The organism is Streptomyces sp. NPDC017991, assembly GCF_044328075.1.
Taxonomy (GTDB): domain Bacteria; phylum Actinomycetota; class Actinomycetes; order Streptomycetales; family Streptomycetaceae; genus Streptomyces.
On the sequence record NZ_JBIRGP010000015.1, the window covers coordinates 168716 to 226386 of the forward strand.

Annotated in this window: 47 protein-coding genes and 1 pseudogene (2 of these 48 running past the window's edge); 24 read left to right on the top strand and 24 right to left on the bottom strand. The window is 70.9% G+C overall.

The features are described 5' to 3' along the window. Nucleotides 1–523, bottom strand: the 5' portion of a protein-coding gene (locus ACH4DZ_RS36190) for a WD40/YVTN/BNR-like repeat-containing protein (protein WP_398292518.1). The gene continues 626 nt to the left of window position 1, outside the view; the window shows 523 of its 1149 coding nt (coding positions 1–523); the start codon lies at nucleotides 521–523; its stop codon lies off the left edge, out of view. 222 nt (nucleotides 524–745) lie between these two features. On the opposite strand from ACH4DZ_RS36190, the gene ACH4DZ_RS36195 reads away from it, so the two are divergent. Beyond that, nucleotides 746–1162 (top strand): SsgA family sporulation/cell division regulator, encoded by a 417-nt coding sequence (locus tag ACH4DZ_RS36195; RefSeq protein WP_189772261.1) that lies wholly within the window; start codon nucleotides 746–748, stop codon nucleotides 1160–1162. A 247-nt stretch (nucleotides 1163–1409) separates the two neighbouring features. On the opposite strand, the gene ACH4DZ_RS36200 is transcribed toward ACH4DZ_RS36195, so the two are convergent. Beyond that, the gene (locus ACH4DZ_RS36200; RefSeq protein ID WP_398292520.1) at nucleotides 1410–2078 is read right to left on the bottom strand and encodes a GPP34 family phosphoprotein; all 669 of its coding nucleotides are present in this window, start codon (nucleotides 2076–2078) and stop codon (nucleotides 1410–1412) included. 434 nt (nucleotides 2079–2512) lie between these two features. Here ACH4DZ_RS36200 and ACH4DZ_RS36205 point away from each other — a divergent pair, with 434 nt between their 5' ends. From ACH4DZ_RS36205 to ACH4DZ_RS36215, 3 genes are all read left to right on the top strand, one after another. Next, the gene (locus ACH4DZ_RS36205) at nucleotides 2513–4141 is read left to right on the top strand and encodes an ABC-F family ATP-binding cassette domain-containing protein (protein WP_398292522.1); all 1629 of its coding nucleotides are present in this window, start codon (nucleotides 2513–2515) and stop codon (nucleotides 4139–4141) included. Nucleotides 4142–4477: 336 nt separating this feature from the next. Beyond that, complete coding sequence (gene ddaH, locus ACH4DZ_RS36210) at nucleotides 4478–5254, top strand: dimethylargininase (protein WP_398292525.1); 777 nt, start codon at nucleotides 4478–4480, stop codon at nucleotides 5252–5254. Nucleotides 5255–5467: 213 nt separating this feature from the next. Continuing rightward, the gene (locus tag ACH4DZ_RS36215) at nucleotides 5468–6448 is read left to right on the top strand and encodes an acyl-ACP desaturase (protein ID WP_398292527.1); all 981 of its coding nucleotides are present in this window, start codon (nucleotides 5468–5470) and stop codon (nucleotides 6446–6448) included. Between the two features lie 84 nt (nucleotides 6449–6532). Here ACH4DZ_RS36215 and ACH4DZ_RS36220 read toward each other — a convergent pair whose 3' ends face one another. From ACH4DZ_RS36220 to ACH4DZ_RS36235, 4 genes are all read right to left on the bottom strand, one after another. Then, a complete protein-coding gene (locus ACH4DZ_RS36220) occupies nucleotides 6533–6829 on the bottom strand; it encodes a hypothetical protein (protein WP_398292530.1) in 297 nt (98 codons plus the stop codon). A gap of 354 nt (nucleotides 6830–7183) precedes the next feature. Further along, a complete protein-coding gene (locus tag ACH4DZ_RS36225) occupies nucleotides 7184–7432 on the bottom strand; it encodes a WhiB family transcriptional regulator (protein WP_398292532.1) in 249 nt (82 codons plus the stop codon). Nucleotides 7433–7678: 246 nt separating this feature from the next. Next, complete coding sequence (locus ACH4DZ_RS36230; RefSeq protein WP_398292534.1) at nucleotides 7679–8374, bottom strand: recombinase family protein; 696 nt, start codon at nucleotides 8372–8374, stop codon at nucleotides 7679–7681. 162 nt (nucleotides 8375–8536) lie between these two features. Next, nucleotides 8537–9490 carry an AraC family transcriptional regulator gene (locus tag ACH4DZ_RS36235; RefSeq protein WP_398292536.1) on the bottom strand — a complete coding sequence of 318 codons (954 nt, stop codon included), beginning with the start codon at nucleotides 9488–9490 and terminating at the stop codon, nucleotides 8537–8539. 122 nt (nucleotides 9491–9612) lie between these two features. Here ACH4DZ_RS36235 and ACH4DZ_RS36240 point away from each other — a divergent pair, with 122 nt between their 5' ends. Next, a complete protein-coding gene (locus ACH4DZ_RS36240; RefSeq protein ID WP_398292538.1) occupies nucleotides 9613–10365 on the top strand; it encodes an SDR family NAD(P)-dependent oxidoreductase in 753 nt (250 codons plus the stop codon). A 330-nt stretch (nucleotides 10366–10695) separates the two neighbouring features. Here ACH4DZ_RS36240 and ACH4DZ_RS36245 read toward each other — a convergent pair whose 3' ends face one another. Further along, the gene (locus ACH4DZ_RS36245) at nucleotides 10696–12330 is read right to left on the bottom strand and encodes a Tn3 family transposase (RefSeq protein ID WP_398292800.1); all 1635 of its coding nucleotides are present in this window, start codon (nucleotides 12328–12330) and stop codon (nucleotides 10696–10698) included. Nucleotides 12331–12396: 66 nt separating this feature from the next. After that, nucleotides 12397–12879 (bottom strand): annotated as a pseudogene (locus ACH4DZ_RS36250) (DUF4158 domain-containing protein); the annotation flags it as partial. A 274-nt stretch (nucleotides 12880–13153) separates the two neighbouring features. On the opposite strand from ACH4DZ_RS36250, the gene ACH4DZ_RS36255 reads away from it, so the two are divergent. Next, entirely contained in the window at nucleotides 13154–13945 is a 792-nt protein-coding gene (locus tag ACH4DZ_RS36255; protein WP_398292540.1) for a VOC family protein, read from the top strand. A gap of 278 nt (nucleotides 13946–14223) precedes the next feature. Beyond that, nucleotides 14224–15450 (top strand): glycoside hydrolase family 64 protein, encoded by a 1227-nt coding sequence (locus ACH4DZ_RS36260; RefSeq protein ID WP_398292542.1) that lies wholly within the window; start codon nucleotides 14224–14226, stop codon nucleotides 15448–15450. A gap of 183 nt (nucleotides 15451–15633) precedes the next feature. Here the strand turns inward: ACH4DZ_RS36260 and ACH4DZ_RS36265 are convergent, their stop codons facing one another. Continuing rightward, nucleotides 15634–16665, bottom strand: a complete 1032-nt coding sequence (locus ACH4DZ_RS36265) for a LacI family DNA-binding transcriptional regulator (RefSeq protein WP_398292544.1) — start codon at nucleotides 16663–16665, stop codon at nucleotides 15634–15636. Between the two features lie 475 nt (nucleotides 16666–17140). After that, nucleotides 17141–18118 carry a multicopper oxidase domain-containing protein gene (locus ACH4DZ_RS36270; protein ID WP_398292802.1) on the bottom strand — a complete coding sequence of 326 codons (978 nt, stop codon included), beginning with the start codon at nucleotides 18116–18118 and terminating at the stop codon, nucleotides 17141–17143. A 365-nt stretch (nucleotides 18119–18483) separates the two neighbouring features. On the opposite strand from ACH4DZ_RS36270, the gene ACH4DZ_RS36275 reads away from it, so the two are divergent. Together ACH4DZ_RS36275 and ACH4DZ_RS36280 are read left to right on the top strand one after the other, a co-directional pair. Beyond that, the gene (locus tag ACH4DZ_RS36275; protein ID WP_398292804.1) at nucleotides 18484–20910 is read left to right on the top strand and encodes a ThuA domain-containing protein; all 2427 of its coding nucleotides are present in this window, start codon (nucleotides 18484–18486) and stop codon (nucleotides 20908–20910) included. A 77-nt stretch (nucleotides 20911–20987) separates the two neighbouring features. Then, nucleotides 20988–23156, top strand: coding sequence for an OmpL47-type beta-barrel domain-containing protein (locus ACH4DZ_RS36280; protein ID WP_398292806.1), 2169 nt, complete (start codon nucleotides 20988–20990; stop codon nucleotides 23154–23156). Nucleotides 23157–23174: 18 nt separating this feature from the next. On the opposite strand, the gene ligD is transcribed toward ACH4DZ_RS36280, so the two are convergent. After that, on the bottom strand, nucleotides 23175–24188 hold the full coding sequence (ligD, locus tag ACH4DZ_RS36285) for a non-homologous end-joining DNA ligase (RefSeq protein ID WP_387332737.1): 1014 nt from the start codon (nucleotides 24186–24188) through the stop codon (nucleotides 23175–23177). Between the two features lie 93 nt (nucleotides 24189–24281). Between ligD and ACH4DZ_RS36290 the strand changes: the two genes are divergently transcribed. Both ACH4DZ_RS36290 and ACH4DZ_RS36295 read left to right on the top strand, forming a co-directional pair. Then, on the top strand, nucleotides 24282–25352 hold the full coding sequence (locus ACH4DZ_RS36290) for an ATP-dependent DNA ligase (protein ID WP_398292546.1): 1071 nt from the start codon (nucleotides 24282–24284) through the stop codon (nucleotides 25350–25352). Between the two features lie 273 nt (nucleotides 25353–25625). Continuing rightward, the gene (locus ACH4DZ_RS36295) at nucleotides 25626–26591 is read left to right on the top strand and encodes a DUF3048 domain-containing protein (protein ID WP_398292548.1); all 966 of its coding nucleotides are present in this window, start codon (nucleotides 25626–25628) and stop codon (nucleotides 26589–26591) included. A gap of 147 nt (nucleotides 26592–26738) precedes the next feature. Here ACH4DZ_RS36295 and ACH4DZ_RS36300 read toward each other — a convergent pair whose 3' ends face one another. Continuing rightward, nucleotides 26739–27200 (bottom strand): MarR family winged helix-turn-helix transcriptional regulator, encoded by a 462-nt coding sequence (locus ACH4DZ_RS36300; protein WP_398292550.1) that lies wholly within the window; start codon nucleotides 27198–27200, stop codon nucleotides 26739–26741. Nucleotides 27201–27423: 223 nt separating this feature from the next. Here ACH4DZ_RS36300 and ACH4DZ_RS36305 point away from each other — a divergent pair, with 223 nt between their 5' ends. The 7 genes from ACH4DZ_RS36305 to pcaD are packed head-to-tail and all read left to right on the top strand — an operon-like array spanning nucleotide 27424 to nucleotide 33935. Next, nucleotides 27424–28179: a CoA transferase subunit A gene (locus ACH4DZ_RS36305; RefSeq protein ID WP_398292552.1), complete on the top strand. Its 756-nt coding sequence runs from the start codon at nucleotides 27424–27426 to the stop codon at nucleotides 28177–28179. Then, nucleotides 28179–28850 (top strand): CoA transferase subunit B, encoded by a 672-nt coding sequence (locus ACH4DZ_RS36310; protein ID WP_398292554.1) that lies wholly within the window; start codon nucleotides 28179–28181, stop codon nucleotides 28848–28850. The genes ACH4DZ_RS36305 and ACH4DZ_RS36310 overlap by 1 nt, the downstream gene beginning before the upstream one ends. Beyond that, nucleotides 28847–30049, top strand: coding sequence for a thiolase family protein (locus ACH4DZ_RS36315; protein ID WP_398292556.1), 1203 nt, complete (start codon nucleotides 28847–28849; stop codon nucleotides 30047–30049). The genes ACH4DZ_RS36310 and ACH4DZ_RS36315 overlap by 4 nt, the downstream gene beginning before the upstream one ends. Nucleotides 30050–30062: 13 nt before the next feature. Continuing rightward, nucleotides 30063–30833 (top strand): protocatechuate 3,4-dioxygenase subunit beta, encoded by a 771-nt coding sequence (gene pcaH, locus ACH4DZ_RS36320; protein ID WP_398292558.1) that lies wholly within the window; start codon nucleotides 30063–30065, stop codon nucleotides 30831–30833. Between the two features lie 2 nt (nucleotides 30834–30835). Continuing rightward, nucleotides 30836–31408: a protocatechuate 3,4-dioxygenase subunit alpha gene (pcaG, locus tag ACH4DZ_RS36325; protein WP_398292560.1), complete on the top strand. Its 573-nt coding sequence runs from the start codon at nucleotides 30836–30838 to the stop codon at nucleotides 31406–31408. After that, a complete protein-coding gene (gene pcaB / locus ACH4DZ_RS36330; protein ID WP_398292562.1) occupies nucleotides 31405–32781 on the top strand; it encodes a 3-carboxy-cis,cis-muconate cycloisomerase in 1377 nt (458 codons plus the stop codon). Before pcaG ends, pcaB begins: the two co-directional genes overlap by 4 nt. Then, the gene (gene pcaD / locus ACH4DZ_RS36335) at nucleotides 32778–33935 is read left to right on the top strand and encodes a 3-oxoadipate enol-lactonase (protein WP_398292564.1); all 1158 of its coding nucleotides are present in this window, start codon (nucleotides 32778–32780) and stop codon (nucleotides 33933–33935) included. The genes pcaB and pcaD overlap by 4 nt, the downstream gene beginning before the upstream one ends. Before the next feature lie 559 nt (nucleotides 33936–34494). On the opposite strand, the gene ACH4DZ_RS36340 is transcribed toward pcaD, so the two are convergent. After that, a complete protein-coding gene (locus ACH4DZ_RS36340; protein WP_398292566.1) occupies nucleotides 34495–37164 on the bottom strand; it encodes an ATP-binding protein in 2670 nt (889 codons plus the stop codon). A gap of 231 nt (nucleotides 37165–37395) precedes the next feature. Between ACH4DZ_RS36340 and ACH4DZ_RS36345 the strand changes: the two genes are divergently transcribed. The 3 genes from ACH4DZ_RS36345 to ACH4DZ_RS36355 are packed head-to-tail and all read left to right on the top strand — an operon-like array spanning nucleotide 37396 to nucleotide 41128. After that, nucleotides 37396–38868, top strand: a complete 1473-nt coding sequence (locus ACH4DZ_RS36345) for an MFS transporter (RefSeq protein WP_398292568.1) — start codon at nucleotides 37396–37398, stop codon at nucleotides 38866–38868. A 4-nt stretch (nucleotides 38869–38872) separates the two neighbouring features. Next, nucleotides 38873–40114 (top strand): anhydro-N-acetylmuramic acid kinase, encoded by a 1242-nt coding sequence (locus ACH4DZ_RS36350; RefSeq protein WP_398292570.1) that lies wholly within the window; start codon nucleotides 38873–38875, stop codon nucleotides 40112–40114. 54 nt (nucleotides 40115–40168) lie between these two features. Then, nucleotides 40169–41128, top strand: coding sequence for a DUF2510 domain-containing protein (locus ACH4DZ_RS36355; protein ID WP_398292572.1), 960 nt, complete (start codon nucleotides 40169–40171; stop codon nucleotides 41126–41128). Nucleotides 41129–41292: 164 nt separating this feature from the next. Here the strand turns inward: ACH4DZ_RS36355 and ACH4DZ_RS36360 are convergent, their stop codons facing one another. Then, nucleotides 41293–41916 (bottom strand): TetR/AcrR family transcriptional regulator C-terminal ligand-binding domain-containing protein, encoded by a 624-nt coding sequence (locus tag ACH4DZ_RS36360; protein WP_398292574.1) that lies wholly within the window; start codon nucleotides 41914–41916, stop codon nucleotides 41293–41295. A 181-nt stretch (nucleotides 41917–42097) separates the two neighbouring features. Between ACH4DZ_RS36360 and ACH4DZ_RS36365 the strand changes: the two genes are divergently transcribed. Both ACH4DZ_RS36365 and ACH4DZ_RS36370 read left to right on the top strand, forming a co-directional pair. Next, nucleotides 42098–42967, top strand: coding sequence for a phosphatase PAP2 family protein (locus ACH4DZ_RS36365; RefSeq protein WP_398292576.1), 870 nt, complete (start codon nucleotides 42098–42100; stop codon nucleotides 42965–42967). Beyond that, nucleotides 42964–43935: a DMT family transporter gene (locus ACH4DZ_RS36370; protein WP_398292578.1), complete on the top strand. Its 972-nt coding sequence runs from the start codon at nucleotides 42964–42966 to the stop codon at nucleotides 43933–43935. Before ACH4DZ_RS36365 ends, ACH4DZ_RS36370 begins: the two co-directional genes overlap by 4 nt. A 99-nt stretch (nucleotides 43936–44034) precedes the next feature. Here the strand turns inward: ACH4DZ_RS36370 and ACH4DZ_RS36375 are convergent, their stop codons facing one another. Then, nucleotides 44035–44841 (bottom strand): phospholipid scramblase-related protein, encoded by an 807-nt coding sequence (locus tag ACH4DZ_RS36375; RefSeq protein WP_398292580.1) that lies wholly within the window; start codon nucleotides 44839–44841, stop codon nucleotides 44035–44037. 50 nt (nucleotides 44842–44891) lie between these two features. After that, nucleotides 44892–46943, bottom strand: a complete 2052-nt coding sequence (locus tag ACH4DZ_RS36380; RefSeq protein WP_398292582.1) for a phosphocholine-specific phospholipase C — start codon at nucleotides 46941–46943, stop codon at nucleotides 44892–44894. Nucleotides 46944–47286: 343 nt separating this feature from the next. Between ACH4DZ_RS36380 and ACH4DZ_RS36385 the strand changes: the two genes are divergently transcribed. Continuing rightward, on the top strand, nucleotides 47287–48546 hold the full coding sequence (locus ACH4DZ_RS36385; protein WP_398292585.1) for a Gfo/Idh/MocA family protein: 1260 nt from the start codon (nucleotides 47287–47289) through the stop codon (nucleotides 48544–48546). A 26-nt stretch (nucleotides 48547–48572) separates the two neighbouring features. Here the strand turns inward: ACH4DZ_RS36385 and ACH4DZ_RS36390 are convergent, their stop codons facing one another. From ACH4DZ_RS36390 to ACH4DZ_RS36425, 8 genes are all read right to left on the bottom strand, one after another. Further along, on the bottom strand, nucleotides 48573–49700 hold the full coding sequence (locus ACH4DZ_RS36390; protein ID WP_398292587.1) for a 3-deoxy-7-phosphoheptulonate synthase: 1128 nt from the start codon (nucleotides 49698–49700) through the stop codon (nucleotides 48573–48575). 45 nt (nucleotides 49701–49745) lie between these two features. After that, nucleotides 49746–50870 carry an acyl-CoA dehydrogenase gene (locus ACH4DZ_RS36395; protein ID WP_398292589.1) on the bottom strand — a complete coding sequence of 375 codons (1125 nt, stop codon included), beginning with the start codon at nucleotides 50868–50870 and terminating at the stop codon, nucleotides 49746–49748. A 14-nt stretch (nucleotides 50871–50884) separates the two neighbouring features. Continuing rightward, nucleotides 50885–51448, bottom strand: coding sequence for a GNAT family N-acetyltransferase (locus ACH4DZ_RS36400; RefSeq protein WP_398292591.1), 564 nt, complete (start codon nucleotides 51446–51448; stop codon nucleotides 50885–50887). A 72-nt stretch (nucleotides 51449–51520) separates the two neighbouring features. After that, nucleotides 51521–52069: a flavin reductase family protein gene (locus ACH4DZ_RS36405; RefSeq protein ID WP_398292593.1), complete on the bottom strand. Its 549-nt coding sequence runs from the start codon at nucleotides 52067–52069 to the stop codon at nucleotides 51521–51523. Further along, nucleotides 52066–53028, bottom strand: a complete 963-nt coding sequence (locus tag ACH4DZ_RS36410) for an acyl carrier protein (protein WP_398292595.1) — start codon at nucleotides 53026–53028, stop codon at nucleotides 52066–52068. Before ACH4DZ_RS36410 ends, ACH4DZ_RS36405 begins: the two co-directional genes overlap by 4 nt. After that, nucleotides 53025–54395 carry a condensation domain-containing protein gene (locus ACH4DZ_RS36415; protein ID WP_398292597.1) on the bottom strand — a complete coding sequence of 457 codons (1371 nt, stop codon included), beginning with the start codon at nucleotides 54393–54395 and terminating at the stop codon, nucleotides 53025–53027. The genes ACH4DZ_RS36410 and ACH4DZ_RS36415 overlap by 4 nt, the downstream gene beginning before the upstream one ends. Next, nucleotides 54392–55423, bottom strand: coding sequence for a MupA/Atu3671 family FMN-dependent luciferase-like monooxygenase (locus ACH4DZ_RS36420; protein WP_398292599.1), 1032 nt, complete (start codon nucleotides 55421–55423; stop codon nucleotides 54392–54394). The genes ACH4DZ_RS36415 and ACH4DZ_RS36420 overlap by 4 nt, the downstream gene beginning before the upstream one ends. Nucleotides 55424–55428: 5 nt before the next feature. Beyond that, nucleotides 55429–57671 carry the end of a beta-ketoacyl synthase N-terminal-like domain-containing protein gene (locus ACH4DZ_RS36425; RefSeq protein WP_398292601.1) on the bottom strand. 2599 nt of this gene lie beyond the right edge of the window, so the window shows 2243 of its 4842 coding nt (coding positions 2600–4842); its start codon lies beyond the right edge, outside the window; the stop codon is at nucleotides 55429–55431.

Consider the following 57671-nt stretch of genomic DNA (forward strand, 5'->3'; position numbering starts at 1 on the left):
CGTGGCGCCCGTCGAAGAAGGTCACACAGTCGTAGAAGGCCTTGGCGTCGGTGTTGCGGAAGGACTCGGTCCAGGTCGCGCCGCCGTCCTCGGTCCGCAGGATCCTGGACGCCTCGCCCTCCCCGATGGCCAGCACCACGGCACGCCTGCTGTCGAACGCCTCGACGTCACGGAACTCCAACTCGGCGGCCCCGGGTGGCGATACGTTCCGCCAGCTCGCGCCGCCGTCGGTGGTCCGCAGCACGGTGCCCTGGGAACCCGCCAGCCAAGCCGTGTTCCGGCTGACGGCGGCCAGGCCGCGGAACCGCGCGTCCGTGCCGCTGCCCTTCAGCTCCCAGTGCGGCTCCCTGTACGGCTCCCCGTGCGTCGGTTTTGCGCTAGTCAGTCCCTGATCAGCGGTTCCGTCCGCCTGCGCCGACCCGGTGAGCGCGGCCGCGAACGCCGCTCCGCACACCCCCACGGCCAACAGGCGCCTCGTGAATCCCTTGTTACTCGTGCGTCGCGTCTTGCCCAAGCCCCTCATGGCGGGCGAAGCTAGCCCACTCCCCCGATCACGTCCAGATGCCCCGGGAGGCATCAGCGGTCACTCAGGAAATCAACGATCACTCCCGTGATTGAAGGCGGTGACGGAGGTCACTAGGACTTCATGCGTTTTTGCAGGCACGGATTGGCCGATTCCGACGTCCTTACAAGTGCCCGGCTCATCCGTCCGCAGTTCGTCCGCACGTCACAAGGGAGCAAGGCGTTGTCCACCGTTATCGAGCAGCCCGTAGAGGCCCGCCTCGTCGCCGCCGCGCCGCGGATGCCGAGCATTCCCGCGACGCTCAGCTACGACCCGCACGATCCCTTCGCCGTCCGCATGTCCTTCCCCGCCCCGTCCACGCTCGAAGGCGTGGAGGTGTGCTGGACCTTCGCCCGCGAGCTGCTCGCCTCCGGCCTGGAGGAGGAGGTCGGCCACGGCGACGTGCGCGTGCGGCCGTACGGATACGACCGCATCGTCCTGGAGTTCCACGCTCCGGAGGGCACCGCCGTGATCCACGTGCGCGCCGGCGAGCTACGGCATTTCCTGGCGAGTTCGACGGAGCTGGTGCCCGTCGGCCTGGAGCACCTGCACCAGGACCTCGACCACGATCTCGCCGAACTGCTGCGCGACTCCTGCTGAGCAGCCGCTCCCACTGCACAGCCGCTCCTCCTGAACAGCTACTTCTCCTGAGTCAGTAGCGCGTCCACTGGGTCAGGCAGCGCGTCCTGACGGTCCGGCAGGCATACCCGGGGCAGGTGTTCGCCCTGACCGGGACCGCCGGCCCACGTGTCGTACGTCCCCGTGTCCAGCAGCTCCCGCGCGGCACGGCGGACGGGTATGGGCGCTGCCCGCGCAGATCCCCGGCGTCCTCAGTTCCCCGGTGGTTTCAGTTCCCCGGCACCCCAGGTGCCGCCATCGCCACGGACACCGCCGACCGCACCTCCTGGACCGCCTGCCGCAGAACCGGGGTCGTCGTCCCGCTGCGCTCGGTCAGGGCCGCGATCCGCTCGTCGTACTGCCGCCGCTCCCTGCCCGACACCAGCGTGCGCAGTTCGGCCGCGGCGGCGAGGGCGACCAGCGCCGCGTCCCGCTCGGACACCTCATGGACGGGCAGCGGCCCCTCCAGTACCTGCCGGGCCTCCGCGCGCAGTCCCTCCACGACGGCCACGCGACCGATCTCGTACTCCACGGACGGGAAGACGCCGAGCACCCGTGTCTTCTCGGCACGCAGATATCCGTCCGCGGCGAGCTGCGCCTGTACGGCGTCCAGCGTGATGCGCGCCCGCAGACTGACCCAGGTCTTCCACTTGTGCGGCCGGGACTCCTCGATGAGTTCCAGGAGCCCGTCGAGGGCCGCGTCCCCGGTCCTGCCGTCCGGGTCGGTGGGCGTGGCGACACCGTCCGCGTCGGCCAGCAGTCCGCGCTGCGCCAGCTCGGTGAGAGCGCCGGCCCGGACCAGGTGCGGGAGCTGGGAAGCGCTGGTGACCTTGAGCTTCGAGGTGTCCCAGGCCAGCAGGCAGAGACGGGCGGGCAGCGAGAGCGGGCCGATGGGCACGGGGTCTCCTTCGAGCGGTCGGGGGCGGAGGAATCGGGGGCGAGGGAATGGGGGACGGGGGAATGGGGGCGAGGGCGTGAGAATCATGGACGGATCAGGGAGAGGCCAGGGACAGTTCGCGGGCACGTCGGGGTCGGGGTCGGGGTCGGGGGCACGTTAATTCGTTGACAGCCGCCGACCCCCCTCCTACGGTGTAAAGCGGTCCTGTTGTCGCCGAATGGAGAAGGACGTTGCTCGTCTGAGGTCTTGAGACACCGCGTCACACACGTATCCGTGTGTGCGCAGCGTGCGACCTCGGCTCCGAGCCGTCCCGCGGAACAGGGCTCTTCCCGTGCTCCGTGATCGCCCCGGAGGACGCCGTCCTTCCGGCCGTCGCCGCCTCCCGGTGTCTCGATACGTGTCGCCCTGACCGCATCCAGCACTGCGAGGCCTGTATGTCCAGTACCCCCACTTCCATCACCTGCACCTCCCTCTCCTTCGCCTGGCCCGACGGCACCCCGGTCTTCGAGGACCTCCAGGTGGCCTTCGGTCCCGGCAGGACCGGGCTCGTCGGCGTCAACGGATCGGGCAAGTCGACCCTGCTGAAACTGATCGCGGGAGAACTCGTCCCGGCCGAGGGCACCGTCCGTGTCGCGGGCGAGGTCGGCCGCCTTCCCCAGAACGTCACCCTCGACACCGGGCTGCGGGTCGACGAGGTGCTGGACATCGCGGCCAAGCGTGCCGCGCTGCACGCCATCGAGTCGGGCGACGTGTCCGAGCGGCACTTCGAGGTCGTGGGCGACGACTGGGACGTCGAGGAGCGTGCCTTGGCGACGCTCGGCGAACTCGGCCTCGGCCACATCGGGCTCGACCGCACCATCGGCGAGGTCTCGGGCGGCGAGTCGGTCCTGCTGCGACTGGCCGCACTGCTGCTGCGCCGGCCCGACGTACTCCTCCTCGACGAGCCCACCAACAACCTCGACCTGTACGCGCGCCGACGGCTGTACGCGGCCGTCGAGGCCTATTCCGGGGTCATGGTCGTGGTCAGCCACGACCGCGAACTCCTCGACCTGGTCGACCAGATCGCCGATCTGCGCTCCGGCGAGGTCACCTGGTACGGCGGCAACTACTCGGCGTACGAGGAGGCCCTCGCCACCGAACAGGAGGCGGCCGAGCGGATGGTGCGCGTCGCCGAGTCCGACCTGAAGAAGCAGAAGCGCGAACTGGCGGACGCACAGGTCAAGTTGGCTCGTCGCAAGCGGTACGGCCAGAAGATGTTCGAGCAGAAGCGCGAGCCGAAGATCGTGATGGGGGCGCGTAAACGCGCGGCTCAGGAGTCCGCGGGAAAGCACCGCATCATGCACGAGGAGAAGCTCGCCGAGGCCAAGGAGCGGCTCGACGACGCCGTGGACGCCGTGCGGGACGACGACGAGATCCGCGTCGACCTGCCGTACACGGCCGTACCGCCGGGCCGTAACGTGCTCACGCTCCTGGACCTGGAGCTGGCGTACGGGGCGAGTGCGGGCTCCTTCGATCTGCGCGGGCCCGAGCGGGTCGCGCTGATCGGGCGCAACGGGGCCGGTAAGACGACGCTGCTGCGGACGATCGCCGGGGAGCTGACGCCTGTGTCCGGGGAGGCGCTGACCCATGTGCCGCTGCGGTTTCTCCCGCAACGTCTCGACGTGCTCGACGACGAGCTGACGGTCGCCGAGAACGTGGCCCGGTTCTCGCCGGGCGCCACCAACAACCGGGTCCGGGCGCGGCTGGCCCGCTTCCTGTTCCGGGGCGCGCGGGCGGATCAGCGGGCGGCGACGCTCTCCGGCGGCGAGCGGTTCCGAGCGGCCCTGGCCGCGCTGATGCTCGCCGAGCCCGCACCGCAGCTCCTGATGCTCGACGAGCCGACGAACAATCTCGACATGGCGAGCGTGCGGCAGCTCACCACGGCGCTGGAGTCGTACGAGGGGGCGCTGATCGTGGCCAGCCATGATGTGCCGTTCCTGGAGTCGATCGGGATCACGCGGTGGTTGTTGCTGGACGGCGAGTTGACGGAGACCACGTCCGAGGCGGTGGGGCAGCCGGGGTAGCCCGGGATGCCCGGGTCCGCGCCCAGGGCGAAGGCAGGGGCGCAGCCCCGCTTTCGAGGGGCGCGGGGAACTGCGCGGCCCGCCCCCACCGGGGCCGCACGGCACTCACGACCGGTGCGGTGCCGCTTCCGGGGGGCGCCGGTTGTTCGTCGCGTGCTGGTGCGTGGGGGTGGGCCGCGCAGTTCCCCGCGCCCCTGATGGGGGCGTCGTCGCCTGCGGGCGTGTGGGGGTCGGCCGCGCAGTTCCCCGCGCCCCTTACGGGGCCGGGGCTGTTGTGACGTGGGTGAGGGGCTGCATGATGTGCGGGACACACCCTGCCGAGACGGAGACCCGTACGTGCCCAGCCAGAAGGCCCTCATCCGCCGTCCCAGCCCCCGCCTGGCCGAAGGTCTCGTCACCCACCTGGAGCGCACGCCGGTCGACCTCGGCCTGGCGCTCGAACAGTGGGAGGCGTATGCGAGCGCACTGCGTACGCACGGCTGGGAGACCGTCGAGGCGGAGCCCGCCGACGACTGCCCGGACTCCGTGTTCGTGGAGGACGCGGTGGTCGTCTTCCGCAACGTGGCGCTGATCGGCCGCCCGGGCGCGGAGTCCCGGCGCGACGAGACCGCCGGCGTCGAGGAGGCGGTGGCCCGGCTCGGCTGCTCGGTGAACTGGGTGTGGGAGCCGGGCACCCTCGACGGCGGGGACGTCCTGAAGGTCGGCGAGACGATCTACGTGGGCCAGGGCGGGCGTACCAACGGTGCCGGCATCCAGCAGCTGCGGGCCACGTTCGAGCCGCTCGGCGCGCGGGTCGTCGCCGTACCGGTCAGCAGGGTGCTGCACCTGAAGTCGGCCGTCACCGCGCTGCCGGACGGCACGATCATCGGGTACGAGCCGCTGGTGGACACCCCCTCGCTGTTCCCGCGCTTCCTGGCGGTGCCGGAGGAGGCCGGCTCGCACGTCGTGCTGCTGGGCGGCGGAAAGCTGCTGATGGCGGCGAGCGCGCCGAAGACCGCCGATCTGCTCGCCGCACTCGGTCACGAGCCCGTCCTCGTCGACATCAGCGAATTCGAGAAACTCGAAGGCTGTGTGACGTGTCTCTCGGTGCGGCTGCGGGAGCTGTACGGCTGAGACCCGCGAGGGCCGCGCGTACGGCCCCGGGACCTGCGCGTCCGCCGGACGGGGGGCCTCCGGATGCCCGCAGAATCGATCTTCCCGGAGATCGTTGCTGATCAGGGCTCTTTACAGCGCGCTTAACCTACGGCACCGTAACCTACGGATACGTAGCCTACGATGCCGTAGGTTTGTTGTACCGCTCAGCAATCACGTCCCCCTGGAGCCCCCGTGACGATCACTTCTCCCCATCTCGGCAGCCCGTCCTCCGACTGGACCGACGCGCGCCTGCTGTTCGCGCTGGAAGAAGTGGTGGAGACCGAACTCAACCGGCACCTGAAGGTCGCGAAGGACTGGATGCCGCACGAGTACGTGCCCTGGTCCGACGCCCGCAACTTCCCCGGAATCTTCGAGGACGGCGAGGCCTGGGGCAAGGAGCAGTCCAAGGTCACCGAGCTCGGCCGTATCGCGCTCGTCGTGAACCTCCTGACCGAGGACAACCTGCCCAGCTACCACCACGAGATCGCTTCCCTCTTCGGCCGCGACGGCGCCTGGGGCACCTGGGTGCACCGCTGGACCGCCGAGGAGGGCCGCCACGGCATCGTGATGCGCGACTACCTGCTCGCGTCGCGCGCCGTGGACCCCGACCAGCTCGAAGCGTTCCGTATGCAGCACATGAGTGAGGGCTTCGAGTCGGACAACCGGCACTCGATGCTGCACTCCGTCGCGTACGTCGCCTTCCAGGAGCTCGCGACCCGCGTCTCGCACCGCAACACCGGACACCAGTCGGGCGACCCCGTCTGCGACCGCATGCTGGCGCGCATCGCGACCGACGAGAACCTGCACATGGTCTTCTACCGCAACCTCCTCAAGGCCGCGTTCGAGCTGGCCCCCGACCTCACCATGCAGGCCGTGCGGGACGTCATCGTCCAGTTCCGGATGCCCGGACACGGCATGCCCGGCTTCGAGCGCGCCGCCGCGCAGATGGCCATCGGCGAGGTCTACAACATGCGGATCCACCACGACGACGTCCTGATGCCGATCCTGCGTCACCTCAAGGTCCTGGAGATCGACGGCCTGGGCCCCGAGGGCCTCAAGGCGCAGGAAGAGCTCGGCCTGTACATGGGCGGCCTGGACTCCGAGGCCGCCAAGTTCGACGAGAAGCTCGCGGCCCGCAAGGCCCGCATGGCGGCCCGCGCCGCCGCGGTGTGATCCGCGCCGTGGCTGGGTGATCCGCTTCGCGGCGGCCGACCCGATGCCCCTGTCCCGGCGTGTGTGCCGGGGCGGGGGCATCTCTCACTCGTACGCCGTCGTCCGGGCCGGCACCGCGTCGCGGGCGCCGGCCACCGGGTGGCGGCGCAGTGCTCCGAGCCGGTCTCGCCACGGCTGCCGCCAGTCCGTGCGGGTGCCGAGTGCGACCGTGAGCGCCGCGGCGAGCAGCCCCTCGCTGTGACCGCCGTGCGCGGTGAGCCGCCGGGCGGTGCCGAGAAGGATCTCGGCGCTGCCCTCGTGCGTCCCGGGTCCAGCCGTTCGGCGAGTTCGGCGGCGGTCCGGGCCGCGAGCGCCGGCCGGCCCTCCGTCGGCGCGGCCCACCGGGACAGGGCCGCGTCCACGTGCACCGCCTCCGCGTCCAGATCGAGATGGGCCACTGTGATCGCGGCGGCGTCCCGGCAGACGGCCGCCGCGACGACGGCGAACCCTCGCCCGTGGGAGCCGCGCACCTCCAGCTCGTCCAACAGCGGTCGCGCCTGCGCCCACTCCCGCACCCTTGCGGCGAGTTCGCGCATAGGCAGGGGATACGGCAGCGGATCGAGGGCGTTCAGCAGACTCTCGGCCTGCTGCCGAGGGGTGTGGACCATGCGGTGGCTTGTGCCTGCCGGAAGCCGTGACGCACTCGGAATTCCCGATGCGCCGCTGGTGCCGGGCCAGTGTTTCGCCAGTGGTTCGCTACATCTGGGCGCGTCGGAGGCTGAGGCGTTCCTTCTCGGAGAGGCCTCCCCAGACGCCGAAGCGTTCGTCGTGGTTGAGCGCGTATTCGAGGCACGCGGAACGCATCTCGCACATTCCGCAGATCTGCTTCGCCTCACGCACCGAGCTGCCCGGCTCGGGAAAGAAGAAGTCGGAGCCGGTCTGGGCGCACAGTGCCTGTTCCTGCCAGGAGAGGTCGGGCGCGGCGGCGGCGGTGTCGGTGTGCATGCCGGGATCGTGTCGTGCGTCGAAAAACGTTCGATCAACGCGGGATCAACGGGCGTCCGCCGGACGCCGCCGCGGGGGTGGCTTCGACACGGAACGCGAGGCCCGGGAACGCGACAGAACCCGATGATGCTCCTCGCAGGAGGCAGGTGCACAGCGGCGCGCGGCGGGAGCCGCAACGGCTTGACGACGCCTGCTGCGACCAGGGGTGCCGGTAAGAATGCTGTCACCAGCCGCAAACGGCGGTGATCAGTCCTCCGACCTGGTGGGTTGGGGCAGTTCCGGTGTGCTCGTCGCCTCAGCGAGTGCGAGGCGACCGCCCTTCAGCTCGGGCACGTAGTTGTAGATCGTGTTCCTGGAGACGCCGAGGAGCTTCGCGATCGAGGTGACGGTGTTCTCCGGGCGGGCGAGCAGGTCACGGACGTGACGTACCGGCTCCTCGGTCATCGCCGGCGGGCGGCCGAGCCGGGCGCCGCGGGCGCGGGCGGCGTCCAGGCCCTCATTGGTGCCCTGCACGATGAGTTCGCGGATGAACTCCGCCAGGGCCGCGAACACATGGAAGACCAGGCGCCCGCCGGGCGTAGTCGTGTCGAGCGCCTCGTGCAGAGAGGTGAAGCCGACGCCGCGCTTGCGCAGGCCGGACGCGATCGCGACGAGGTCCTGGATGGAACGGCCGAGCCGGTCCAGCGACGGGACGACGCGGGTGTCGCCCTCGCGCAGGTAGTCGAGGGCCTTCCACAGTTCCTCGCGTTCGGCGTTCTTGCCGGACTTCTTGTCAAAGAAGATCCGGATGCAGCCCGCTGTGTTGAGTGCGTGGATCTGCCGGTCGAGCAACTGTCTGGTCACCCGTGTACTTGTGCGACCTTCGGGTCGTTGGTCCCGGCGCTGCTGATCGGCATGCTGCCGATGGTGGTCGGAGCCATCGGCAATCAGGGAGGACGACACGGTGTGTGGCTAAGGCGTTGCCGGTGGTCCCGCTGCGGTGAATCCACAGGAGAGCTCCTGCCAGCAGCACGGCGCCGCCCAACAGTCAGGGTAGCGGGCCTGAGAACCTGATTTCGATCCCAAACTATGGGCTTCGAGTACGGGGACTTGTCGCGGTACAGGTCAGTGGCCCTGATCCGGACGGCCGTTGACCGCGCGGGTCGATGTTTCGCGGAATCGTTTGGGTGAGGAACCGACCACCCGGCGGAATGCGGTGCTGAACGCGCTTTCGGATTTGTAGCCGATCGTGAACGCGAGTTCGGAGATCGTTCGCGTGCCATGGCTCAGGGCGTCGCGGGCGAGGCTCATTCTCCACTGGATCAGATAGTCCAGCGGGGTGGTTCCGACCCGGGCCTTGAAGGATGAGGCGAACGCGGAACGTGACATGTGGCTGATACCGGCAAGCTCTTTGAGTGTCCAGGGGTGTGCCGCGTCGGTGTGCATAGCGCGAAGTGCGGCACCGATGCCGTCGTCGTTGAGCGCTCCCAGCCAGCCGGTGGGCTGATCGGCCTGTTCGGCGTGGGCGCGCAGCATGTGGACGAACAGGACCTGTGCGAGGTGGTTCAGGACGAGAGAGCTGCCGGCGGCGGCGGTCCTGGTCTCGGAGACCAGGAGCTCGCTGAGGTGTGCCAGGTGCTTGCCGCGGGGATCTGCGGCACGGACAAGCACGAGCAGCGGTAGGACCTGGGCCAGGACTGGGGTCTTCGTGTCCTCGAACGAGAAGTGCCCGCCGCAGAGGTATGTGTCTTCCTCGGCCTCCGGGCCGATGCGTACGACACCGTCCTTGGCGCTTCCCCACACCGGCTTCGCGGGGCGCGATGGTGCGGTGAGTGTGCTGCCCAGGATGTAGGGCGGGGGGTTGCCCAGCAGGTAGAAGTCGCCCTCTTCCAGTAGTACGGGCTTGTGCCCGTCAAGGGTCAGCCAGCACGTGCCGCGCGCGACGACGCCAAGCTTGACATGCGAGGGCTGGTCGAAGCGCAGGGCCCACGGTCCTGCCGCATGGAGACCGGGGTCGATCACGGTGCGAGGGTGCAGAAGACCGATGGCGTCGGTGATCGGATCGCTGGAGCCGAGCACGTCCTCCTCCTTACTGGACGATACGTAAAGAAATAAGGACTATACGTGATGCACCGTACCGGGGTGTTCCTGAAGTATGGCTATCGAAGCAGGTCAGTACAGAGGGGTATGGAGGCACTCGCATGGGACAGCTTGAGGGCAGGACGGCTGTGGTCACCGGCGGCAGCACCGGAATCGGTCTGGCCACCGCCGCACGCCTGGCAGACGAGGGCGCGCACGTGTTCATCACAGGCCGGCGCAAGACCGAGTTGGACGCCGCCATCGAGACCATCGGAACATCCAGGGCCACCGCGGTGGCCGGCGACATCTCCGAGGCAGCCGACCTGGACCGGCTCTACGACGCGGTCCGCGCTCGGGGACAGGGACTGGACGTGCTCGTCGCGAACGCGGCGGTCGGTGCGTTCGTCACGCTGGAGCAGACCACCGAAGACCACTTCGACCAGACCTTCGGAGTCAACGTCCGGGGCACTCTGTTCACCGTGCAGAAGGCGCTCCCGCTGCTCAATGAAGGCGCCTCGGTCATCCTGATCTCCTCCACAGCTGCCGACAACGGCATGGAGGCGTTCGGTGCGTACGCGGCGTCCAAGGCCGCCGTCCGGTCATTCGCGCGGACATGGTCCAACGAACTCAAAGGCCGGGGCATCAGGGTCAACGCAGTGTCGCCGGGCGGGGTGGAAACTCCCGGACTCACCAACATTCTCGGCGGCGAGGAGACACTGTCCGCTGTGAAGGAGAATGTCGCCGCGACCGTGGCCAAGGGCCGCATAGGACGTCCTGAGGAGGTCGCCGCAGTGGTGGCGTTCCTAGCTTCCGGACAGAGCAGCTACATCGTCGGCGCGAACATCTACGTCGACGGCGGGCAGAACCAGATCTGAGAACTTGATTTCGATCCTGAGTCGTTGACCGCCCCGGCATTTCTTGCTGATCGGCGAGAAACGCCAAGCCTCTGGGGCTGGGAGGCAGAACGGGGGGCGGGCGGGGTGGTGCCAGGGATCTGCCCGAGCTGGGTGACCTGTGAGGAACGGTGGTCGCCGATGACTCCGCGATGATGCGCTGGTGCCGGATTAGTCGGTCGTCCACGCGTCTGATCCGCAGTTCGACGGGAAGCCGTGGCTGACCGCACGTTCGCGCGAGCACCTGGCTGAGCTGGTCGAACAGTGAGTGCAAACGGCGCCAGTTCGTGGACGCCGAGCTGGTGGCCCGTGTCACCGGCACCGCGTCGGTGACGGGTACGCGTCCGCACCTTCCTCGGCCGGCTCCGCATCGCCCGCTGTACGAGGGCTGGGCACAGTGACCGCGGTGAGGTTGAGGCGGGCGGCCCTGTCGAGGTTTACCTCACCGTAGGGCCGGACGTGGGACCAGAAGAGCGGGGTCAGGCCGCGCCGGTCGGCGGACGTGAGAAGCCCGGCCCACTCCGGTTCGCCGAGGATGTCCTGAAGCATCAGAGTGTTCACGTAGACCAGGGCCGATCGCAGAATCCGCAGGCACAGAACGAACATCTCCTGCTCGTCGCGCCGGTTGGAGGCGATCTCCCCGCCCTTGCCGTACGCGATCACGCTGTTGGCGCCGTTGGAGGACTCCATCACGTTCAGGCCCTCCTCGATCTCCCGCTGAGGACCCCGCAGCCGCAGGTAGCGGGCCACGCAGATGGTCTTCCGGGCGCGGACGACCTCCCGCATCGCCGCGTAGGTGGGATGGGAGGCGTTGCGGGTGAAGCGGCGCAGGATGCCCAGCTGGTCGTTGAGCAGGGTCAGTTCGGCCGTCATCTGCTCGCGCAGTTCGTTGACGAACACCGCGGCGTCCAGCGGCTTGCGCAGCTCCTGGTAGTTCTCCGCCCGCCTCGCCTCGAAGTCCTGCGGCAGGTCCTCGTCCGGGTTGCGCCACTTGTCGGCGCCGACCACCCAGATCTCCTTGCACTTGAGCTGATCGCGCAGGGCCTGGAAGGCGACGACCTCGTAGACCATGCGCACCACCCGGCGCCGGCCCCGCTTGTCGGTGCGGTGCACGACCTCCGCCCAGTCCCCGCCCATCGCCTTGTGGACCGGCACCGTCTCGCCCAGCGGGCAGTACGTCGTGTTCCCGGCGTTCGCGTACCGTGCCACCAGCGCCAACGCCTCGATCACGGGCCGGTGGGCGTGGTTGGAGGAGCGGAACTCCAGCACGTCCAGCAGTTTGATCAGCCCGCGCCGGTAGTGGTCGGTGTACGACGCCTTCAACGTGGTCTGCACCGTGCGCCGGTAGACCGGCCCGCGGGTCCTGAACTCGTGCACCAGCTCCCGCAGCGTTGCCTCACCCCCGGACACCGCCGGGAACACGACCTGGCGGACCGTGCCCTCCGGGGCGCCGAGCGACGCCTCGGCGAGCTTGAAGAGGATGTTCTCCTTGCCCGACACCTCCTTGAACGCGTTGATCAGCTGCTCGGTGACCTTCTTCTCCGCCCGCGCCCCGATCCGGTGCACCGTGGAGATCAGCAGCTCCACCAGCGTGTCCGTGCTCTCCCGCTCCCGCTCGTGCAGCAGCGCGGCCAGCAGCGTCACCCGCAGCGCCACCGGGTGCGTCCGCAGATGGGAAGGCGACTCCACCGCGGCCCGCGCCGGCCAGCCGGCCACGACCTTCGGCGCGACGTCGATGAACAGATCCCGTGGCAGACCGATCGCCCGCACCGCCAGGAGCTTGTCGATCTCGGTGAGCATCGTCTCCAGGCTCACGTTGCCCGGCGCTTCCTTGACCTTTCCCAGGACCGGCGGCGCGTCCTCGCCCTCCGTGCCGCCGTCCGCGGGTCCGGCGTCGTCCTGGTCGGCTCCGGCCACCAGAGCCACGATCCGCTCGATACTCTCCATGGTCAGCCGCGAGGAGATCAGGGCCGTCAGCGACTCCTCGGCCGCCCGCAGGGCCGCCCCCACGATCCGGTCGCACCGACCCGACGTCGGAGGCTCGATGCTCTCCGCGCGGCAGCGGAACAGCAGTTCCACCCGGACCTGCTCGGGCCGGCGTTCCTTGTGCGCGACGTGCTCGGCCAGATACGCCGTCAGCCTCTCCGCATCCGCGACGCTGCACTCACGGAATCCGAGATGCTCCCGGACCTGCGCACGGTGGTACTCGACCGTGCGGCCCGTCCAGTCGTAGAAACCCAGCTCCGAAGCAGGAACCTGCACCTACCGGGCCATGAACTCCACGGCCTCACCGGGCAATTCTGCCCGGTTCCGGGGAAACCGGCCGTACTGCGTAGAGAACTTCAGCAGCACGGCGAAGCCCAATCGCGTCGCACCGCGCTTGCCGGACACGAGCCCCTGCTCGCCCTTCAGCAACGTCCAATGCTCGACGAGTTCATCCAGGTCCAACGGAGTACGGGCCACGATCGCCGCTCGTCCCCGCAGAGCTTCACCCACCGCAGCCGTACGGCCCAGGACTCACCCACACGGGTGACGCCTTCCCAAGATCACCGCCGTTTGCGGCTGGTGACAGCGTTCTTACCGGCACCCCGACCACCGCGCCCGCCGGGGGCGGCACCGGCGGAACACGGGGGTCGCGCGCGGAGCGGTGCCCGAGGCCGGGGCCGGCGCCGGGTGGGGCGGGAGTTCGGCGCCCGCTCCGGCAGCGGTTGTCAGTGGGCGGTGCAAGACTCGGCAGTGCAGGCAACGGGACCCCTCGAAGGAGGGCAATATGCTCACCACCCGTTTCGTCACCGGCGCCCCGAACTGGATCGATCTCGGCACCCCCGACATCGACGGCGCCACTTCCTTCTACAGAGGCGTCTTCGGCTGGGACTTCCAGTCGGCAGGATCCGATTCCGGCGGTTACGGCTTCTTCCAGGCGGACGGGAAGACCGCGGCGGGCGGTATGCAGACCACCCCCGAGCAGGGCCCGCCGTCATGGACCGTCTATTTCCGGAGCCCGGACGCCGACGCCACGGCCAAGGCGGCCGAGCAGGCCGGGGGCGGTGTGCTGATGCCGCCCGGCGACATCATGGACAAGGGCCGCATGGCGATCCTCGCCGACAGGGCGGGCGTCTCCTTCGGCATCTGGCAGCCCGCCGCACTCCGCGGCCTCGACGTGGCCGGTGAACCCGGCTCCCTGTGCTGGGTCGAGCTGTACACACCGGACATCGCTGCCGCAGCCGCCTTCTACCACTCCGTACTGGGCATGGAGACCTCGGCCATGCCGTTCCCCGGCGGCGTCTACACCTGTATCAATCCCGCGGAGGGCGGCGAGGACGGCATGTTCGGCGGTGTCGTCCCCCTGGCCGACGACCCGACGGAACAGGAGGCGGGAGCGTACTGGTTGCCCTATATCGCGGTCACGGACACGGACGACGTGGTCGCGAAGGCCCGAGAGCTGGGCGGCACGGTCCGTATGCCCGCCACGTCCGTGGAGGGTGTCGGCCGGATCGCCAAGCTCGCCGACCCGTACGGGGCGCGCTTCGCGGTGATCAGGACCGAGCCGGTCATGGGTTGACGTCCGCCGATACGCCGAGGGCCGCATGGTCGGCCGGAGAGAGCGGGCCGGAGGCGGTCGAGCCCCTCCGGCCCGCTCTCTCCGGCCGGCCCCCGCCGACCCGACCCCGCCCGCCCTCTCCCACCTGCCGTCAACTTCTGAAGGAACGAACTTTTCGAGAGCGCTCTCAGTCATAACCCTTGACGCTTCAACTCCCGTCTGGGAACAGTGGTGCCCCGCAGGACCGATGCCCCATACATCGGCCACTCCTGCCTCCCCCCACGTCCCAGGAGACCCCCTTGATCTCACGCAGGAAGTTTCTGACCGGAACCGCGGCCGTCACCGCTGCCGCCGGCTACCCCGTCTGGGGGAGCGCTCTCAGCCCGACGGCCGAGGCGGCTCCCGCGACCTGTGAACTGGCCCTCAAGAACAACTCGTTGCCCGGCACGGTCCGGGCGTACGTCACCGGTCACGAGCAGTCGACAGGCAACTGGGTCCTGCTGCGCGCGGACGGCAGTGTCTACCGGCCCACCTCCCCGTCGGCGCCGCAGACCCCGCTGCCCGTCGACTGCGCCATCCCCCTCGGCGCCGCCGGCTCGGCCGCCAAGGTGCTGACCCTGCCTCAGATGTACGGCGCCCGCGTCTACTTCGTACGGGACAGCACGCTCGACTTCTACCTCAACCCGGGCCCCTCCCTGGTCGAGCCCGCGTTCGCCACGGCCGCCGACCCGAACTACGGCAAGACGTGGTCGTTCTGCGAATTCACGTTCAACAGCGATCAGCTGTACGCCAACATCAGCTATGTCGACCTGGTCACCGCACTGCCGATCGGTCTGACCCTGGAGGGCGACGCCACGCACACGGTGGCCCCGCTGCCCGACGGCGCCGTCGACCGGATCGCCGCGGACCTCACGGCACAGGCCGCCAAGGACGGCCAGCCCTGGGACAAGCTGGTGACCCGGGGCGGCGACGGCTCCGTGCTGCGGGTGGTCTCGCCGCAGAACCTGATGGCTCCGTACTTCGACCGGCCGGCGGAGATGCCGTTCCGCGACCTCTGGACCGGCTATATCGACCAGGTCTGGGACAAGTACCGCTCCACCGACCTGGGGATCGACCTCCAGGGCGGCCGGGGCGTGCTCACGGGTCGGGTCAGCGGTGACACGCTGACCTTCGCCGGTGGCCACACCTTCAGCAAGCCCACGTCGAAGGACATCTTCACCTGCAACCACGGCCCGTTCGCCAACAACCCCGGCGACTCCGACGACAAGAAGGCCCTCCTCGCCCGTCTCGCCGCCGGCTTCAACCGCTCGATCATGCTCACCCACCCGACCCAGCCCAACGGCACGACCACGTCCGACTACTACACGGACGCGGTCACCAACCACTGGGCCCGCGTCGTACACGCCAACTCCCCCATCGGCTACGCCTTCCCGTACGACGACGTACGCCCCGACGGCCAGCCCGACGTATCGGGCGCGGCCCACGACGGCAACCCGCACCGCTTCACGGTCTCGGTAGGCGCGTAACACAAGCCCCTGGCGGGCGCCCCGGACGGGGCGCCCGCCAGGGCCCCAAGGGGCGCGGGGAACTGCGCGCCCAGCCACGGGCACACCCGCACTCGACGACGAGGCCTGCTCTGCCAGGGGCGCGGGGAACTGCGCGACAAGCCACAACGGACCCGCACCCAACACACGCACCCCGCGGAGCGGCTACGCGGAGACCCGCCGAACCAGAGTCGTAGGCAGCACGACACTGCCCGGCTCCCCCGCGGCAGCGCCCCCGCTCCGGTCCAACCCCCGCAACAACAACCGCGCCATCAACCGCCCCATCTCCTCGATGTCCTGCCGGACAGTCGTAAGCGGTGGATCGGCCTGCTCGGTGAACGGCAGCATGTCGTCGAACCCGATCACGGCGACATCCTCGGGCACCCGCCGCCCCTGCTCCCGCAGAACCCGCATCGCACCGACCGCCGTGAGGTCGTTCGCGGCGAACACCGCGTCCACATCGGGGCAACGTTCGAGAAGTTCCCGCATGGCGTCCTCACCGCCGCCCGGGGTGAAGTCACTCTCCACGATCAGCCTCGGATCGGCGTCCACCATGACGTCACGGAACCCGTCGAGCCGGTCGACCGCCGAGGTCTGGTCGAGGGCGCCGGTGATGTGGCCGATACGTTTGCGTCCGAGCCCGACGAGGTGACGGACGGCCTCACGGGCGCCGCCCCTGTTGTCGCAGTCGACGTAGACCACGCCGGGCGATCCGTCGCTCCAGCCGGGGCGCCCTCCGTACACGGTCGGTACTCCGTGGATCAGGCTGGGCAGCGGGTCGTCGAGGTGCAGCGAGAAGACGAGCGCGCCGTCGACGTGGCCGCCTGCGAGATAGCGCGCCACGCGGGCGTGGTCGTCGCGGCCCTCCGTGAGCAGCAGTACGAGTTGGGAGTCGTGGGCCGTCAGCTCCTTGCTGATGCCTCGGAGCTGGAGCGCGAAGAAGGGGTCCGCGAAGACGCGGGTCTCCGGTTCGGCGATCACCACGGCGACGGCGTCGTGGCGTCGGGTGACGAGGCTGCGGGCGGCCTGGTTGGGGACGTAACCGAGTTCGTCGACGGCGCGCCTGACTCGCTCTACGAGGGGTTCGCGGACGCCTTCGCCTCCGTTGACGACACGGGACACGGTGGCTCGGGAGACTCCCGCCCGGGCGGCCACGGCCTCCAGTGTGGGGCGTGGCTGTGTCGACTGCTCGGTCACCTCGGGGCTCCTCAGGGCGGCGGTTGCCGATCAGGATAGCCGTGGTTCGCCCCCTTGCTGAGAGCGCTCCCTTCTTGGCGGGTGGGTCGTTTGGTGCGGGTGCGTGGTGGCTTGTCGCGCCGTTCCCCGCGCCCCCAAAAGACAGGACCGTCGTTGGGTGCGGGCACGCCGTGGCTTGTCGCGCCGTTCCCCGCGCCCCTGAAAGCAGGCCGGTCGTTGGGTGCGGGCACGTCGTGGCTTGTCGCGCCGTTCCCCGCGCCCCCAAAAGACAGGACCGTCGTTGGGTGCGAGTGCATCGTGGCTGAGCGCGCCGTTCCCCGCGCCCCCAAAAGACAGGACCGTCGTTGGGTGCGAGTGCATCGTGGCTGAGCGCGCCGTTCCCCGCGCCCCCAAAGACAGGACCGTCGTCACGTGCCGGCACGTCGTGGCTCAGCGCGCCGTTCCCCGCGCCCCCGGGCGGCGCCGAGTGTCGGGGTCAGTGGGCGTGGGGCTCGTAGCCCGGGATCGTGCCGTCCGTCTTCTTCACCAGGAACAGGCCTGCCATTCCCATGTCGGAGTGGCTCTGGACGTGGCAGTGGTACATCCACGCACCCGCGCCGACGCCCTCCCCCGCGATGACCTGGAAACCGAACGAGTCCGCGGGACCCACGATCAGGTTGTCGACCACCCGGCTGGGGTCGTCCGGGCCGGTCAGCAGGCCGGTGCGGTTGTCCGCCCAGCGATGACCGTGCACGTGGAACGTGTGGTAGTACTCGCCGTGCGTGATCGAGACGAACTCGACCCGATCCCCCACCGTGGCCTCGAAGTTTGGGCTGTCGTGTCCCGGTCTGTTGTTGATCGTCATGTCGTTGAAGACGATGGTGTGGGTCCTGTCGGGCAGGATGTCGCCCTGCCGGCGGACGATCACCGGCCCGTAGAGGCCCTTGCGGATGCCGCCCGTGCCGTGCTCGGTGCCGACGACATGGTCGTGGTAATGCCAGTAGCCCGCGCTGCCCGCCCGCCAGGTGCCGTCCTTGCGGCGGCCGGGGGCATGGGTGCGCCAGGTGTACGTCCGGGTGTCACCCGGCTCGACATGCGACCTGCTCAGCTTCGTGCCGTCGCTGGAGACCTCGTAGTCCAGACCGTGGACATGCAGGCTCGCCGCCACGTCGAGCGTGTTCTCGACCTCGATGTACGCGGTGTCGCCCTCGTTGAGCTCGATCAGCGGCCCGGGGATCGAGGCCGCGCCCTTCTCGAACCCGTAGCCCAGCTGCCCGTCGGCGAGCTTCTCGATGTACAGCTTGATGCGCCTGACCTCGCCGCCCGCGGGGGCGGTACGGAGCGCCGTGCCCGCGCTCGCCGCGCTGTCGGCGGACGTCGCGTCCTTCGCGGCGACGAGCGACAACGATGTCGCGACAGTGGCGACGGCGGCCCCGCCCATCATCATCCGACGGCTGAACCCACGCCTGTCCATCGCGTCCGTGGTGGCCATGTCGTCCGTGGTGCCCATGCCGAACTCTCCCAACCTGCAACGCGGTCAACGGAATTGACGGGACTGGTGGGTCCGGTCGCGGATCCGGCGGTGGATCCGACCGAACCGGGTGACAGAGACGAACTGGGGAGACGCTAGTGGCATCGGCTTCGTTTATCCACACTCAGGACAAAGTTTGTGCGATCCCGGTCATAGCTATTGGCGAGTTCCGCGAAAAGGTCTAGCTTCCATGGCGCTGTTGCTGTGACCGAGGAGGATGGGGTGACCACATGCGGCCCACACCGCATCAAACGCCACTGACGGTACGGAAGTTGGGCAGGTCCAGACGGAGAGGCTGGGCGGCCGCGCTGGCCGCGGGAGTCGTCACGGCGGGTGTCCTCTCGGGGCCCGCCGCGAGCGCGCGCCCGGCACCCGACCCACTGACAACGATGTCGATCAAGTCGCCCCCCGGCGGCTCCGATGTACGCGTGCTGATCTACCACGGGTCCGCGGCCGGCGGCGAGGAGTCGCCCGTCGTCAACGCCGGTATCGAGGCGATCGAGGACATCGGACAGACGGGCGCGGCGGCCGGGCGCTTCAAGGTGACGGCCACGGACGACGCCTCGGTCTTCACCGACGAGACGGAACTCGGCCTCTACAACGCCGTGGTCTTCCTGACCGGCGGCGGTGACGTCCTCGAACCGGAGGAGGAAGCCGGTCTGGAGTCGTACATGGAGGCCGGCGGCGGCTTCCTCGGCATCCATGACGCGGCCCGCGCCGAGCCGTACTCGGACTGGTTCACCGGACTCGTCGGGGCCCGTCCGGCGGCGAACAGCCCAACCGCCGTACAGCGGGCCACCGTTGAGGTCGGCGACCGACAGCATCCGGCCACCAGGGACCTCCCGCTCCAGTGGAAGCGTCCCGACCAGTGGCTGAACTGGGTCAAGAACCCGTCCGGCGACGTGCACACCGTGGCGCGCGTCCGTGAGTCGACGTACCAGCCGGGAACGGCCGCGAACGGCGCCGACCACCCGGTCTCCTGGTGCCGTGACTACGACGGCGGCCGGTCCTTCTACACCGGCATGGGCGGTACGGCCTCCTCGTTCGACGAGACGGAGTTCCGCTCGCATCTGCGCGGCGCGCTCGCGTGGACGACCCGGATCTCGCAGGCCGACTGCAAGGCGACGATCAACGCCAACTACAAGGCGGAGCGGCTGACCCAGCCCAACCAGCCGGGCCAGAACGACCAGATCGGCGAGCCGCACGGCCTGGTGACCGCGCCCGACGGCCGCGTGTTCTACATCGGCCGCGGCGGCGCCGACTCGTCGCAGCCGGTCGTCACGGACTGGAACAACCCGGACGTCGGCAAGGGCAAGGGCGAGATCCACGTCTACGACCCGAAGACCAAGAAGGTCACGCTGGCCGGCACGCTCAACGTCTTCGGCAACAAGGGCGGCGGCGACGAGCTGATCAAGGTCGAGGAGGGCCTGCTCGGTATCGAGCTGGACCCCCGGTTCGCGGACAACGGGTGGGTGTACCTGCACTACACGCCGCACTCCCGGATCGACCGTGACAAGCGGATGGCCGAGCGGTACGTCTCCCGCTTCACCTACAACTCGGCGACCAGCAGGCTGGATCTGAACAGCGAGAAGGTCCTGCTGAAGTGGCCGGTCCAGATCCACAGCTGCTGCCACGCGGGCGGCGGCCTCGCCTGGGACTCCAAGAGCAACCTGTACATCGCCACCGGTGACAACAACTCCAGTGGCTTCAGCGACGGTTACTCGGGCAACAACCCGCAGCCGAACTACAAGGGCGTCTCCTTCGCCGACGCGCGCCGCACGGCGGGCAACACCAACAACCTCAACGGCAAGATCCTGCGCATCCACCCGGAGCAGGACGGCACGTACACCCTGCCCGAGGGGAACCTCTTCACGGGCAAGGAGACCGCCGAGGGCGGCGGCAAGACACGTGGCGAGATCTATGTGATGGGCGTCCGCAACCCGGCGCGCATCTCCATCGACAAGAAGACCGACACCCTGTACGCGGGCTGGGTCGGCCCGGACGCCGGGTCGCCCTCGACCACCTGGGGGCCGGCGAAGTACGACACGTTCGCCGCGATCACCAAGCCGGGCAACCACGGCTGGCCGTACTGCATGGGCAACAAGCAGCCCTACCGGGACCGCAACCTGCCCGATCCGTCGAAGCCGCTGGGCTGGTACAACTGCGACGCGCCGAAGAACGAGTCGCCGAACAACGACGGTCTCGTGAACCTGCCGCCGGTCACGTCGAACACCATCTGGTACTCGCCCCAGGGCGGCGGACCGGACTTCCCGCGGGACGCCAACGGCATCCCGTCGTACAAGACGACGGAGCAGAAGTTCCTGCTGCCGTGGCTGAAGGGCGGCGGTCAGGCGGCCATGGACGGGCCCGTCTACCGGTACGACGGCACGCTGGCGAACGCCGCCAAGTGGCCCTCGTACTGGGACGGCAAGTGGTTCGTGGGCGACTTCTACGACGCCGACCAGCCGCGCCACGCCGTGCTCCTCGACCCGAAGACGGCCGGACAGGGCGGCATCCCGGTGCACGCCGAGTCCCTGAAGAAGATCATCCCCATCGGCAACGACGGCATCAAGAACCTCATGGACTGGAAGTTCGGCCCGGACGGCACGCTGTACGTCCTCGACTACGGCCGTGGCTTCTTCACCTCGGACTCCAAGTCCGCGCTGTGGCAGGTGACGTACAAGGGCGGCGGCCCCACTCCCGCCGCCGACCAGCTCGCCAGGGAGGCGCAGTGACGAGCGTGACGAACATCCGAGGCATCCGCAGGCGAAGAACTGGACGGCTGTGGACGGCACTTGTCGCCTCGCTGCTGATGGTGCTGGGCCTCGCGTCCACCTCGGCGTCCGGCCAGACCGACAACACCCCGTCCGGGGCGGGCGCCGCGGCGCAGACGCTCACCTGGACGGCCGGTGACGACATCACCAAGTACACGTCCGCGCCCACCACGGCGGTCGCGGGCCCGACGACGATCGTCTTCGAGAACAGCGAGGCGACCGGCAACACCATGGGCATGCCGCACACGTTGACGTTCGACGTGTCGGACCCGGAGTACCAGAACGACGTCCCGCTGAACGTCCTGGCCAACCCGAACGACGACCAGGGTGGCAGGCACACGGCCGAGGTGACGCTCTCACCCGGCCGGTACCGCTACTTCTGCACCATCCCCGGCCACGGCCAGATGCAGGGCATCCTGGTGGTGACCGAGGGCACCGGCGAGGACACCACCGCGCCGGAGACCGCGGCACAGGTGACCGGCACGAAGAACGCGGACGGCGCGTACGTCGGTTCGGCGACCGTGGCGATCAGCGCGACGGACGCCGGCGGTTCGGGCGTCGAGCGCGTCGAGTACGCCCTCGGTGACGCGGGTGCCTGGCAGCCGTACACCACGCCCGTGGTGGTCGACCAGGTCGGCGCCCAGAAGGTCCGCTACCGGGCGATCGACAAGGCCGGGAACACCTCCGCGGAGAAGGCGGAGCAGTTCACGGTGGTGGCCCCGCCGACGGACGACACGACCGCGCCGGACACCTCGGCCACGGTGACCGGCGAGAAGAACGCGCAGGGCGAGTACGTCTCCATGGCGACCGTCACGGTGACGGCCTCCGACACCGGTTCCGGCGTCAACACCATCGAGTACGCGCTCGGTGACGCCGGTGCCTGGCAGGCGTACACCGCCCCGGTGATGGTCCACGAGGTGGGCGCGCACAAGGTGCGGTTCCGGGCGACGGACAAGGCGGGCAACGCGTCCGCCGAGAAGTCCGTGTCGTTCACCGTCGTCGCGCCGCCCATCGAGGACACCACTCCGCCGGTGACCGGCGTGAGCGTCGAGGGCACGAAGAACTCGGCCGGGGCGTACATCAACAACGCCAAGGTGACGGTGACCGCGACGGACGCGCACGGCGGCTCTGGGGTCGACAAGATCGAGTACTCGCTCGACGGCGGCCCCTACCTCGCGTACACCGCTCCCGTGGTGGTCGACCGCGTGGGCGCGCACTCGGTGGCCTACCGGGCGAGCGACAAGGCGGGCAACACCTCGGCCGCCCGGACGGTGAGCTTCACGATCGCCCCCGGCGGCGGCGTGCCGGCACCCAACTGCGCCGAGTACGACGAGCGGTTGACGGTCATCGTCGGCACGGTCGACACGGGCGTGCCGAACCGGATCACCAACAGCCGGTGCCGCATCAACGAGTTGATCGAGGATGAGAAGGAGTGGACGTCCCACGCGCTGTTCCTCAAGCACGTGACGGCGGTCCTCAAGACCCTCCTGAAGGACGGTGTGATCGTCCAGCGTGAGTACGACCTGATCGACGCGGCGGCCGACGAGTCGGGCATCGGCGACCCCGGCCAGACCGAGGGCTACCGCACGATCATGGACGGTACGCAGGACACCTTCGACAAGTGGCAGCACGTGGGCGGCGGTTCGTTCGGCCTGAACGGCGACGGCTCCATCACGTCGGGCACGTCGAGGGACGGGCTCGGGATGCTGTGGTTCCCCGAGCGCAAGTACGGGGACTTCTCGCTGAAGCTCCAGTGGCGTGACGACGCGCCGGGCACGGGCAACGCCAACTCCGGTGTGTTCGTGCGGTTCCCGCAGGTCCACAACCACCCGGAGGAGTCCCGGCCGGAGTGGGTCGCCATCAAGTACGGGCACGAGATACAGGAGTTCGACAGTCCCACCGGCGACATGTACAAGACCGGTTCGGTCTACGGCTTCGACCGGGTGGGCCTGGCCGGTGCCGGTGTCACCCAGAAGGGCACCTGGAACGACTACGAGATCCGCGTGGTGGACCAGCACTACTCGATCTACCGCAACGGCACGCTGATCAACGAGTTCGACAACACCGGCGGTCAGGACTTCACCCCGCCGCGCTCGGACGACCCGGGCACGGACGGGCGGCGGTTCTCCTCCGGCTACATCGGGCTCCAGGTGCACGGCACGACGGACGTGGTGTCGTACCGCGACGTCAGGATCAAGGAGCTGTGACGCCCCACTAGGCAGGGGTCAGCTCTCCTTCTTGGCCCTGCTCGGCTGTACCCGCTTCGGCTCGCCCGGCATCTTCGGGTACTCGGGCGGGTACGGCAGATCGCCGAGTCCGTGATCGTGTTCGTCACGGGTGGCGAGTTCGAGCAGGGCTTCGAGGGAGTAGGCGTGGTCGTCCATGTCCGCGTGCACATCGCCGAGTTCGGCGAAGCGCGCGGGCATGGTCGCGAGATCGAAGTCCCGGGGCACTGCCTCGCCGACCTCGTCCCAGGTGAGGGGCGCCGACACCGGCGCGTGGGGCCGGGGGCGTACGGAATAGGCGGAGGCGATCGTGCGGTCGCGGGCCGTCTGGTTGTAGTCGACGAAGATCTTCTCGCCCCGCTCCTCCTTCCACCAGGCCGTGGTCACCTGATCCGGCATACGGCGCTCCAGCTCACGTCCGACGGCGATCGCGGCCCGGCGGACCTGGGTGAACGTCCAGCGCGGCTCGATCGGCACGAAGACGTGCAGGCCACGGCCGCCGGAGGTCTTGGGAAAACCGCGCAGATCCCCGTACTCGTGGAGCACCTCGCGCAGCTCGTGGGCGGCGCGTACCGCGTCGGCGTAGTCGGTGCCCGGCTGCGGGTCCAGGTCGATGCGCAGCTCGTCCGGCCGGTCGACGTCGTCCCGGCGTACCGGCCAGGGGTGGAAGGTCAGCGTGCCGAACTGGGCGGCCCACAGGACGGCGGCGACCTCGGTGGGGCACATCTCGTCGGCGCTGCGGCCACTGGGGAAGGCGATGTGCGCGGTGGGGATCCAGTCGGGCATGTTCTTCGGCGCCCGCTTCTGGAAGAAGGACTCGCCGCCGACCCCCTCGGGGTAGCGCTCCAGGGTCGTGGGCCGGTTCCGCAGCGCGCGCAGGATCCCGGGGCCGACCGCGAGGTAGTACCGGGCGAGGTCCAGCTTCGTGAAGCCGCGCTCCGGGAAGAAGACCCTGTCCGGGCTGGACAGCCGTACCGTCCTGCCCGCCGCCTCCAGTTCCACCGCATCCGCCATGCGAGCCACGGTAGGCGTACCGCGTACACCTCGCATATCCATGCCGACGGTGCACACCGGGCGGTTCTTCGCGTATCCCCGCAGAATCGGTGTATGGATCTGCCGGTGATGCCGCCCGTGAAGCCCATGCTCGCCAAGTCCGCGGCGCGGATTCCGCCGGGCATGCACTACGAGGCGAAGTGGGACGGGTTCCGGGCGATCGTCTTTCGTGACGGGGACGAGGTCGAGATCGGCAGCCGTAACACGAAGTCGCTGGTCAGGTACTTTCCCGAGCTGGTGGAGGCGCTGCGGGAGCGGTTGCCCGAGCGCTGTGTGGTGGACGGCGAGATCGTGGTCGCGCGGGGCGGACGGCTCGACTTCGACGCCCTCTCCGAGCGCATCCATCCGGCGGCCTCCCGGGTGAAGACCCTCTCGGAGCGCCATCCCGCGTCGTTCGTGGCGTTCGACCTGCTCGCGCTGGCCGACGAGTCGCTGCTGGACGTGCCCCTGTCCGACCGGCGGGCCCTGCTGGAGACGGCGCTGTCCGACAGCGCGGCCCCCGTGCACCTGGCGCCGGCGACGACGGACATCGAGGTGGCGCGGCGGTGGTTCGAGCAGTACGAGGGCGCCGGGCTCGACGGTGTGGTCGCCAAGTCGCTCACCCTGCGCTACGGGCCGGACGAACGCCTGATGTTCAAGATCAAGCACGAGCGCACGGCGGACGTGGTGGTCGCGGGCTACCGGCTCCACAAGAGCGGGCCCGTCGTCGGCTCGCTGCTGCTCGGCCTGCATGACGCCGAGGGCACGTTGCAGCACGTGGGGGTGTGCGCGGCCTTCACGATGAAGCGGCGCGAGGAGCTGATCACCGAGCTGGCACCGCTGCTCATGGAGTCGGCCGCCGGGCACCCGTGGGCGGCCTGGGCCGAGGAGTCGGCGCACGAGTCGGCGCGGCTGCCGGGCGCGCCCAGCCGCTGGACGGGCAAGAAGGACCTCTCCTGGATTCCGCTGCGGCCGGAACTGGTGTGCGAGGTGGCGTACGAGCACATGGAGAACGGCGAGCGCTTCCGGCACATGGCGCGCTTCCGCCGCTGGCGCCCGGACCGTACGCCGGAGAGCTGTACGTACGCCCAGCTGGAGGAGCCGGTCGGCTACGACCTCTCGGACATCCTGGGACCGCGGGACTGAACGGACCCGGACACATTCGCGCCACCCAACGCCTGTGCGCGGCAGCCCTGTTGGGTAGGTCTCCCGCATACGGCCCGCGCCACGCGGCACGGCACCACCGGCCGGACCGCCGTACCCTCCCGCCCGCGCCCGTGACCCGCTCGGACCAGCGCACGCCTTCGATCTTGGCTCATTGGGTACGTACTCGTTGAACCTATAACCCGAAAAACGACGAAACGGGGCACGGTGGCCACGGTACGCGGGAGACGGACGGGGCGTTCGAGGCGCTCAGCCATGACGACGACACTGCTGGCCACCCTGCTGGTGGGTGCCGCGGCGACGGCCTGCACGAGCAGCGAGCCGCTGGACGACAAGCGACGCGGAGACATGCCACCCCGCACCGACGGCACGGACGGCCCCAGCGCCCCGGCGAGTCCGGCGCCCCGGGCCGCGTCCCCGCTCGTCGTGAAGATCGACAACGTGCCCGGCGCCCGCCCGCAGACGGGTCTGGACGCCGCTGACGTCGTCTACGCCGAGCAGGTCGAGGGCGGTCTCAGCCGGCTGATGGCGGTGTACGCGACCCGCCTGCCGAAGGCCGTCGGCCCGGTTCGCAGTGCGCGCGAGTCGGACCTGGAGCTGCTGCGCCAGTTCCACGAGCCGACGCTCGCCTTCTCGGGTGCTCAGAAGAGGCTGCTGCCGCTGATCGACGGCGCGCCGCTGCGGACCGCCCTGCCGGAGGAGAAGACGAACGCGTACTACCGGGGCACGGACAAGCCCCAGCCGCACAACCTCTATCTGCGCCCCCACCGGCTGCTGACGGCGACGCCGGGGGCCGACGCGCTGACGACGGGCTTCCGGTACGGCGCCGCGCCCGCGGGAGGCACGGCCGAGAGCACGCGTACGGTCCGCTTCCCGCAGGCCCGCTTCACCTTCGACTGGTCCCGCGACCAACAGCGCTGGCTGGTGTCGACGGACGGCACGCCGACGGTGACGACCGGCGGGAAGCGGGTGGCCGCCTCCACGGTCGTCGTGCAGTACGTGAACATCCGCAAGTCCAGGTACCACGACTACCTCGGCAACATCACGCCCTACACGGAGACGGTCGGCTCGGGCACGGCGAAGGTGCTGCGCGACGGCAAGGCCTTCGACGTTGCGTGGAAGCGGCCTCTCGCCACGGGTGGCACCGAGTTCACGACGACGGACGGCACGCCGATGAACTTCGCCCCGGGCCAGGTGTGGGTGGTGTTCGCCCGAGCGTGACCCACCCACCACTCCGCGGCTGCCTGGCGCATCGGCTTCACCTGCGGGCACGTCGTGGCCGGCCGCGCAGTTCCCCGCGCCCCTAAAAAGCGGGCTGGTCGCCGGGTGCGGGTGCGGTGGGGGCTTGTCGCGCAGTTCCCCGCGCCCCTAAAGGGGCGCGCCCGGGGCGACCGGATTGCGCAACCCCTCCGCCGCGTCCGAGACCCGCTGGATCAGATCGAAGAAGAGAGCCTGCTCCTCGCCGGAGAGCGGGCCGAGGAAGACCTGGTTCATCCGAGCCGTCCGCACGGTCAGCTTGCGATGGACACGTACGCCGTCATCCGTGAGGCGCAGCAGGGAGCGGCGGCCGTCCTGGGGGTCACGGACCTTGTCCAGCAGGCCGCGCCGACCGAGGCGGCTGATGACCTCGGCGATGGTGGACCGGTCGAGACCCACCCGCTCCCCCACGGTGCGCTGGTCGAGACCCGGCTCCGCGACGAGCGCGTTCAGGACCGCGAACTGGGGCGAGGTGATCTCCTCGGAGACCATCGTGTTCCACAGCAGGTAGTGCGCCTGCTGCAGCCGCCGGGCCAGGTGCCCGGGGTGGGTGGAGAGGTCCACCGCGGCCATGAGCGCTCCTTCGGGCACGAGAGTCGGCATTCGTCGGTGCACTGAACAATAGCGGTCCGACGACTCACTGTCTCTTTCCCATGAGCAGACTCTCAGCTTGCGTTTCATGGGGGGTCTTGACGGTTGACGGCCGCGATGGCAGCGTGTTCGAAACCTCGAAGAAATACTCAGTGCCCTGACTAAACGGGGCCGCGGGACGCTCGGGAGAGATGAGGCTTCGCAGATGGACAAGGTGGTCTCCACAGCCGCCGGGGCTGTGGCCGACGTACCGGACGGCGCGACACTCGCCGTCGGCGGTTTCGGTCTCAGCGGTGTGCCGAACGTGACGATCCAGGCGCTGTACGAGCGTGGTGTCACCGGCCTGGGCGTGGTGTCCAACAACTGCGGGGCGATGGAGTCCGGCCTGGCGGTCCTCCTGGCGGCGGGTCGCATCGCCCGCGTCACCGGCTCGTACATCGGGGCGAACAAGGAGTTCGCGCGGCAGTACCTGGGCGGGGAGCTGGAGGTCGAGATGATCCCCCAGGGCACGCTGGCCGAGCGGCTGCGGGCCGGCGGCGCCGGGATTCCCGCCTTCTACACGCCGGCCGGTGTGGGCACGCAGGTCGCCGACGGCGGACTGCCCTGGCGCTACGACGGCGAGGGCGGCGTCGCGCTGGCCTCCCCGCCGAAGGAGGTACGGGACTTCGACGGCACCCCGTACGTGCTGGAGCGCGGTATCCGTACCGACTTCGCGCTGGTGCGGGCCGCCATGGGCGACCGGCACGGGAACCTCGTCTTCAACAAGTCCTCCCGCAATTTCAACCCCCTCGCCGCGATGGCCGGACGGGTAACCATCGCCGAGGTGGAGGAGCTGGTGGAGCCAGGCGAGATCGATCCGGACGCGGTGCACCTGCCGGGCATCTTCGTGCAGCGGGTCGTCGCGCTCACCCCGGCGCAGGCGGCGGACAAGAAGATCGAGCAGCGGACGGTGAGCATCTGATGGCCTGGACACGTGAGCAGATGGCCGCGCGGGCCGCGCACGAACTCGACGACGGCCAGTACGTGAATCTCGGCATCGGGCTGCCGACGCTGATCCCCAACTACCTCCCGCCGGGCGTGGAGGTGATCCTGGAGTCGGAGAACGGCATCCTGGGCACCGGCCCGTACCCGACCGAGGAGCAGGTCGACCCGGATCTGATCAACGCGGGCAAGGAGACCGTCACGGTCCTGCCCGGCGCCTCCTACTTCGACTCGTCACTGTCGTTCGGGATGATCCGCGGCGGGCACATCGACGTCGCGGTCCTCGGCGCGATGCAGGTCTCCGCGGGCGGCGACCTGGCGAACTGGGCCGTGCCCGGCAAGATGATCACCGGGATCGGCGGGGCCATGGACCTGGTGCACGGCGCCCGGACGGTGATCGTCGTGATGACCCACACCGCCAAGGACGGCTCCCCGAAGGTCCTCGACGCGTGCACGCTGCCGCTGACCGGTAAAGCCTGTGTCAACCGCGTGATCACCGACCTGGGTGTCCTGGACGTCACGGCCGAGGCCCTGGTACTGGTCGAGACGGCGCCCGGTGTCACGGTCGATGAGGTCGTGGCGAAGACTGCCGCCAAGGTCCGTATCGCCGAAGAGCTGGTCGAAAAGCTCACCGAGGAGAAGCAGCCGTGAAGGACGTCTACATCGTCGACGCCGTCCGTACCCCGTTCGGCAAGTACAACGGAAGCCTCGCCGCCGTCCGCCCGGACGACCTGGCCGCCCATGCCCTGCGTGAACTCCTGGCCCGTACACCGGACTTGGACCCTGCCCGGATCGACGACGTGTACTTCGGCAACGCGAACGGCGCCGGCGAGGAGAACCGCAACGTCGCCCGCATGGCCGGCCTGCTCGCGGGTCTGCCCACCTCCGTCCCGGGTGTGAGCGTCAACCGGCTGTGCGCCTCCGGTCTTGAGGCCGTCATCCAGGCCGCCCGCGCCATCGCGCTCGGCGACGCCTCGATCGCCCTCGCCGGCGGTGTCGAGTCGATGACCCGCGCCCCCTATGTCCTGCCGAAGAGCGACCGGCCCTTCCCCGCCGGGCACACCGAGCTGTACTCCACGACTCTCGGCTGGCGCATGGTCAACCCGAGGATGGACCCGCAGTGGACCATCCCGCTCGGCGAGTCCGCCGAACTCATCGCCGACAAGCACAAGATCAGCCGTGAGCAGCAGGACGAGTTCGCCCTCGCCAGCCACGGCAAGGCCGCCGCCGCCCAGGCCGCGGGCCTGTTCGACGGCGAGATCGTGCCGGTCTCCCTCCCGCAGCGCAAGGGCGACCCGCTGTCCTTCGCCGCCGACGAATGCGTACGCGTCGACGCCTCCCTCGCCGCGATGGCCCGCCTCAAGCCGTCGTTCCGCCCCGAGGCCGGCACGGTCACCGCGGGCAACGCCTCGCCCCTCAACGACGGAGCGGCGGCCCTGCTCCTGGTCGACGAGGAGGGCCTCGCCGCCACCGGCCGCGAACCCCTCGCCCGGGTGTCCGCGTCCGGTGTCTCCGCGCTCGACCCCGACTACTTCGGTCTCGCACCGGTGGAGGCCGTGAATCGCGCGCTCGCCAAGGCGGGCAAGACATTTGACGACCTGTCAACTCTTGAACTCAACGAGGCCTTCGCCGCACAGGTCCTGGGCTGTGTCGCCGAGTGGCCCGAGTTCGACCCGGCCGTCCTCAACCCGCAGGGCGGGGCCATCGCCCTGGGCCACCCCCTCGGCGCCTCCGGCGCCCGCCTCGCCGGGACCGTCGCCCACCAACTGGCCCGCAAAGGCTCGGGAGTCGGCGTCGCCACCCTCTGCATCGGCGTCGGCCAGGGCCTCGCCCTCGTACTGGAGCGTTAGGAACCCACCTCTCATGGCTCTCACCCAGTCGGACATCGACATAGAGATAACGGACCAGCGGGACGCGTACGACAAGGCGGTCGCCGGTGGCGCCCCGGTCCTGCACCACCCGCGGCGCGACTACGCCCCGTACCGCAGCTCCCTGTTGCGCCATCCGAAACAGCCGCTGGTCGCCGTGAGCGGCGGCGATCCGGAGACCGTCGAGCTGTCGGGGCCGGTGTTCGGTGTCACCGACATCACCGAGCACGACAGCGATCTGACCATCCATCACCGGGGTGAGCCCATCGGTGAGCGGATGACCGTCTCGGGACGGCTGCTCGACCGCGACGGCCGCCCCGTGCGCGGCCAGCTCGTCGAGATATGGCAGGCCAACGCCGCCGGCCGGTACGCCCATCTGCGTGAGCAGCACCCGGCGCCGCTCGACCCCAACTTCACCGGTGTGGGACGGACCCTGACGGACGATCAGGGCCGGTACTCCTTCACCACCGTCAAGCCGGGTCCCTATCCGTGGGGCAACCACACCAACGCGTGGCGGCCCGCGCACATCCACTTCTCCGTCTTCGGGTCGGCGTTCACCCAACGGCTCGTGACCCAGATGTACTTCCCTAGCGACCCGCTGTTCCGGTACGACCCGATTCTCCAGTCGGTGACGGACACGGCGGCCCGCGAGCGGCTGGTCGCCACCTACGACCACGACCTGTCGAAACCCGAGTTCTCGATGGGCTACGCCTGGGACATCGTTCTCGACGGTCCGTCCGCCACCTGGATCGAGGAGGGCCGTTGACCATGGCCGAGCGACTGCTCCCCACCCCGTCCCACACCGTCGGCCCGTTCTACGGGCACGCGCTCCCCTTCCCCGACGGCGACCGGATCGCCCCCCAGGGCCACCCGGACGCGATCAGCCTGCACGGGTACGTGTACGACGGCGCGGGCAGGCCGATCCCCGACGCGCTGCTCGACTTCTGGCAGGCCGCGCCGGACGGCTCACTGACGGGCGCCCCTGGATCCATGCGGCGCGATCCGTCGACCGGCGGATTCCTCGGCCGCAACGGCGTCGACTTCACCGGGTACGGGCGGGTGCCCACGGACGCCGACGGGCACTACGCGCTCCACACCCTGCCGCCGGGCAACTCCGGGCTGCCGTACATCAGCGTGTGCGTGTTCGCGCGCGGACTGACGCACCACCTCTTCACGCGCGCCTACCTCGCCGACGGCCCGGACCCGCTGCTCGACTCACTGCCGGCCGGGCGACGCGCCACGCTGGTGGCGACCGAGGGGGCGAACGGGACGACGGGGACGTACCGTTTCGACATCCGCCTTCAGGGCGAAGGCGAAACGGTCTTCCTGGAGTTTCAGTGACAGCGGTCGAACCCGACGAACCTGAGCAGCCCACGGAACCCGCCGGTACCGCCTGCCTCGACGCGGGGCTTCTCGCGCCCGGGCGGGCGGGCTCGGCCGCCGAGGCCGCGACGGGCGATAGCGCCTTTCTGCGGGCGCTGCTCGACGCGGAAGCCGCCCTCACCCGGGCTCAGGCCTCGCTCGGCCTCGCCCCGGCCGCCGCGGCCGACGCCGTCACGGCCGCTGCCGACGTGGCGCGCTTCGACGTCCACGCGCTCGCGCTGCGCGCACGGGCCGGCGGCAACCCGGTGATCCCGCTGGTCGCCGACCTGGGCGCGGCGGTCGGCGAGGAGCACTCCCCGTACGTCCACCGGGGCGCGACCAGCCAGGACATCATGGACACGGCCGTGATGCTGGTCGCGGTACGGACGCTGGACGTGGTCCTCGGCGACCTCGCCCGTACGGAGCGCGCGCTGGCCCGTCTCGCGCGCGAGCACCGGGACACGGTCATGCCGGGGCGCACACTCACCCAGCACGCCGTCCCCACCACCTTCGGCCTGAAGGCGGCGGGGTGGCGGTCGCTGGTGCTGGACGCCCGGGACCGCGTGCGGCTCGTGCGGGACGGGCTGCCGGCGCAACTCGGCGGCGCGGCCGGCACGTTGGCGGCCTTCGCCGTGTACGGAGCCTCGGACACAGGGGCGCTCGTGGACGCGTACGCCCGTGTGCTGGGTCTCGCCTCGCCGGTGTTGCCCTGGCACACCCTCCGGACACCGGTCGCCGATCTGGTGGGCGCCCTTGCCTTCACCGCGGGCGCCCTCGGCAAGACGGCCGCGGATGTCCTGACCCTCTCCCGCACGGAGATCCGTGAGCTGAGCGAGGGCACGGGGGGCGGGTCCTCCGCCATGCCGCACAAGGCGAACCCGGTGCGTGCCACCCTGATCGCGGCGGCGGCCCGCCGGGCTCCGCAGCTCGCGGCGACGCTGTACGGGGCCATGGTGGCCGAGGACGAGCGGCCGGCCGGTGCCTGGCACGCCGAGTGGGAGCCGCTGCGCGACCTGCTCCGCCTGGTGGGCGGGGCGGCGCGGGACGCGGCGGAGCTGGCCGAGGGTCTTCGGGTCCACTCGGACGTGATGCGGGCCCATCTGGACCTCACGCACGGTCTGATCGTCTCCGAGCGGCTGTCGGGCGAACTCGCGCCGGTGCTCGGGCGGGCCCGCGCCAAGGAAGTGCTCACCCTTGCCGCGCGACGGGCCACCGAGGAAGACCGGCCGCTCGTGGAACTCCTGTCGGAGGAAACCGAGTTGAAGGACCTCGACCTGGTGGCCCTCACCGACCCCATCCAGTACACGGGTTCCGCGGGAGCCCTCACCGATCGCGCTCTGGAGCGACGTTGACCAGTCGGACCGACCAAACCGCCTCGGTGGAGGGCGCGTTGCTGCACCATCGCGCCGAGGGTGCCGCCTCCGCTCCCCCGCTGCTCCTCGGCCCTTCCCTCGGCACGTCGTCGGCCCTGTGGGACAAGGTCGCGCCGGAGCTCTCCGTCACCCACCGGGTGGTGCGCTGGGATCTGCCGGGGCACGGCGGCTCGTCCGCCTCACTGATCGGTCCGGGGGCGACCGTCGCCGACCTGGCCGCGCTGGTGCTGGCGCTCGCGGACTCGCTGGGCGTCGACCGGTTCTCGTACGCCGGTGTCTCGCTCGGCGGGGCGGTGGGGCTGTATCTCGCGGTCCACCACCCGGAGCGGGTGGAGAAGCTCGCCGTGATCTGCTCCTCGGCGCACTTCAACGGCGCGAAGCCGTGGGAGGAGCGGGCCGCGCTCGTCCGGGCCGAGGGGCTGGCCGGGTTGGCCGAGGGCGCCGACTCGCGCTGGTTCACGTCCGGGTTCACCGTTCCCGAGCTGGTCGAGGACCATCGGACGGCCGACCCGGACGGGTACGCGGCGTGCTGTGACGCGCTGGCGGCGTTCGACATCCGTGAGCAGTTGCCTCGCATCGGCGCGCCCACGCTGCTCGTCGCCGGGCGCGAGGATCCGGCGACGCCGCCCGCGCATCTGCGGGAGATCGCGGACGCGGTGCGGGGGGCGGCGCTCGTGGAGATCCCGGGCGCGTCGCATCTGGCGCCCGCGCAGCGGCCGGAGGCCGTGCTCACCGCGCTGCGGGCGCACTTCGGAGGTGACGCGGGGCGTGGGATGTCGGTGCGCCGGCAGGTGCTCGGTGACGAGCACGTGGACCGGGCGCAGGCTCGGCAGTCGGCGTTCACCGCGCGGTTCCAGGACTTCATCTCGCGGTACGCGTGGGGTGAGATCTGGACGGACGAGACGCTGGCGCGGCGTGAGCGCAGCATGATCACTATGACCGCGCTCGTCGCGCACGGGCACTATGACGAGTTGGCGATGCATGTGCGTGCGGCTCGGCGTAACGGGCTCACGCCGGAGGAGATCGGGGCGGTGCTGTTGCAGACGGCAGTGTACTGCGGGGTCCCGGCGGCGAACTCGGCGTTCGCCGTGGCCCAGCGGGTCCTCTCCGAGGAGGCGCGCCCCGAGGGGTGACCTGCCGTTGCCGCCGGGGTCGCTGCGCTGGCTCGGGCCCCGTAGGGGGCGCGGGGAACTGCGCGGCCCACCCCGACGCGTCCGCAGCCAAAAACCCGACGGGACCTGCCCCGACACCCCACAGACGATCTGCGGGTCCGTGGGGGTCGGGCGCGCAGTTCCCCGCGCCCCTTATGAGGGCCGGGCCTGCGTGGCGGCAGTCCCGGCAGGGGCGCGGGGAACGGCGCGGCCCGCCCCCACGCGTCCGCGGTCGAAAGCCGGACCGGGCGCGACCCGCAGGACGCAGGCGGTCTGCGGGTCCGTGGGGGTTGGCCGCGCCGTTCCCCGCGCCCCTTATGGGGCTCGGCCCCGCATGCCGGGTGCGGGGGCGTGGGGGTTGAGCGCGCCGTTCCCCGCGCCCCTTATGGGGCTCGGCCCCGCGGGCACCATGTACGCCGGGTGCGGGTGTGTGGGGGTTGGCCGCGCCGTTCCCCGCGCCCCCTACGGGGTCCGGGCCCGCGGGCACCATGTACGCCGGGTGCGGGTGTGTGGGGGTTGGGCGCGCCGTTCCTCGCGTCCCTTATTGGGTCTCCGGGCCCAGTGCTGCGCGGGCTCGGGTTACCAGGCCGTCCGCTCCGCAGGATTGGGCCAGGGTCAGGCCTCGGGTGATCTCTGTGCGGGAGCGGGAAGCTATGCCGTACTCGACGCGGGCCGCGGCGTGCTCGTAGGCGCAGGGGGACGCTTCCAGGTAGGTGACCGCCTGGGAGTACAGCGCGACCGAGCGCTGGCCGGTCTCCAGCGCGGCGGCACAGCGCAGGGCCTCGCCGATGGCCGTGTCGGTGCCGAAGCGCTCGGCCTGGACGCGGGCGTCCGCGGCCACCTCCGCGGCACGGCGCGGGTCCTCGACCGCGAGGGTCCGGGCGAGGTCGCCCGCCCAGGGCGCCATCACCGTGTTGTGACCGCCGCGGTCCTCGGACATCTTCTCCGCGGTCTCCAGCTCGTTCACGCCCTCCTCGACGCGACCGGTGGCGATGAGCAGGCGGCCCCTTATCGAGTGGGTGTCCGGCAGGACGATCGTGGACGGGTGCGGCGGCTCGAAGGAGTACCGCTCGGCGATCTCCTCGGCCTCGCCGACATGCCCGCGGGCGAGCAGCGTGTCGATGAGCATGCACGCCGCGGACCAGTGCATGGGCAGTCCGCGGCCCACCCGGTCGGCGAGCCGCAGCGCCTCGCGCAGTGACTCGTCCGCTTCCTTGAGGCGGCCCCGTCTGCGGAGCACGTATCCGCCGAAGGCGTGCGAGAGGGCCAGATGGCCACCGCTCCAGCCGGCGGACTCGTACGAACGCCGGGCCTCCGTGAAGAGGCTCTCGGCACGGTCGAGCCGGTCCGCGTACGTGTAGGAGATGCCGAGCATCATGAGGAGCTCGAAGCTCCACTCGGTGTCGGTCCAGCCGAGGCCGGGCGCGAGGCGGCTGTTGACGAGTGAGCGGTCGCACAGCTCGGCGACCTCCTCCGCGTTCTCCCCGCGGGTCATGGCGTCGAAGGCCCGCAGGATGAGCACGGCCCGCTCGGAGTTGTCGCGGCCGGTGAGCGGTTTGGCCAGTTGGGCCAGCCGGCGGGAACGGCCGGGCGCGTCCTCCTCGCCGGCGTGGATGCCCTCCCACATGTAGTGCACGGCCTGCAGCCGCATCCGCGCGGGACCTGGCTCCAGCCGGTCGGCCTCCGCGTCGACGACCGCGACGGCCTCCTCCAGCTGGTCGTTGTGGACGAGCGCCGAGGACAGCCGGCAGACCGCGTCGACCCGCAGTTCCGCCTCCAGGCCGTGCACCGTCAGCGCCTGACGCAGATATCCGATGGTGGTCGCGGGCGAGGTCAGGAGCGTGGCGCAGCCCAGTTCGTAGAGCACGCGCGCGTGGACCTCCGGGAGCGGCGGTTCCAGCAGGGCGCGCTCCAGACACCGGCGGGCCGCGTCCGGGGCGCCGACCGCGAGGTGTTCGCCGGCGGCCTCGCGCATCTGCTCGACGAGTTCGGGGTCGTCGTCCGGATGCACCTCCAGGAGGTGGCGGGAGGCCGCGGCGGCTCCGAGGCCCGACGCGGTGACGACCGCGGCGGCCACACCGTGCATCGCGGTGCGCAGCGCGTCCGGGATCGAGCGGTAGACGGCGGTGGCGATGAGCGGATGCACGAACTCCAGCTCGCCTTCGCCCACTTGGCCGGGCGTCCGCTCGGCCTCGGTCAGGATGCGGGCCGCGCTCAGCCGCACGGCGCAGCGCTCCGCCTCGTCCCGCTGCATTCCGGCCAGTTCGGCCGCGAGGTCCACGGAGATCTGGGTGCCGAGGATGGCCGCCGCCCAGGCGAACTTCGTGGCGTCGACGCCGAGCCCCTCCAGCCGGTCGACCAGTCCGCGCCCGCGCGCCGCGCGGTTCAGCGCGCGCAGTTCCGCGGCCGAGTCCTCGACGGGTTCCAGTTCGCTGTCCTGGACCTTGGCGAGGAGCTCCACGCTCTCGTACGGGTTGCCGCCGGTGACCGCCCAGACCTCGCGGCAGAACGGGGCGTCGGCGTGCGCGCCGAGCGTGGCACGGGTGAGTCCGGCCGTGGCGTCCGGGGTCAGCGCGCGCAGGCTGGGCATCGGGCGGGACAGCGCGCCGAGCGTGTCGAGGTGGCGGGCGCTCTCACCGCCGGCGTCCCCGGGGCGGCGGGCCACCACGACGAGGACGGGCAGATCGTCGAGGCGCTCGGCGAAGGCCGCCAGCCAGTGCAGGGTCTCCTGGTCGGCCCAGTGGGCGTCGTCGACGAGCAGCACCAGCGGCCACTCGCGCCGGGCGAGTCTGCGCACGGCGGCGACCAGTCCGTCGCACACACCTTGGGGGTCCGCCTGGCGTGCGCCCGGTTCGGCTATGCCCAGCGCGGGTCCGGCGATGTCGTACCAGTCGCCGAAGTACTCACGCGCCTCGTCGGGCATCAGTGCCACGAGCGCGGGCTGGAGCAACTGCCGGACCACGTTGAACGGAACGGACGTGATGGTCTCGCCGCCGCGGGCGGACCAGACCGTGCAGCGGCTCTCCGCGAGGGCGCGGACCTGGGCGAGCAACGCGGTCTTGCCGATGCCCGCCTCACCCGTGAACACCAGCAGGCTGCCTGCGGCGGAGCCGGCGCACAGGGCGTCGACGGCCTCCCTGACCGCGGCGAGTTCCGCGTCGCGCTCCCAGAGCGGTGCCGAGGCGGCCGCACCGGGCCGTACCTCCGTCATCCCGCTACCTCCCCAGGTCGGCCCAACGACGTACAGACTTCGAGCCTAGTCCTCCGGAAGGCGTGACGGAGCCTGGTCGGGACACCTGTTGCCGTCATGGGTGACCGCGGAGGACGGGAGTCCACTGACCTGCCCGCCGCCCCGCGGGGGTGAAAGTCATTGACTGTCAGCAAACGCAAACTGAAACTGACTTTCAGCATCGTCGGCATGCCCCAGTGCGGGAGGAACTGTATGGATGCCCCGGCGCACGACTCGGGCCCGCGGACGGACCGGCCGGAGCGGTCCCGAAGGGCGCTGGTCGCCGGGTCGGTCGGCAACTTCATCGAGTGGTACGAGTTCGGTGTCTACGGCTATTTCGCGACGGTCATCGCGGCCCGGTTCTTCACCCCGGAGGGCGGCTCGGAGGCCGAAGCACTGGTCAGGACGTACGCGTCGTTCGCGCTCGCGTTCTTCTTCCGGCCGGTCGGCGCCGCGCTGTTCGGCCGCCTCGGCGACCGCGTCGGCCGCCGGCCCGTGCTGATCCTGGTCGTCGTCCTCATGACGGCCGCCACGACCCTGATCGGCGTCTTGCCCACGTACGCCACGGTGGGCGCTCTCGCTCCCTGGCTGCTCACCCTCCTCCGGGTGGTCCAAGGGCTGTCCGCGGGTGGGGAGTTCGGCGGGGCGGTGTCGGTGATGACTGAGTTCGCGCCACCGGGCAGGCGGGGGCTGTACGGGTCGTGGCAGTCGTTCACGGTGGCATTGGGGCTGCTGGGCGGGGCGGGGGCCGCGGCGCTCCTCGCCACCCTGCTCACCGGGGCACAGCTGAATTCCTGGGGCTGGCGGCTGCCGTTCCTGCTGACCCTGCCGATGGGGCTCGGGGCGCTGTGGCTGCGCCTGCGCCTCGACGAGACACCTTCTTTTCAGGCGCTCCAAGCACAGCAAGCACTCCAGGCACCACAGGCACTACAGGCACTACAGGCACTACAGTCGCGCCGGCCACTGCCTGCCGACGAGGCCGATGAGGCAGACGAGACAGACGAGACAGGCATCGTCGGCCTGGAGAACCAGCGGCCCGAGCGGCCCCCGGCGCGTGAGGTGGCGAAGGCCATCGTGCTGGGCGCCGGGCGTGTCATGGGCTGGGCCGCCGCCGGTTACACCTTCCTCGTCGTGCTCCCCTCCTATCTGCAGAGCTCGCTGAACGCCACCTTCCAGCAGGCACTGGTGGCCACGGTCCTCGCCAACCTGGGCTTCGCGGCGACGATCATCCCGGCGGGCCTGCTGAGCGACCGGATCGGCCGACGGCCGGTGATGCTCACGGGCGCGCTGCTGGTCACCGTGCTGGCGGTGCCTCTGCTCAACCTCCTCCAGGACGGGGGCACTTCGACCGCGCTCAAGGGCGTCGCCGTGTTCGTCGCGGGGGCGATCGTGGGTCTGATGGCGGGCCCAGGACCCGCGATGCTCTCGGAGATGTTCCCGACGAGCGTGCGGTACACGGGCCTGGGACTCGCCTACGCCCTGTCCAATGCCGTGTTCTCGGGGTGCGCGGGGCTCATCATCACGAAGACGATCGAGCGGACGGGCAGCGTGGACATCCCGGCGTACTACGCGGCGGCCACCTGCGCGGTGAGCGTACTGGCCCTCCTGACACTCCGTGAGACGCGGACGGGCGTCGGGAACGACCACGTACAGGTTGGGAAGAAGCAGGCGGAGAAGGGAAGTTGAGCGGGTGCGGGTGATCGGTCTGATGTCGGGCACGTCGTACGACGCCATCGACGCGGCGGCGGCCGACCTGCGCCTGGACGGGCCGGACCTGGTGCTGACACCGCTGGGGATGGTGACCGCGGCCTACGAGCCCGGTCTGCGCGAGGCCCTCGCGGCGGCGCTGCCCCCGGCGGCCACCACCCTCGCCGAGGTGTGCCGGCTGGACACCCTCATCGGGCAGGCCTTCGCCGCCGCGGCGGTCCGCGCCCAGCGTGAACTGTGCGACGGGCGGGCCGAGTTGATCGCCTCGCACGGCCAGACCGTCTTCCACTGGACCGACCAGGGGCAGGTGCGGGGCACCCTTCAGATCGGGCAGCCGGCCTGGATCGCGGAGGCGACCGGACTGCCCGTGGTCGCCGACTTCCGGCCGCGCGACATCGCCGCGGGCGGCCAGGGCGCGCCCCTGGTGAGCCTGGTCGACCTCATGTGGCTGCGCGGGAGGCCGGGCACGCCGGTCGCGCTGAACCTCGGCGGCATCGCCAACCTCACCGCACCCGACGGCACCGCGTTCGACACGGGCCCCGCGGGCGCGCTGATCGACGCGGCGGTACGCCGTTTCACCGGCCGGGACTTCGACGCCGACGGGGCGCTGGCCGCTCGCGGCACCGTGCACGAGCCACTGCTGCGGCACCTGCTCGACGAGCCGTACTACGCGCGGCCCGCGCCGAAGACGACCGGCAAGGAGCTGTTCCACGAGGGCTATCTGCTCGCGGCCCTCGCGGACTTCGCCTCGTCGGCCGACGAGGACGTGACACCGGCCGACGAGGACGTGGTCGCGACCCTCACCCGGCTCACCGCGCGGACGGTGGCGGACGCCGTCCGTTCCCTGAGCGCCACCGGGTCCCCTCCCGCCGCCGGGTCCCCTCCCGCCGCCGGGTCCCCCCGCGTCACCGGGTCCCCGCGCGCCACCGAGGTGATCGTCTCGGGCGGTGGGACGCGCAATCCCGTCCTCATGGCGATGCTGGGCGCGGAACTGCGGGGAGTGCCGCTCCGCCTCTCCGACGGTCTCGGCCTGCCCGCGGCGGCCAAGGAGGCGTACGCCTTCGCCGTTCTCGGGTTCCTGACGGTGCACGGGCTGGCGGGCACCGATCCGAGGAGCACCGGCGCCCGGCACGCCGGCGTGCTCGGCTCGCTCACCCCCGGGCGGAGCGGCTTCCCCCAGATCCGCGCAGGCGCGGAACAGCCGGTGCGCCTGGTGCTGAAGTGACTTGAAACGGGGTCCTCTCATACGGCTTTCACCCACACCTCATACGGTGGGGCCATGACGCAGGCGACTCCCCCCGGCTGGTATCCCGACCCCGGGCAGACAAGTGACGGTCCCGCCACGCAACGCTGGTGGGACGGCAGTACATGGACGGACCAGACCCGCCCCGCGGAGTCGGCCGCCGCATGGGGTCCTCCGGCGTACCCGCCGGGCACCCCGTACGGCGGCGCGAAACCGGGCGGGCCCCGGCGCGGAGTGCGTACGGCGATAGCCGTGGCCGCCGCCGTCGCGGTGCTCGCGGGCATCGGCGGCGGTGTGTACGCGCTGACCTCCGATGACAGTACGGACAGCCCCGAGCAGAGCAGCGCCCGGCCGACGCCGTCGCTGCCGGGCGGCCCGCAGGGCCAGGACGGCGGTGGCCAGGGTGGTCCCGGCGGCCAGGACGGCGGCGAGAGCGGGGTCCCGCAGCCGCAGCAGTCGGAGGACGGCTTCGCGGCCGACCCCGTCAACGGCATCAGCCTCCCCGTGCCCGACGACTGGAGCGGCTCGACCATCCAGGTGGGCGCCCAGGTGACGTCCAAGGACTCCTACAAGTGCCCCGGCGACACCTCGGCGACCTGCACACGCGGGGGCGCCTACTCGGCCCCCGCGCTCGCCCTGGAGCTCAAGGCCACCACCGTGGAGGCCGCGGCCAAGGAGGACATCTCCAAGAACGCTGAGGAGTCCTACGGCGGCAAGAGCTACGGCAAGATCACCTCGCACGACGAGCTCCTCTCGAAGGCCGTCACCGTGGCGGGGCAGAAGGGCTACGCGGTCCGCTGGAAGGTCGTCACGAGCAAGGGCGCCGACGGCTACGTGGAGTCGCTGGTCTTCCCGGCGCCCGCCAACGCCAAGCAGCTCGTCGTCGTGCGCTTCGGCATCGACGTCGGCTCCGGCGCGCCCGAGCAGTCCGTGATCGACGACATCACCAAGGGCATCAAGGAGTCCGCGGGCGGCGGCAACGGCCAGGACGTCTAGGACGTAACCCCGGGCACACCCCGTGGGTACACCGGACGGCCGGGTGGGGCGCCTCTCCGCTCAAGAGGAACCCCACCCGGCCGGGGGGTGCGCGCCGCCCCCGTCCCCACGGTGCGGCGCGATCAGGTCACCGTCCAGTCATCCCTTGGACGGCGGCCTGAGTTCTAAGGGGGCCCGGAGAGCCCGAGGGCGGGCAGCAGGGCCACTTCGACATAGCGCAGCAGATACTCCGCGTCCGCGGGCCGCCCTTCGAGCAGGGGCCTGACCCGGAGCACGCCGAGCAGTTGCGCCGGCACGAACTCCAGCACCGGATGGTCGGCGGTGATCTCGCCCCGCTCGACCGCGCGTCCGATCATGGCCCGCAGCGCGTCGAGTTCGGGTTCCACGAGGGCGTCGCGCAGCGCGCGCTTCAGTTCCTCGTCCTGCATCACGGACTGCCCGAGCGCCTGCATGAGCCGGGTGTCCTCGTCGGACCGCTCGCCCGCCGTACGGGCGACGGCACGCAGGTCCCCGGCGAGGGAACCGGTGTCGATCCCGATGAACTTGGGGCAGTGGTTGGCGCGCAGCGCGGCGGCCACGAACTGCGGTTTGGTCTTCCACTGGCGGTAGAGCGTGGACTTGCTGCACCGGGTGCTGGCGGCCACCCCCTCCATGGTCAGCGCGTCATAGCCGCACTCGCGGACCTGGTCGAGCACGGCGTCGAAGAACTCCTGCTCACGCTGGGGCGTGATCTTGGAGCGGCGCGAGGCGGCGACCGTCTCCGGTCCCTCCGCTGCCTGCGACGTCATGGCTCTTCTCCTCGCTCGTCCCGGCGCCCTATCGATACGCCAGTGTACCGGAACGGCTTCGTATCGGTACACTGGCGTATCGATGAGCCTTGGACAGGACCCACCCCTGTGTCGAGTGGATCCCCTCCTGGGCTCACCACGCAACAGCATCGTCGAGACCGTCAAGCAAAGGGGCCGGGGGATGGAACTCCCAACCGAGCCTGCACAGAAGGGATCCGCCGCGATACCGCGGCCACCCCTTGTCCGTGAGGTCCTGCTCGTCGCGGGACTCTTCCTCGTCTACAAACTCGGCAGGCAGCTGGCCACCGGCCACACCGCCGAGGCCTTCGGCAACGCCCACCGCGTATGGGACCTGGAACGGTTCCTCCACCTGCCCGGCGAGGGCTCCGTGCAGTCCGCCGTGCTGCACGGCGACACCCTCGTCCACCTCGTCAACACCTATTACGCGACAGTGCACTTCCCCGCCACGGCGGCCTTCCTGGTGTGGCTGTACCTGCGCCGCCCCGGGCACTACGTGTGGGCCCGCCGGGTGCTCGCCGCGGTCACCGCCGCCGCCCTGGTGGTGCATCTCACATTCCCGCTCGCACCGCCGCGGATGCTCGCCGCGACGGGCCTCGTGGACACGGGTCAGGTGTACGGACCCACGGTGTACGGCGCCTCGCCCGCGACCGACACCCTTACGAACCAGTTCGCGGCGATGCCGTCGCTGCACTTCGGCTGGGCCCTGATGGTCGCGATCGGCCTGATCGTCGCGACCCGCTCCCGGTGGCGGTGGCTCTGGCTGCTGCACCCGCTGGTGACCCTGCTGGTGATCGTCGGGACGGCGAACCACTACTGGCTCGACGCGATCGTGGCGGGTGCCCTCCTCGGTATCGTCCTCGCCGTCGTCCGCCCGCCCCGCGGGGCCCCGGCTGCCGCCGGGGACGGTCGGAAGGCCGAGGGCTCCCGGGACACAGGGAACGCCGGCAGCCCCGTACCGCACGCGTCCGGTGGGCAGGACGCCCCCGGCGGCGTACCGGAAGCGCCGGAGCTCGTGGGAGCGCGGCGATGAGCGCGACCCTGCTCGCCGTCGTCCTGTCGCTGTTCTCCGCGGTCGCCTACGCGGGCGCCGCGGTGGCACAGGAGCGGCTGGCCTCCCGGACCACGGACTCCGGAGTACTGCGTCTGCTGGGCCGCGGCGCCTGGTGGTGGTCGGTGGGTCTGAACGCCGGCGCCGCGCTGCTGCACGTGGCCGCCCTGAAGTACGGGACCCTCACCCTCGTCCAGCCGCTCGGCGCGCTGACGCTGGTCGCCGCGGTGCCGCTGGGCGCGCGGCTGGCGGGCCGGCGGGTCACCACGGTCGAGTGGCGCGGTACGGCGCTGACACTGATCGGGCTCTCCGCGGTCCTCGTGACGGCGTCCGGGCCCGCGCCCGACGACGTGCTGAGCGTCCCGCAGGCGCTGGCCGTGACGGGCGCCACCGCGACCCTCATCGGCGTCCTGGCCCGGCCGGGCGCCCGTCCCGGGCTCCGGCACGCGTCCGCGTCCGGCTTCGCCTCGGGGGTCGCGTCGGCGCTCACCCAGACCGTGACGGTCGCCGCGACGGACCGCACGGGTCCGCTGCTCAGCGGGCAGGTGATCGTGGTGGCCCTGCTGGTCGCGGCCTTCGCCGCGGGCGGTCTGCTGCTGTCGCAGACCGCCTACAAGGGCGGACTCGGCGCGCCGCTGGCCGTGGTGACGCTGGCCAATCCGATCGCCGCAGTGGTCATCGGCCTGAGCCTGCTCGGTGAGCGGTTGCAGGGCGGGGTGGCGGGGCTGGTCCTCGCGGGGGCCGGGGCCGCGGTCGCCGCCTGGGGTGTGGTGACACTGTCGCGCTCCACGCCGGTGCCGGTGCCTTCGGCTGTGGCGGTGCCTTCGGCTGCGGCGGAGGAGGAGCAGCATCCGGTGGCGGCGGTCCTCGCCCTGGAGCCCGACTCGGCCGCGTACGAGCCCTCAATGCTGCCGCGGCAGCCGAAGCCGGGGCATCTCACCTCGCTGTGACACCCGCACCGTGGAACCGTGGATACGGGAAGGGCGGCTACGGATGTCCGCAACCGCCCTTCCCGTGCCGAACCACTGTGAACAGGGTCGGACCGGCGGTCAGCCGAACCCGCGTGAGTCCTGCTTGAGCGCCGTGTCGACGGTCAGTGCCGTCGCGATCACGAGGCTCAGCAGCGGCTCGGGCAGCTGGAAGTGGATCTGCAGGACGTAGTTGTCCGCGGTGGTGAACATCGTCTTCGCGAGGCCCTCCCAGGTCTTGGTGATCCGGGCGACCTCGGTGTCGGAGTGGTCGACGATCGCGAAGTTCCACGCGCGCCAGTTCTCCGCCTTGATCGCGCCGACCTGCTGCCCGTCGACCTTGATCGCGAAGTTGATCTTCCCGAACATGTTCTGCTGGGCTATCTCGCCGATCGGCGAACCGTCCGGACGCGCCACGAGCACGCGGGACTTCAGGAACTTGCGCGGCCGGGTCAGCAGCAGCTGCGGCTGACCGTACGCGTCCCGGATCTCCAGCTTGTGCGTCATGAACTGGTCGATGCTGGCGACGAAGCGCAGCACCTTCTTCAGCGCGCTCTGCCCGACCTGGACGACCGAGCCGAGCTGGTTGCCCTGCTGGTCCATGACCTTGTACTCGTTGGTCAGCTCGATCAGCTTGGCCTTCTGGTTCACCACCAGGACCGGCTCGGTGAACAGGGTTCCGCCGCCGGCCGAGTTCGGCGCGACGCCGGCCCGCTGCTGCACCTGCTGCTGCACACGCGGGTCGGCACCCTGCGGCGGCTGCTGCGCCTGCTGCTGGTCCTGGTTGGTGTGCTCGGTCCACTGGGTTCCGTCCCAGTACCGCAGGGTCTGGGGCGCACCCTGCGGATCCGGATACCAGCCTGCAACTGTGTTCGAATGCGTGGTCACCGGGGCAGACTACCCCGACACTGCAGGTACATGACCAATAGGTGTACCTCCTAGGCCGTCGCGATCGCCGGGTCGCTGACGCCCACCCGGCCGTTCTCGACATGCCCGGCGAACCGGCGCAGGAACGAGGCGTCCGCGTCGGAGACGACGGTGAGGTCGTACCAGCGCCTGCCGGCCCGCAGGTCCACGGTGTGCTTCACGGTCGCGCCGGGCCGCACCTTGAACGACCTGGGCCTGCCGCCGTAGCCGTCGGTGAGCTTGAGATTCACCGTGCGGGCCCCCTTGTTGGCGAGGGTCAGCTCGATGTCGTCCCCGTCGTGCCGGGCGGTGACCTCGGGTCCGGCGGCCTTTCCGGGCCCCTTGAAGACGCGTACGAAACCGTTGGGCCCGTGCACGGTCAGGTCGTACGAGCCGTGCGAGTACGCGGAGTTCCAGGTGTCCGGGACGCTCTTGCCCGCCTCGGTGGTGTACGTCCAGGGGCCGTCGGTGCGGTTTCCCGAGGTCACGTGGAAGGAGGCGCCGGCCTTCTTGCCCGAGGCGAACGTCAGCGTGAACGTCCCGGCCTTCGGGTCCGCCGAGCCGTCGATCCAGGGCGCGTACCGGAGCGGGCGGGCGAGCCGCAGACCGCGCTCCTGCCGGGGCAGCTTCGGGTCGGCGGGCGGGGTCGGCCTGTAATCCGGGTGCCGGTCCTTGTCCTGCGGCTCGTACGCGTCGGTGTCCGGGAGGCGGGCCGGCTCGCTGTCCTTGCGGGAGAAGTCGAACGCGGCGGTCAGGTCACCGCAGACGGCCCGGCGCCAGGGTGAGATGTTGGGCTCCTCGACACCGAAGCGGCGCTCCAGGAACCGGATGACGGAAGTGTGGTCGAGGGTCTCGGAGCAGACGTAACCGCCCTTGCTCCAGGGCGAGACGACGAGCATCGGCACGCGCGGGCCGAGACCGTAGGGACCGGCGACGTACTTCGAGCTGCCCGCGAAGAGGTCGGGGCCGACGTCGACGGTGGACTTGCCCTGGTCGGCGGAGCGCGGCGGCAGCGGCGGCACGAGGTGGTCGAAGAAGCCGTCGTTCTCGTCGTACGTGATGAACAGGGCCGTCTTCGCCCATACCTTCGGGTCGGCGGTGAGCGCCTCCAGGACCTGCGAGATGTACCAGGCGCCGTAGTTGGAGGGCCAGTTGGAGTGCTCGGAGAACGCCTCGGGGGCCGCTATCCAGGAGACCTGCGGCAGCTTGCCGCCCACGACGTCGGCACGCAGCTGGTCGAAGTAGCCCTCGCCCTTGCGGGCGTCGGTGCCGGTGCGGGCCTTGTCGTACAGCGGGTCGCCGGCCTTGGCGTTGCGGTACTTGTTGAAGTAGAGGAGCGAGTTGTCGCCGTAGTTGCCGCGGTAGGCATCCGAGATCCAGCCCCAGGAGCCGGCCGCGTCCAGGCCGTTGCCGATGTCCTGGTAGACCTTCCAGGAGATTCCGGCCTCCTCCAGGCGCTCGGGGTAGGTCGTCCAGTCGTAACCCAGCTCGTCGTTGCCGAGGACCGGGCCGCCGCCCTTGCCGTCGTTGCCGGTGAAGCCCGTCCACATGTAGTAGCGGTTCGGGTCGGTGGAACCGATGAACGAGCAGTGGTACGCGTCGCAGACCGTGAAGGTGTCGGCGAGCGCGTAGTGGAACGGGATGTCCTCACGGGTCAGGTACGCCATGGTCGTGGCGCCCTTCGCGGGGACCCACTTGTCGTACTTGCCCCCGTTGTAGGCGGCGTGTCCGTCGGGCCAGCTGTGCGGCAGGCCCTCCAGGAACTGCATGCCCAGGTCGTCGGCCTCCGGGTGGAAGGGCAGGAGGTCCTTGGTGCCGTCGGACTGGTGCCACACGGATTTGCCGTTGTCGAGCGCGACCGGGTGCGGGTCGCCGAAACCGCGGACACCTCTGAGCGCACCGAAGTAGTGGTCGAAGGAACGGTTCTCCTGCATGAGGACGACGACGTGCTCGACATCCTCGATGGTGCCGCGGTGGTAGCCCGCGGGGATCGAGGCGGCCTTGGCGATGCTCTCCGACAACGCGGTGAACGCCGCGGTACCGCCCGCGAGCTGCAGGAAACGGCGCCGATTCACTTCGGTCATGACTGGGTGACCTCTCGTCCTGACGGGTACGGGGGCGACTGACGGACGGACCTGCGCATGCCGGAACCTGCGCTATCGGAGTGTTCCAAGAGCAACAAACGTCAGGGAAGGCCCGCGTGGCGTCTGTGTGAAAGACGGCGGTACGTGAGGTGCCGGCCGGAGCGCGAGGTCGCCTCCGCCCCGGCCGTCGGACCCGGGACGGAGCAGCGCTGTCCCCTCGCCCGACGCCCGGAGGGGGTGCCGACGGTTCTCCACGCGTCGGCACGGATCAGTAAACTGCCCAGCACTATCCAGCGGCGGGCGCGCGCCCCCTTCAGGGAGCGCCCCTTTCAGGGAGCACCACATGGCGGCGAAGCGACCTGGCGGGCGACCTCTGCGCGTCGGAGTGGTGGGGGTCGGCCAGCGCGCCCCGCTGGCCACGCTGGCGAACCGGCCGGGCGTCGCCCGGGTGGTGTCCTGTGCCGACCCGGACCCCCGCGGCCGGAAGGACGCCAGGCGTCTGTTCGGGCCGGACGTCGTGGTGCACGAGCGGTACGAGGACATGCGCGACGACGGCCTGGACGCGGTGTTCGTCCTCACCCCCGACCATCTGCACACCGGGCCCGCGCTGTTCTTCCTCGACGCCGGGACCGCGGTGTTCGTGGAGAAACCCCTCGCGATCAGCGTCGAGGACTGCGACTCCCTGCTCGCCGCCGCCTTCCGCTCCCGCACCCGCCTGTACGTCGGCCACAACCTGCGCCATCTGCCGATGCTGCGCCGGATGCGGGAGCTGATCGACAAGGGTGGGATAGGCACCGTGCGTTCCATCTGGTGCCGCCACTTCGTGGGTCACGGCGGGGACTTCTACTTCAAGGACTGGCACGCCGAACGGGCCCACACCAACGGGCTGTTGCTGCAGAAGGGCGCGCACGACCTCGACGTGATCCACTGGCTGGCCGGCGGCTACACCCGGGACGTCGTCGCCCACGGCACCCTCGCCGTCTACGGCGACAACCCGCGCCGCCCCGCGCGGACACCCGTGCCCGACGGCGAGCGGATGCCCGACTGGTACGACCCCGGCATCTGGCCGCCGTCGGCCCTGCGCGATCTCAACCCGGTCATCGACATCGAAGACCTCAGCATGATGCTCGGCCGCCTCGACAACGGGGTGCTCACCAGCTATCAGCAGTGCCACTTCACCCCCGACTACTGGCGCAACTACACCGTCATCGGCGACGAGGGCCGCCTGGAGAACTTCGGCGACGGTATCGACGGCGACCCCGCCACCATCAAGGTCTGGAACCGGCGCCGGTCCGGCTACCGTCAGGACGCCGACCTCAGCGTCTTTGTCCCCGCGCAGGAGGACGGTCTGCACGGCGGCGCGGACCGGGCGCTGGTCGACGAGTTCCTGCGCTTCGCCGCCACCGGAGGTCCCACCGCGACCTCCCCGGTGGCCGCCCGCGAGGCGGTGGCCTGCGCGGCGGCGGCGACGACCTCACTGCGCACGAACGGCACCCCGGTCGCCGTAGCCGCGCCGGCCCCGGCGCTGGTCGACTACTTCGACCACCACCAGACCGTCCCGCCGTCGCATGCGCGGCGGACGGACGACGGTCCTGCCTCCTGACCTGGGCGTACGTCTCTTGCGGCGAGCTACTCGGCAACAGGGGCCGCGGTCATGGGCGAGTCGCTTCGGCCGGAGGCCGTCATGGCGAGCGCGAAGACCAGGTCCAGTGCGCCGGGACGACCGGCGGCCCCGTCGTGCGGGGGCAGGTGGAGGCCGCCGGCGTGGGTGCCCAGCGTTCGGTGCAGTGCGATGAAGGCGCCGGCCTCGGCGAGGACGCCCGCCGGTTCCAGGCGGTTGTGGTGCCAGGGATCGCAGGCCCAGACGACCTCGGCTTCGGTGGAGGCGACCTTCTGCACCAGTTCCGGCAGGACGTCGGTGATCCGGTCCGCCCCGAACCGGGTGAGGAAGGTGAGCCGTCCCGCGGAGCGCTCCGGGTCCAGGCGGTCGATCAGGCCGAGGACGGCGTCATGGGTGGTGTCGGCTTCCACCACCACACCGACCGGGTTGCTGATCCGAGCGGCGGCACCGACCGGCACATGGCCGGCCCCGGCCGAGGAGTGGTGCAGCCAGACCATGTGGGCCACGGGGTCCCACCGGTCCCCGCCGGGGACGTCGGCCAGGTACAGGGCGGATTCGCCCGCGAGGACGGGACGGCTGACGGCGGGCCGCAGCAACACCGCGGGCCTGCCCGCGCAGGCGTGCAGGAAACTCAGTGCGGACCCGATCCTGCTGGTCAGCGGCTCGTAACGGGCGCGCTCCGGGGAGTTCGCGACGAACGCCCGGTTCAGTTCATGCGCCCACGACACATCCGGGCGGACCTCACTGCCGAACGCCCGCACCAGGTTGAGGGCCACGGCCGACGCCTGGTGGACGTCCCGGGTCCGGGCAGGCCCGGCGCGTCCTGCGGCGGGGGGCGCGTGGATCTCGGCGACGGGCACGACCGGGACGCCGAGCGCGTAGGACAGGACGACCATGCCCTGTGCCAGCACGGTCAGTTGCCGGGTGAGGTGCTCGACGCGGGGAACCGCCCCCGGCGGAGTGCTGCTGCCCGCGTGGAGCAGGAAGCCCTCGCCCCGAGCGGCGGCGGCCAGTTTCCCGCGCAGCTCCCCGGCCTCTCCCGGCCACATCAGGGGCGGACACGCTGCGGCGTCGGTCTCAGTCCCGGCCTCGCTCCCGGTCCCGTCCCGCGGTGACCACGGCGGCATCGGTGACATCGGTGGCAACAGAACGGAGTCCCCCCTCCTTTCGCGGCCGGCGGTTCACAGCAGCAAGAGTTTGCCCCCGCCCAGCCACTCGTCCAGCGGCTCCCGCATGGTGTGCTCCGACGGAGGGTGGAAGGCCAGGGCACGACTGGCGGCCAGCAGGTCCACTCCGTGGCCGTCGCGCACGAAGGACATGCCGCCCATCAGCTCCAGGACCCGGTCCGTGGCCTCCGCGATCGCCCGCTGGGCGGTGTACCGGACCAGCAGGATGCGGCCCATGAGTGCCTCCTGGGGTGGGCCGTCGTCCAGCTCACGGGCGACGGCCTCGACAGCGGCCGACACCGTCTCCAGCGGGCCGAAGGCCGTCACCCGGTCGCCGGCCTGTCCTCGTCCGCCCGCGAAGAGCCGCTCCACCTGGCCGGTGGCGATGCCCACGTACGCGGCGGTGATCAGGATCAGGAAGCGTGCCATGAGCGAGTTCAGCCGGCCGGCCGCCTGCTCCGGGTCGCCCAGCGGGACGACCATGTGGTCCGGGACGAACACGTCGTCCAGCACCACGGCATCGGTCTGCGCGGCCCGCAGGGCGTGGTTGCCCCAGAAGGGCTCCCGGCGCAGTCCGGGCGCCTCGGCGGGCACCATCACGATCAGCAGCTCGCCCGCGTACGGCGAATCCGGCGGCCCGGGTGCCAGCAGGGTCAGCAGGCCCATCGATCCGACCAGGGAACAGGGCCGTTTGGAGCCGGTGAGCCGCAGACCGCCGCCCTTCGCCGCGGCCACCTCGATGCCGGGTGCGAAGAGCTGTCTGCCGGACGCGCCTTCGGCACCGCAGGAGGAGACGAGCAGCCGTCGGCCGACGATCGCCGAGAGCACGTCGGCCGCCCCGTCGCCCAGCACGTGCGCCAGCCAGGCCACCTTGTAGTGGTGCATGGTGGACGCCACGGCCAGCGAGGGGGCCCGGCTGCCCACCGCCCGCTGCAGACGCGCCCCTTCCAGGCAGCTCAGGCCGCCTCCGCCCAGGGCGACGGGGATGAGGACGTTGCCACCGCCGGCTTCCCGGAACTCCTCGATGACATGGGTGTCGGGATCCTCCACGGCCGCCGTGCCGAGCTCGGCCAGCCGGTCGTCGAATCCGGGCAGCGCCTTGTCGAGGACGGCCCGCTCGGTGGTGAGTATGTTCAGCATGGTGACTCTCCTCGTCACAGTGCGTACGAGAACCGGACACGGTCCTCCCCCGGGCCGTCCCAGTCCTTCCAGACGGGCAGGCCCTCCGTATCCGCCAGGGCCCCCGCAGCCGCCGGGGCTTCCCTGTCCGCCGGGCTCCGCGCGTCCGGCAGGCGCTCCCTGTCCGGCGGGCCCGCCGACGGCAGGGGAACCGGCTCGAACCCCGTCGCGAGATGGAAGCGCTGGGACCGGGTGTTGCCGGGCGACACGACCGCGGTGACGGTCCGGCACCCCCGCTTTCCGGCCAGCTCGAAGAACCGTCTGTAGAGCACACCGCCGAGGCCGGACCCGCGGTGGCCGGGGGCGACCGCGATGAAGTGGGTGTGCGCCTCCCCCGGTTCGGAGGGCGAGACGATACCGACCAGGAATCCGGCGAGCACCCCCTGACCGGTCACGGCCGCCAGGCTGGTCGCGTGGAAGTGGCGCAGGAACAGCCGGGGCAGCATGTGGGCCACCGGGCGGCCCCACCAGTCGTCCACCTGGGCGATCAGCGAGGGATAGTCCGACTCCCGGAGTGCACGGATGCGCGGTGCGGTCATCTTCGGGTCCTGCTCCTTTCCCGGATCACTTCTCGGGTCACTTCTCAGTCACGTCCCGGGGCACTTCCCGGGTCACTGTTCCTCGGTTCGGGGCGGTTCGGCGGGCCGTGCCGAAGCGGGGCTCAACTGCCCGTCCACGAACAGCAGTTGGGGCACCTTCTCGCGAGCACCGCACTCCAGCACCAGGCCGACCACCAGCATGTGGTCACCGAGCTCGATGAACCGCACGGCCCGGCAGGCGAAGTACCCGACGGTCCCGGCGATGCGTACACCGCCGGTCACCGTCTCGCCCTCGGTACGTACCTCGGTGAAGCTCTCCGCGCCCAGCGGGCGGTTCCGGTTGGCGAACCACCGGGCCAGCTCGGCCTGTTCGGCGGCGAGGACGTTGACGACGAAGCCGCCGGTGCGCTCCACCAGCCCTCTGATCCTGGCGTCGTGCCGCACGCCGAAGGACACCAGCGGGGGTTCGAGCGACAGGGTCGTGAAGGAGTTGACCGTCATACCGTGTATGTGGGGCCCCAGCCCGCTGGTCACCACGGTGACCCCCGTGGGAAGACAGCGGGCCGTGGTGCGCAGGAGCGAGGCGGTCACCGGCTCCGCGGCCGTGGCGTGGATGGTCAACGGAATTCCCCCTCCGCCGGGAGCGCGTCGGCGCCGAGCAGCACCGCGGCCAGATGGGACATGCCGGCGCCGAGCAGGACGTACTCCTGCGGGGTGCCCGGGCCGGTGGCGGGCTCCGCGGCGCCGAGCCGGTCGGCGAGGTGGATCAGGGGGTCGCTGCCCTGGCAGTGGGCGATGCGGCCCACGCTGTCCATCGCGATGCGCCGGCTGTCGAATCCGACGTCGGCGAGGTACATCCCCATCACGTTGCGCGCGAAGTTGCTGGGCAGGACGAGCGACCTGTCCGGCCGGACGCGGTGCCGGTCCGACAGGCCGGTGAACAGCTCCCGGTAGGCGGCCAGGCGGGCGGTCAGCCGCTGGTGCGGCGGTGCGTCCCGGCGTTCCTCGGCCGTGCCGTGGTGGGCCATCGCCAGGATCGGCAGCCCCGGTGCGTCGGCGGAGACCAGGGCGGCGGCGGCCCCGTCACTGGCGACGGCTGCGCCGCCGGCCACGAGGCGCTCCCCGCCGGTCGAGAAGTCGGCCAGGTCACCGCTGATGACCATGACGTGCCGTGCGGTGCCGTCCCGGACCAGTGAGGCCGCGTTGCCCAGCGCGAACATCGCCGTGGCACAGTCCATCAGACCGAGCGTGGCGACCGTGGCGCCGGTCATGCCGGTCTCCCGGAGCAGGTCGGCGACATCGCGGTGGGCGCTGCGATCGTGCGGGAGGGAGTCCGTGGCGAGCAGTACCGTGTCCACGGCCTTGCCCGGGACGCCGGCTCCGGCCAGGCACTTCCGCGCGGCCACGGCCATCAGCTCCACCAGTGGCGCCTGCGACCAGCGGTAGAGGGAGAACCCGGCCGCCGGAGAGGTCAGTTCGGCCGCCACGTCCGGCGCGGCGCTCAGTTCCGGCAACTCCGTCACAGGAGCCTCGTACTCGCCCAGTTCGTAGGCGGCGGCGCACAGCCGCGGCGTGATCACTGCCCGGCCTCTCGCGACGCCCGCCCCGCCGCACCGGACGCCTGCGCGGCCAGTGCCGTGAACCGGTCGGCGAGACGGTCCACGGTGTTCCTGTCGTACAGGGCGGTGTCGTACTCGATCCAGCCGGAGGCGCCTTCGGGGGCGGGGTGGATCGCGATCGTCAGAGCGTAGCGGGCCACGCCCTTGTCGACGTCGGACGTGGAGACGACGGCGCCCCGCGCCGCGCGGGGCCCGGCCGGGCTGTCGAACACGAACGCCACGTCGAACAGCGGGTGCGGGCCGGGGAGCCGGCGTTCGGCCGTGATCAGCTCCCCCGGGTAGGACGCGTGCCGCAGCCCTCTTTTCGACGCCGTGTGGGCGGCCCTGATCCGCGCCCCCCAGGTGCCGTCGCCGGGATCGCGCAGGCGAAGCGGCAGTACGTTGAGCAGGTAGCCGACGGTCCGCTGCGCGTCGGGTCCGTCCCGGTTGGCGGTGAAGGTGCCGAGCAGCACGTCGGGTCGGCCGCCGGACGCGGCGAGCGTGGCCCACGCGACGGCCGCCCAGCCGGCGTAGGCGGTGGCGGCCGAGCCCCGGGCCGCTTCGGCGATGCCCTGGGCCACGGCGCCGGGCAGGGCGAAGTCCACTCGTGCTCCGGTGCCTGGGGCAGTCTGTCCCCGGGGGCGGTCGGTGGCGAGCGGCGGCGGGGCGCCCGCCAGTTCGTCCGCCCAGAAGCGGGCCGCCGCCCGGCCCTGCGGTCCGGCGGTCGTTTCGGCCTGCTCCACGGCGAAACGACTGAAGGGACACGGCGCCGGAGCGGGAACGGCGTGGTCACGGGCGAGTTCGTCGAGCAGCAGCTCGAAGGACCAGGCGTCGAACACCACATTGTGTACGACGACGAGCAGCCAGGCCTCCTCGGCGGAGGCTCCCTCGGCCAGGGCCACCCGCAGAAGCGGCCCTTCGGCCAGGTCGAACGGGTCGTGCGCCAGCTCACGGGCCAGGGCGTGCGCCTGCTCCGGCCCCTCGGGGCAGCGGGTGCGGACCAGTCGGGGCGGCAGGTCCTCGTGCACCTCCGGCCGCACCGCGCCGCTGTCCTCCTCGACGTGGAAGGTGGTGCGCAGCGCCTCGTGGGCGCGGACGAAACCCTGGACGCGTTCGGCCAGCAGGTCGAGGTCGACCGGGGCCCCGGTCAGGCGCACGGCCTGGCAGACGACGTCCACGGGCCGGCCCTCGGCCAGGTGGTGTGCGCGCCACAGCCGCTCCTGGCCCGGGGTCAGCCGTTCTTGAGCCCGGGGTTTCTGTTCACGTAACCGGGCTCGGAGCAGGTTCAGTTGCTCAGGGCTGAGCGCGGCGAGCCGTGCGGCCAGCCCCGCGGGGACACCGGCGGTCATGCGTAGCGCCTCCGTAGTTCGTTGAGGTGGCTCAGGCTCTCGACGACGAGTTGTTCGTCGACGCCGAAGTCGATGAGACAGGCGATCTCGTTGACGCCCATGCCTTTGAAGCGGTCGACCACCGCGGTGCAGGAGTCGGGGGTGCCCAGCAGCGCGCCCTTCTCGAAGTACTTGTCGAAGGCGAAGTCGATGAGCTGGTCCTGGTCGGCCTCGGACATGTCCCGTACGCCGGCTCCCGGAGCAAGGTTCTTCTTCTGCGAGTCGATGACGGTCAGGAAGGAGCGCAGATAGTCCGTGAAGGGCGGCCGGACGGTCTGCCGCACCTCCTCCAGGTCGGTGCCGATGAAGGTGTGCAGCATCAGCGTGACGGTGACGTCGTCCGGGTCGTGCCCGTAGTCCTGGAGGGTTTTGTAGTAGAGGGCGAGCTTGTCCTCCAGCTCCTCGTTGGTCATGTCGATCAGGGCGGTCAGTACGTTGCAGCCGAGGCGGCCGGCCGTCTCGAAGGTGTCCGGGCTCTTGGTGCAGGTGAGCCAGATCGGCAGCTGGGGCTGGACCGGCTGGGGGTGCAGTTCCAGTTCGACGTGGTTCCCGAGGGCGTCCTGGGCCGAGACCGGTGCGCCTTCCCAGAGTTCGCGGATGGTGTCCACGGCGTCGAAGGTGCGCTGTCGCCGGTCCTGCCAGCCGTCCGGGTTGATGGCGAAGTCCACCGGGCTGAACCCGGTGGCCAGGGCGATGCCGGCCCGCCCGTGGGACAGGTTGTCGACCACCGCCCACTCCTCGGCCACCCGGATCGGGCTGTGCAGGGGCAGGACGACGCTGCCCGCGCGGATACCGAGGCGCCGGGTGGCGCCGGCCAGCGCGGCTCCCAGTACCGAGGGGTTGGGGTAGAGGCCGCCGAAGCGGTGGAAGTGCCGTTCGGGGGTCCAGATGGCGGTGAAGCCGTTCTCGTCGGCGTACCTGGCGGCGTCGAAGACGAACCGGTACTTGTTCTTCTCGTCCCCGGAGAAGAAGATCAGGCTGAATTCCATAAGTGTCAGGCCTCCTTGGCCCGGTCTTCGTGCAGCGCGTCGGACAGGAGTTGCTCGGCGTCCTGCGGAGCCAGCGCGGCCAGTTCGGCCAGTTCGGCCGCCAGGGCCTCGGTCGCGTCGTCGGCCGCCTCGGCCGGGCCGGTTGCCGCACGGGCCTCCAGGCGCTGCCGGACCGCGTCGGCCAGCGCCGCGGGTGTCGGCTCGGACAGGACGTCGGCCAGCGGCACCTCGACGGAGAAGTACCGGCGGATGTCGGACAGCAGCCGGACGATCAGGAGCGAGTCGCCGCCCTGCTCGAAGATGTCGGCCTGCGGCGACAGGCCCTCGCTGCCGAGCGCTTCCGCGATCAGCCGGGTCACCTGCGAGGTGAGATCGGCGGCGTCCGGGCCGATGTCCGGCAGGTCCTGGCCGGGTGCCGCGGACCCGTCGGCGGGCCGGCCGATCCGGGGGTCCCGCACCCACTGGTCGAGGCGGTGTCCGATGTCCCAGGTGGACACGGCCACATGGGAGACGTCGCGCAGGGTCAGCAGGCGGCGGACGGCTTCCAGGCCCTCCTCGGGCTGGATCGCCTTGTCGTCCATGCTGCGGCCGATCGCGGACAGGGCCCGCTTCTCGTCCTGGTGGTGCTGCCAGACGTCCCAGGCGGCGCTGATCCAGACGGTGCGGTCGAGGTCCCGGTTGGCCCGTTCGGCAGCGGCGTCCATGAAGTGGTTGGCGGCGCCGTAGGCCAGCAGCCGCAGTCCGCCGAGGACACCGGCCAGCGAGGAGAGCAGCAGGCAGAAGTCGACCCGCCGTCCGGCCAGCACCTCCTCCAGGGCGATCTGGCCGTGGGCCTTGGGCACGAAGTGCCACCGGCACTGTTCCACGCCGGACTCGGTGACCGGGCGGTCCCACCGCTCGCCGGGCAGACCCGCGGCGTGGATCACCCCGTGCAGTGCGCCGTACCGTTCCTCGACGCCCTCCACCGCCGCCCGCAGCGCCGGTGTGTCGGCCACGTCGGCGTGCACCAGGAAGGTGGTGGCCCCGGCGTCCTGGAGGGAGCGCAGGCGGCCGATCCGCAGGGCGGTCTCGTCGTCGGCCCCGTGGCTGTCGAGCCACGCGTCCCATTCCGCGCGGTCCGGCAGGGGGTCGCGGGTCAGCAGCGCGAGGCGGGCCCCGGTCTCGCGGTGCAGCCAGTGCGCGAGGAGCGAGCCGATCTCGCCTAGTCCGCCGGTGATCAGGTAGACGCCCTCGGGCCGCAGCCGTGAGGTGGCCTCCGCGGACCAGTCCGCGCGCACCGGCCGCAGGTCCGCCACCCAGCGCCTGCCGCCGCGCAGTGTCACGGCCAGCTCGGGGGGCCGGGTGCCGGCGATCTCCGCGGCCAGCGTGCGCAGCGACCGTTCGTCGGGGTCGGCGGGCAGGTCGAAGTGGCGGGCGCCGATGTTGCCGTGCTCCTGGCCGATGACCCGGGCGGCGAGTGCCAGGGGCGCCAGTTCGGCGACGGGTTCGGGATCGGCGGGGCCGACGGCGTAGGCCCCGGCGCTGACGATGTCGAGCTGGACGGGATCGGTGACGCCGTGTGCGCTGAGCGCCTTCACCAGGGCGATGAGGCTGTACAGCCCGTGGCGCTGGGCCTTTTCGAAGCGTGCCACGCCCCGTTCGGACGACAGCGGGGCGGTGGACCAGGCGTGGACCACGTGCCCGGGGAGCCGGTTCTCGGCGAGGAGTTCGGCGACCAGCCGGTGGTGGTCCTCCTCGGAGTCGGGCCGCACGGTGAAGGCGGTGCCGTCGCGGGAGTAGCCGCTGCCGGAGGTGACCGTCAGCACTTCACCGGTCAGGGCGTGTGCTGCCAGCCGGGCGGCGACACGGCCCGTTCCGGCTCCCGCGTCGGCGTCAGCGTCCATGTCGACGGCTGTGCCCGTGCCTGCGCCTGCGCCTGCGCCAGTGTCCGTGTCCGTGTCCGTGTCCGTGTCCGTGTCCGTGAAGAGCAGTACCGGCTCGGTGAGCGGAGCGGGCTCGGCGTCGAGTGTGCCGACGGCCTGGTGCCACACCGGCACGGTGAACCACTCGTCCAGCGGCAACTTGGGCACGGTGGTGGAACTGTCGCCGCCCGTCCCGGAGAGGCTGCCGGTGCCGGGCTCGACCCAATAACGGTTGCCCTCGAAGGGATAGGTGGGCAGCGGGACCTTACGGCGGCCCCGGCCGGCGTAGTAGCCCTGCCAGTCCGGGGTCAGGCCGAGCGCCCACAGGCGGCCCAGCGCCGCGGTGA

Bases quoted from the DNA above. Each gene is read 5' to 3' on its own strand.
- ACH4DZ_RS36205 (WP_398292522.1), top strand. From the start codon at position 2,513: ATGTCCAGTACCCCCACTTCCATCACCTGCACCTCCCTCTCCTTCGCC.
- ACH4DZ_RS36225 (WP_398292532.1), bottom strand. From the start codon at position 7,432: ATGCACACCGACACCGCCGCCGCCGCGCCCGACCTCTCCTGGCAGGAA.
- ACH4DZ_RS36240 (WP_398292538.1), top strand. From the start codon at position 9,613: ATGGGACAGCTTGAGGGCAGGACGGCTGTGGTCACCGGCGGCAGCACC.
- ACH4DZ_RS36245 (WP_398292800.1), bottom strand. From the start codon at position 12,330: ATGGAGAGTATCGAGCGGATCGTGGCTCTGGTGGCCGGAGCCGACCAG.
- ACH4DZ_RS36255 (WP_398292540.1), top strand. From the start codon at position 13,154: ATGCTCACCACCCGTTTCGTCACCGGCGCCCCGAACTGGATCGATCTC.
- ACH4DZ_RS36270 (WP_398292802.1), bottom strand. From the start codon at position 18,118: ATGGACAGGCGTGGGTTCAGCCGTCGGATGATGATGGGCGGGGCCGCC.
- ACH4DZ_RS36280 (WP_398292806.1), top strand. From the start codon at position 20,988: ATGGTGCTGGGCCTCGCGTCCACCTCGGCGTCCGGCCAGACCGACAAC.
- ligD (WP_387332737.1), bottom strand. From the start codon at position 24,188: ATGGCGGATGCGGTGGAACTGGAGGCGGCGGGCAGGACGGTACGGCTG.
- ACH4DZ_RS36290 (WP_398292546.1), top strand. From the start codon at position 24,282: ATGGATCTGCCGGTGATGCCGCCCGTGAAGCCCATGCTCGCCAAGTCC.
- ACH4DZ_RS36295 (WP_398292548.1), top strand. From the start codon at position 25,626: ATGACGACGACACTGCTGGCCACCCTGCTGGTGGGTGCCGCGGCGACG.
- ACH4DZ_RS36300 (WP_398292550.1), bottom strand. From the start codon at position 27,200: ATGGCCGCGGTGGACCTCTCCACCCACCCCGGGCACCTGGCCCGGCGG.
- ACH4DZ_RS36305 (WP_398292552.1), top strand. From the start codon at position 27,424: ATGGACAAGGTGGTCTCCACAGCCGCCGGGGCTGTGGCCGACGTACCG.
- ACH4DZ_RS36310 (WP_398292554.1), top strand. From the start codon at position 28,179: ATGGCCTGGACACGTGAGCAGATGGCCGCGCGGGCCGCGCACGAACTC.
- pcaH (WP_398292558.1), top strand. From the start codon at position 30,063: ATGGCTCTCACCCAGTCGGACATCGACATAGAGATAACGGACCAGCGG.
- pcaG (WP_398292560.1), top strand. From the start codon at position 30,836: ATGGCCGAGCGACTGCTCCCCACCCCGTCCCACACCGTCGGCCCGTTC.
- ACH4DZ_RS36340 (WP_398292566.1), bottom strand. From the start codon at position 37,164: ATGACGGAGGTACGGCCCGGTGCGGCCGCCTCGGCACCGCTCTGGGAG.
- ACH4DZ_RS36345 (WP_398292568.1), top strand. From the start codon at position 37,396: ATGGATGCCCCGGCGCACGACTCGGGCCCGCGGACGGACCGGCCGGAG.
- ACH4DZ_RS36355 (WP_398292572.1), top strand. From the start codon at position 40,169: ATGACGCAGGCGACTCCCCCCGGCTGGTATCCCGACCCCGGGCAGACA.
- ACH4DZ_RS36360 (WP_398292574.1), bottom strand. From the start codon at position 41,916: ATGACGTCGCAGGCAGCGGAGGGACCGGAGACGGTCGCCGCCTCGCGC.
- ACH4DZ_RS36365 (WP_398292576.1), top strand. From the start codon at position 42,098: ATGGAACTCCCAACCGAGCCTGCACAGAAGGGATCCGCCGCGATACCG.
- ACH4DZ_RS36370 (WP_398292578.1), top strand. From the start codon at position 42,964: ATGAGCGCGACCCTGCTCGCCGTCGTCCTGTCGCTGTTCTCCGCGGTC.
- ACH4DZ_RS36380 (WP_398292582.1), bottom strand. From the start codon at position 46,943: ATGACCGAAGTGAATCGGCGCCGTTTCCTGCAGCTCGCGGGCGGTACC.
- ACH4DZ_RS36385 (WP_398292585.1), top strand. From the start codon at position 47,287: ATGGCGGCGAAGCGACCTGGCGGGCGACCTCTGCGCGTCGGAGTGGTG.
- ACH4DZ_RS36390 (WP_398292587.1), bottom strand. From the start codon at position 49,700: ATGTCACCGATGCCGCCGTGGTCACCGCGGGACGGGACCGGGAGCGAG.
- ACH4DZ_RS36395 (WP_398292589.1), bottom strand. From the start codon at position 50,870: ATGCTGAACATACTCACCACCGAGCGGGCCGTCCTCGACAAGGCGCTG.
- ACH4DZ_RS36400 (WP_398292591.1), bottom strand. From the start codon at position 51,448: ATGACCGCACCGCGCATCCGTGCACTCCGGGAGTCGGACTATCCCTCG.
- ACH4DZ_RS36415 (WP_398292597.1), bottom strand. From the start codon at position 54,395: ATGACCGCCGGTGTCCCCGCGGGGCTGGCCGCACGGCTCGCCGCGCTC.
- ACH4DZ_RS36420 (WP_398292599.1), bottom strand. From the start codon at position 55,423: ATGGAATTCAGCCTGATCTTCTTCTCCGGGGACGAGAAGAACAAGTAC.